Source organism: Streptomyces sp. Root1310 (assembly GCF_001426425.1).
Lineage (GTDB): Bacteria > Actinomycetota > Actinomycetes > Streptomycetales > Streptomycetaceae > Streptomyces.
Genome location: NZ_LMEQ01000015.1, coordinates 1 through 56884, shown reverse-complemented (window position 1 = coordinate 56884; position 56884 = coordinate 1). Strand labels below are relative to the sequence as shown.

44 protein-coding genes and 11 pseudogenes (1 of these 55 cut by a window edge) are annotated in these 56884 nt (G+C 69.3%); 27 read left to right on the top strand and 28 right to left on the bottom strand.

Annotated elements, in window-relative coordinates; genetic code table 11:
• The 3 genes from ASD48_RS23730 to ASD48_RS23720 form a co-directional block, all read right to left on the bottom strand.
• Positions 1-1027, bottom strand: the 5' portion of a protein-coding gene (locus tag ASD48_RS23730) for a DUF6379 domain-containing protein (protein WP_057603719.1). It extends 275 nt beyond the left edge of the window; only the first 1027 of its 1302 coding nucleotides appear in the window; it begins with the start codon at positions 1025-1027; the stop codon falls past the left edge of the window.
• A 47-nt stretch (positions 1028-1074) separates the two neighbouring features.
• Positions 1075-2388 (bottom strand): glycoside-pentoside-hexuronide (GPH):cation symporter, encoded by a 1314-nt coding sequence (locus ASD48_RS23725; protein WP_057603718.1) that lies wholly within the window; start codon positions 2386-2388, stop codon positions 1075-1077.
• Positions 2389-2642: 254 nt separating this feature from the next.
• Positions 2643-3914, bottom strand: coding sequence for an ROK family protein (locus ASD48_RS23720; protein WP_057603717.1), 1272 nt, complete (start codon positions 3912-3914; stop codon positions 2643-2645).
• Between the two features lie 110 nt (positions 3915-4024).
• Between ASD48_RS23720 and ASD48_RS23715 the strand changes: the two genes are divergently transcribed.
• The 3 genes from ASD48_RS23715 to ASD48_RS23705 are packed head-to-tail and all read left to right on the top strand — an operon-like array spanning position 4025 to position 7548.
• On the top strand, positions 4025-5092 hold the full coding sequence (locus ASD48_RS23715; RefSeq protein WP_057603716.1) for a Gfo/Idh/MocA family oxidoreductase: 1068 nt from the start codon (positions 4025-4027) through the stop codon (positions 5090-5092).
• Positions 5089-6009 (top strand): sugar phosphate isomerase/epimerase, encoded by a 921-nt coding sequence (locus ASD48_RS23710; protein ID WP_057603715.1) that lies wholly within the window; start codon positions 5089-5091, stop codon positions 6007-6009. The genes ASD48_RS23715 and ASD48_RS23710 overlap by 4 nt, the downstream gene beginning before the upstream one ends.
• A gap of 21 nt (positions 6010-6030) precedes the next feature.
• On the top strand, positions 6031-7548 hold the full coding sequence (locus ASD48_RS23705) for a GMC oxidoreductase (protein ID WP_057603714.1): 1518 nt from the start codon (positions 6031-6033) through the stop codon (positions 7546-7548).
• Positions 7549-7896: 348 nt separating this feature from the next.
• Here ASD48_RS23705 and ASD48_RS23700 read toward each other — a convergent pair whose 3' ends face one another.
• The gene (locus ASD48_RS23700; RefSeq protein WP_057603712.1) at positions 7897-9072 is read right to left on the bottom strand and encodes a glutathione-independent formaldehyde dehydrogenase; all 1176 of its coding nucleotides are present in this window, start codon (positions 9070-9072) and stop codon (positions 7897-7899) included.
• A gap of 356 nt (positions 9073-9428) precedes the next feature.
• Here ASD48_RS23700 and ASD48_RS42305 point away from each other — a divergent pair.
• The 3 genes and pseudogenes from ASD48_RS42305 to ASD48_RS23690 form a co-directional block, all read left to right on the top strand.
• Positions 9429-9830: pseudogene (locus tag ASD48_RS42305) on the top strand (transcriptional regulator); the annotation flags it as partial.
• Positions 9831-9839: 9 nt separating this feature from the next.
• A pseudogene (locus ASD48_RS23695) lies at positions 9840-10398 on the top strand (XRE family transcriptional regulator).
• Positions 10399-10839: 441 nt separating this feature from the next.
• Positions 10840-11529 (top strand): hypothetical protein, encoded by a 690-nt coding sequence (locus tag ASD48_RS23690; protein ID WP_057603710.1) that lies wholly within the window; start codon positions 10840-10842, stop codon positions 11527-11529.
• Positions 11530-11763: 234 nt separating this feature from the next.
• On the opposite strand, the pseudogene ASD48_RS45410 reads toward ASD48_RS23690, so the two are convergent.
• From ASD48_RS45410 to ASD48_RS23680, 4 genes and pseudogenes are all read right to left on the bottom strand, one after another.
• A pseudogene (locus tag ASD48_RS45410) lies at positions 11764-11892 on the bottom strand (AraC family transcriptional regulator); the annotation flags it as partial.
• Positions 11893-11926: 34 nt separating this feature from the next.
• Positions 11927-12661 (bottom strand): IS30 family transposase, encoded by a 735-nt coding sequence (locus ASD48_RS45405; RefSeq protein ID WP_242432709.1) that lies wholly within the window; start codon positions 12659-12661, stop codon positions 11927-11929.
• On the bottom strand, positions 12661-13116 hold the full coding sequence (locus ASD48_RS45400) for a helix-turn-helix domain-containing protein (protein WP_242432708.1): 456 nt from the start codon (positions 13114-13116) through the stop codon (positions 12661-12663). Before ASD48_RS45400 ends, ASD48_RS45405 begins: the two co-directional genes overlap by 1 nt.
• The gene (locus ASD48_RS23680; protein WP_057603709.1) at positions 13113-13721 is read right to left on the bottom strand and encodes a TetR/AcrR family transcriptional regulator C-terminal domain-containing protein; all 609 of its coding nucleotides are present in this window, start codon (positions 13719-13721) and stop codon (positions 13113-13115) included. The genes ASD48_RS45400 and ASD48_RS23680 overlap by 4 nt, the downstream gene beginning before the upstream one ends.
• A gap of 66 nt (positions 13722-13787) precedes the next feature.
• On the opposite strand from ASD48_RS23680, the gene ASD48_RS23675 reads away from it, so the two are divergent.
• The gene (locus ASD48_RS23675; protein WP_348983225.1) at positions 13788-15044 is read left to right on the top strand and encodes an FAD-dependent monooxygenase; all 1257 of its coding nucleotides are present in this window, start codon (positions 13788-13790) and stop codon (positions 15042-15044) included.
• Positions 15045-15157: 113 nt separating this feature from the next.
• On the opposite strand, the gene ASD48_RS44360 is transcribed toward ASD48_RS23675, so the two are convergent.
• The 3 genes from ASD48_RS44360 to ASD48_RS23660 all read right to left on the bottom strand — a co-directional run bounded on the left by ASD48_RS44360 (position 15158) and on the right by ASD48_RS23660 (position 18653).
• Positions 15158-15778 carry a Tn3 family transposase gene (locus tag ASD48_RS44360; protein ID WP_282438259.1) on the bottom strand — a complete coding sequence of 207 codons (621 nt, stop codon included), beginning with the start codon at positions 15776-15778 and terminating at the stop codon, positions 15158-15160.
• 563 nt (positions 15779-16341) lie between these two features.
• Positions 16342-17721, bottom strand: coding sequence for an MFS transporter (locus ASD48_RS23665; protein WP_242432707.1), 1380 nt, complete (start codon positions 17719-17721; stop codon positions 16342-16344).
• Positions 17722-17807: 86 nt separating this feature from the next.
• The gene (locus ASD48_RS23660; protein WP_057603703.1) at positions 17808-18653 is read right to left on the bottom strand and encodes an alpha/beta fold hydrolase; all 846 of its coding nucleotides are present in this window, start codon (positions 18651-18653) and stop codon (positions 17808-17810) included.
• 108 nt (positions 18654-18761) lie between these two features.
• Here ASD48_RS23660 and ASD48_RS23655 point away from each other — a divergent pair, with 108 nt between their 5' ends.
• Entirely contained in the window at positions 18762-19760 is a 999-nt protein-coding gene (locus ASD48_RS23655) for a LysR family transcriptional regulator (protein ID WP_057603701.1), read from the top strand.
• Here the strand turns inward: ASD48_RS23655 and ASD48_RS42300 are convergent.
• Positions 19721-19936, bottom strand: a pseudogene (locus ASD48_RS42300) (isochorismatase family protein); the annotation flags it as partial. The gene ASD48_RS23655 and the pseudogene ASD48_RS42300 sit on opposite strands and share 40 nt — an antisense overlap.
• Between ASD48_RS42300 and ASD48_RS23650 the strand changes: the two are divergent.
• Positions 19923-20372, top strand: coding sequence for a lamin tail domain-containing protein (locus ASD48_RS23650; RefSeq protein WP_057603728.1), 450 nt, complete (start codon positions 19923-19925; stop codon positions 20370-20372). The pseudogene ASD48_RS42300 and the gene ASD48_RS23650 sit on opposite strands and share 14 nt — an antisense overlap.
• 1046 nt (positions 20373-21418) lie before the next feature.
• Here ASD48_RS23650 and ASD48_RS43535 read toward each other — a convergent pair.
• Positions 21419-21649, bottom strand: a pseudogene (locus ASD48_RS43535) (helix-turn-helix domain-containing protein); the annotation flags it as partial.
• Between the two features lie 89 nt (positions 21650-21738).
• On the opposite strand from ASD48_RS43535, the gene ASD48_RS23640 reads away from it, so the two are divergent.
• Positions 21739-22599, top strand: a complete 861-nt coding sequence (locus ASD48_RS23640; RefSeq protein WP_057603700.1) for an SDR family oxidoreductase — start codon at positions 21739-21741, stop codon at positions 22597-22599.
• Positions 22600-22978: 379 nt separating this feature from the next.
• Here the strand turns inward: ASD48_RS23640 and ASD48_RS23635 are convergent, their stop codons facing one another.
• The 4 genes and pseudogenes from ASD48_RS23635 to ASD48_RS23620 form a co-directional block, all read right to left on the bottom strand.
• On the bottom strand, positions 22979-23632 hold the full coding sequence (locus ASD48_RS23635; RefSeq protein ID WP_057603698.1) for a hypothetical protein: 654 nt from the start codon (positions 23630-23632) through the stop codon (positions 22979-22981).
• 595 nt (positions 23633-24227) lie between these two features.
• Positions 24228-24744: pseudogene (locus tag ASD48_RS42295) on the bottom strand (helicase associated domain-containing protein); the annotation flags it as partial.
• A gap of 246 nt (positions 24745-24990) precedes the next feature.
• Positions 24991-26634 (bottom strand): FG-GAP-like repeat-containing protein, encoded by a 1644-nt coding sequence (locus ASD48_RS23625; protein ID WP_057603695.1) that lies wholly within the window; start codon positions 26632-26634, stop codon positions 24991-24993.
• A gap of 64 nt (positions 26635-26698) precedes the next feature.
• Entirely contained in the window at positions 26699-27418 is a 720-nt protein-coding gene (locus ASD48_RS23620) for a hypothetical protein (protein ID WP_057603694.1), read from the bottom strand.
• A gap of 420 nt (positions 27419-27838) precedes the next feature.
• Between ASD48_RS23620 and ASD48_RS23615 the strand changes: the two genes are divergently transcribed.
• A complete protein-coding gene (locus tag ASD48_RS23615; protein ID WP_057603691.1) occupies positions 27839-28933 on the top strand; it encodes a hypothetical protein in 1095 nt (364 codons plus the stop codon).
• A 43-nt stretch (positions 28934-28976) separates the two neighbouring features.
• Entirely contained in the window at positions 28977-29483 is a 507-nt protein-coding gene (locus ASD48_RS23610; protein WP_057603686.1) for a hypothetical protein, read from the top strand.
• A gap of 56 nt (positions 29484-29539) precedes the next feature.
• Here ASD48_RS23610 and ASD48_RS23605 read toward each other — a convergent pair whose 3' ends face one another.
• The 5 genes and pseudogenes from ASD48_RS23605 to ASD48_RS23585 form a co-directional block, all read right to left on the bottom strand.
• The gene (locus ASD48_RS23605) at positions 29540-31066 is read right to left on the bottom strand and encodes an RICIN domain-containing protein (RefSeq protein WP_057603685.1); all 1527 of its coding nucleotides are present in this window, start codon (positions 31064-31066) and stop codon (positions 29540-29542) included.
• Between the two features lie 739 nt (positions 31067-31805).
• Positions 31806-32325 (bottom strand): annotated as a pseudogene (locus tag ASD48_RS42290) (HNH endonuclease family protein); the annotation flags it as partial.
• 737 nt (positions 32326-33062) lie between these two features.
• Positions 33063-33326, bottom strand: coding sequence for a hypothetical protein (locus ASD48_RS23595; protein WP_242432706.1), 264 nt, complete (start codon positions 33324-33326; stop codon positions 33063-33065).
• Positions 33327-33557: 231 nt separating this feature from the next.
• Positions 33558-34037: a hypothetical protein gene (locus ASD48_RS23590; protein ID WP_242432705.1), complete on the bottom strand. Its 480-nt coding sequence runs from the start codon at positions 34035-34037 to the stop codon at positions 33558-33560.
• 49 nt (positions 34038-34086) lie between these two features.
• Complete coding sequence (locus ASD48_RS23585; RefSeq protein WP_079073939.1) at positions 34087-34500, bottom strand: MarR family winged helix-turn-helix transcriptional regulator; 414 nt, start codon at positions 34498-34500, stop codon at positions 34087-34089.
• Between the two features lie 145 nt (positions 34501-34645).
• Between ASD48_RS23585 and ASD48_RS23580 the strand changes: the two genes are divergently transcribed.
• Both ASD48_RS23580 and ASD48_RS23575 read left to right on the top strand, forming a co-directional pair.
• Positions 34646-35671 carry an aldo/keto reductase gene (locus tag ASD48_RS23580; protein ID WP_057603679.1) on the top strand — a complete coding sequence of 342 codons (1026 nt, stop codon included), beginning with the start codon at positions 34646-34648 and terminating at the stop codon, positions 35669-35671.
• A 299-nt stretch (positions 35672-35970) separates the two neighbouring features.
• Positions 35971-37122 (top strand): Gfo/Idh/MocA family oxidoreductase, encoded by a 1152-nt coding sequence (locus ASD48_RS23575; protein ID WP_057603678.1) that lies wholly within the window; start codon positions 35971-35973, stop codon positions 37120-37122.
• Between the two features lie 918 nt (positions 37123-38040).
• On the opposite strand, the gene ASD48_RS23570 is transcribed toward ASD48_RS23575, so the two are convergent.
• The gene (locus ASD48_RS23570) at positions 38041-38961 is read right to left on the bottom strand and encodes a helix-turn-helix transcriptional regulator (protein ID WP_057603677.1); all 921 of its coding nucleotides are present in this window, start codon (positions 38959-38961) and stop codon (positions 38041-38043) included.
• 173 nt (positions 38962-39134) lie between these two features.
• On the opposite strand from ASD48_RS23570, the gene ASD48_RS23565 reads away from it, so the two are divergent.
• The 6 genes and pseudogenes from ASD48_RS23565 to ASD48_RS42280 all read left to right on the top strand — a co-directional run.
• Complete coding sequence (locus ASD48_RS23565; protein WP_057603676.1) at positions 39135-40481, top strand: aldehyde dehydrogenase family protein; 1347 nt, start codon at positions 39135-39137, stop codon at positions 40479-40481.
• Between the two features lie 296 nt (positions 40482-40777).
• On the top strand, positions 40778-41059 hold the full coding sequence (locus ASD48_RS23560) for a hypothetical protein (RefSeq protein WP_057603675.1): 282 nt from the start codon (positions 40778-40780) through the stop codon (positions 41057-41059).
• 203 nt (positions 41060-41262) lie between these two features.
• Positions 41263-43512 (top strand): MMPL family transporter, encoded by a 2250-nt coding sequence (locus ASD48_RS23555; protein WP_057603674.1) that lies wholly within the window; start codon positions 41263-41265, stop codon positions 43510-43512.
• Positions 43513-43519: 7 nt separating this feature from the next.
• Complete coding sequence (locus tag ASD48_RS23550) at positions 43520-44866, top strand: sensor histidine kinase (protein WP_057603673.1); 1347 nt, start codon at positions 43520-43522, stop codon at positions 44864-44866.
• A complete protein-coding gene (locus ASD48_RS23545) occupies positions 44863-45555 on the top strand; it encodes a response regulator transcription factor (protein WP_057603672.1) in 693 nt (230 codons plus the stop codon). The genes ASD48_RS23550 and ASD48_RS23545 overlap by 4 nt, the downstream gene beginning before the upstream one ends.
• Positions 45556-45599: 44 nt before the next feature.
• Positions 45600-46061, top strand: a pseudogene (locus tag ASD48_RS42280) (nuclear transport factor 2 family protein); the annotation flags it as partial.
• Between the two features lie 138 nt (positions 46062-46199).
• Here the strand turns inward: ASD48_RS42280 and ASD48_RS23540 are convergent.
• The 5 genes and pseudogenes from ASD48_RS23540 to ASD48_RS23520 all read right to left on the bottom strand — a co-directional run.
• Positions 46200-46409 (bottom strand): annotated as a pseudogene (locus ASD48_RS23540) (FAD-dependent monooxygenase); the annotation flags it as partial.
• A 78-nt stretch (positions 46410-46487) separates the two neighbouring features.
• Positions 46488-47226: pseudogene (locus ASD48_RS23535) on the bottom strand (DUF4142 domain-containing protein).
• Between the two features lie 325 nt (positions 47227-47551).
• Positions 47552-47791 (bottom strand): DNA-binding protein, encoded by a 240-nt coding sequence (locus tag ASD48_RS23530; protein WP_242432704.1) that lies wholly within the window; start codon positions 47789-47791, stop codon positions 47552-47554.
• Between the two features lie 65 nt (positions 47792-47856).
• A complete protein-coding gene (locus tag ASD48_RS23525; RefSeq protein WP_107104383.1) occupies positions 47857-49107 on the bottom strand; it encodes an IS256 family transposase in 1251 nt (416 codons plus the stop codon).
• Between the two features lie 211 nt (positions 49108-49318).
• Positions 49319-49915, bottom strand: a complete 597-nt coding sequence (locus tag ASD48_RS23520; protein ID WP_057603726.1) for an SMI1/KNR4 family protein — start codon at positions 49913-49915, stop codon at positions 49319-49321.
• Between the two features lie 295 nt (positions 49916-50210).
• Here ASD48_RS23520 and ASD48_RS43530 point away from each other — a divergent pair, with 295 nt between their 5' ends.
• The 7 genes and pseudogenes from ASD48_RS43530 to ASD48_RS23485 all read left to right on the top strand — a co-directional run.
• On the top strand, positions 50211-50495 hold the full coding sequence (locus ASD48_RS43530) for an ATP-dependent helicase C-terminal domain-containing protein (protein WP_348983224.1): 285 nt from the start codon (positions 50211-50213) through the stop codon (positions 50493-50495).
• 1466 nt (positions 50496-51961) lie between these two features.
• Positions 51962-52303 carry a hypothetical protein gene (locus ASD48_RS23510; RefSeq protein ID WP_057603669.1) on the top strand — a complete coding sequence of 114 codons (342 nt, stop codon included), beginning with the start codon at positions 51962-51964 and terminating at the stop codon, positions 52301-52303.
• Positions 52300-53454, top strand: coding sequence for a hypothetical protein (locus ASD48_RS23505; protein WP_057603668.1), 1155 nt, complete (start codon positions 52300-52302; stop codon positions 53452-53454). Before ASD48_RS23510 ends, ASD48_RS23505 begins: the two co-directional genes overlap by 4 nt.
• Position 53455: 1 nt before the next feature.
• On the top strand, positions 53456-55867 hold the full coding sequence (locus ASD48_RS23500; RefSeq protein WP_057603667.1) for a lanthionine synthetase LanC family protein: 2412 nt from the start codon (positions 53456-53458) through the stop codon (positions 55865-55867).
• An 86-nt stretch (positions 55868-55953) separates the two neighbouring features.
• Positions 55954-56109, top strand: coding sequence for a hypothetical protein (locus tag ASD48_RS23495; protein ID WP_242432702.1), 156 nt, complete (start codon positions 55954-55956; stop codon positions 56107-56109).
• Positions 56110-56198: 89 nt separating this feature from the next.
• Positions 56199-56396, top strand: a complete 198-nt coding sequence (locus ASD48_RS23490) for a helix-turn-helix domain-containing protein (RefSeq protein WP_057603666.1) — start codon at positions 56199-56201, stop codon at positions 56394-56396.
• A gap of 133 nt (positions 56397-56529) precedes the next feature.
• Positions 56530-56787: pseudogene (locus tag ASD48_RS23485) on the top strand (helix-turn-helix domain-containing protein); the annotation flags it as partial.
• Positions 56788-56884: the final 97 nt, after the last annotated feature.

Sequence of the window (56884 nt, the reverse complement as noted above, 5' to 3'; positions counted from 1 at the left end):
CCGGGCGCTTCTTGCCCTCGAAGCCTTCGTGGCCGTCGTCGACCGGAGCCGTCTGGAAGATGCCGGTGTCGATGAGCAGCTTGAAGTGGTCGCTGCCGGTTCGGTCGATGAAGTCGAGATATGCCTGGGTGACCGGGTGCTTGATCGGAGTGGGGCTGTGGATCTCGGGGCAGATGACGACGTCGAGGTCGGCCGCGAGGTCGAGGACCCGCTCCACGGCGGGCTGCCAGAGGGGGTGCGGGTCGAGTTCGGGTGTGACGACGCCGAACTTGGGGCGGATCGAGGTGAAGCCGAGCAGCTTGGCCAGGCGCAGGTCGCGTTCGAGCTGTGCACGGCCCTCCTCGGCGGTGAGGTCGCGGTCACGCCACATGGCGGTGTCGACCCAGGAGCCGTAGTTCGTCGGCGTGAGCCCGTACCGGTCCAGGTTCCGGTGCCAGGTGTCGATCCAGTGCGGGTCGGGGTGTGGGTAGCCGGGGAGGTTGCCTTCGCCGAGGATCTCGATGCCGGTGGCTCCCAGGTCCGCGATGTCGGCCATGGCGTCCTGGAGCGTCATCGACGTGTACAGGTCGCCCGAGTAGCTGTAGAGCGAGACGGCGTAGCGCAGCCCGTGGGCGGCGCCGTCCTGGTCAGGCACGATCGTGGCCGTGGTGGCGGCGCGGAACACGGAGGGTCCGGCGACCTCGGGGATGTAGGGCCGGCGCAGATGGACCGCGACCTCGATCCGGTGGATGCCCGCACTCAGGCCACCCGGATGGTCGACGGTGAGCGTGGCGGGCTCGTCGAGCTGCCACCGTACGTCCGTGGAAGCGCGCAGTTCGTCGAGGGTGAACGTGCGGCCCTGAAGTGTCCAGCGCTGCGTTTCCCGCGGGAACGGGTGTCCGTCGACGATCACGTCGGCGCCGTCGACGAGGCTGCCGGCGATCCCTCGGTAGTTGGGGTTGCGCAGGAGGAGCTGGAAGCCCGTGACAGCGGTGCCGTCGGTGATGTTGCGGAATCCGCGCTGCTGGATGAGCGGGCGTTCGAGCATGGTCGTCCTTCGTGACTGGATGCTGTGGGGAGGGAGTGACTGCAGGGTCAGTGCTTGCGGTCTTCCAGGCCATAGAGGGCCATGCAGGCCGCCTGCACCAGGCAGAGCGCGGCGGGGAGTGCGACGAAGGCCCACTCGATGGCCTGGGTCGCCTGCGCGGAGACATGGTCGGCTCGGTATCCGCCCCAGGCCAGGGCCCAGGCGAAGAGGGAGCCGCCGAGGGCCGTTCCCACCTTGGTGGCGAAGCTGTAGCCGGCGTACAGCAGGCCCTCGTCACGGCGGCCGGTGAGGGTTTCGTGGTGGTCGATCGTGTCCGAGACCAGCGCCGGTGCCGCGACGAAGCCGAAGCCGCCGATCAGGTTGGCGAACAGGAAGACGGCGAGGAACACCATCGGCTGTCCGTTCAGGAAGAACAGGAGAACGTAGAGGGCCGCGGTGGCGGCGAGGCCGATGTTGATGCCGCGGCGCTTGCCGATTCGGCGCAGGAACCAGGGGGTGACGAGGGAACCGACCAGGGCCGACAGGGAGAACGCGAGCAGGATGTAACTGGTGGCCCACGCGTTGTCGAGGACCTCGCGGGCATAGAAGACGGCACCGGCGGTGACGATGCCCAGGCGGACGAATGCGATGAGGGACGCGGCGCTCACGCCCAGCCAGTGACGGTTGCCGCGCAGCGACGCCAGCGCGCGCCAGGTGGTGGCCTCACGGGCGACCGGTGCGGCGGGGCGTTCGCGGCACAGCAGGGCGACGGTCCAGTAGAGCAGTGTGCCGACCGCGCCGAGCACGAGGGCCATACCGGTGAAGCCACGGGCCCGGTCGGCGCCGCCGAGGGCACCGACGAGCGGCATGACCGCGAGGGAGACGGCGATCAGCCCCAGCGAGGCGCCGACGAAGCGGTAGCCGCTCATCTTCAGGCGGGTGTCGGCGTCGTCGGTGAGCATGGGCAGCATCGCGCCGTAAGGGACGTTGACGAGCGAGTGGCTGATGCCGACGACGACGAAGGTGGCCGCCGCCCACACCGTGGCCGTGGTACCGCTGCCGGGCGAGGAGAACGCCAGGGCGAAGGCGATGCCGAGGACGGGTGCGGCGAAGATCAGGTAGGGGCGGGCGCGGCCGAGGCGACTGCGGGTGCGGTCGACGGCCAGGCCGACCACCGGGTCGATGACCGCGTCCGCGATCCGGCCGACCAGCAGGATGGTGCCGGCGGTGGCGGCGGCCAGGCCGGCGACGTCCGTGTAGTAGTACAGCAGGAACGCCGTCAGCGTGGTCCAGGTGAGGTTGGACGCCAGGTCGCCGAGGCCGTAACCGAACTGTGCGGCCTTGGAGGGCGGGGACGGCCGAGCGGGGGATGCGGTGGTCACAGCAGTGGCAGGGGAGGGCACGGCACTCATCGTCGAGTCCCTTCGGGAGGCAGAGGGCACGCCGCCACGACACACGCAGGGTGGGGGACTGTGGGCGGCTGCCGGGGACCGCGGCGGAGCTCGTCCGGAGTCCGCTCGCTGCCCACGGAACTTATGCACGTCATCTACATAAGTCAATGGTTCATCGGTATCCATATGTCCGACACAGACAGTGCCGATGGCGGACGACCCCACCGCCCGCGGCAGCCGCCGCCTCAGAGCCCGCCGACGAGGCGGGCGGGTTCCACCGCGGAGGGAGCACCTCCCGGCGCCCACGCGGCGAGCGCGTCCGCGGACAGCAGGGCCTCGACGGCAAGGTGCGCCCCGCCCACGACCCCCGCCGTGTCACCGGCCTGCGACGCCCGGATGGTCAGGTCCGCCGCGGCCAGCGGAAGGGCCCGGCTGCGCACCGTGTGGTCGACGACACGGAGGAAGGTGTCCCCGCCGGTGACCGCGCCGCCGCCGAAGACCAGGTAGTCCGGGTCGAAGAAGTTCACGAGCGCCGCCATCAGGCTGCCGATGCGCTCCGCGGCCCGCGCCACGGCGGTCAGGCACCAGGCGTCCCCCGCCACGACGCCGCGGCCGATATCGGCCGGAGTGATCTCACCCGTGGCGTGATGGATGTCGGCCAGGAAACGACTGCGGCCCTCGTGCACGGCGCTCACCGCGTCCCGGGCCAGCGCCCAGCCGCCCGCGAGCGCCTCGAGGCAGCCTGTGCGACCGCACCGGCACATCACGGAGTTGTCCTCCAGGACCCGGGCGTGCCCTATGTCGCCCGCGGCGCCCTTGCTGCCGCGGTGGACGCTGCCCCGGGTGACCAGGCCGGCGCCGATGCCGGTGCCGGCCTTCACGAAGATCAGGTGCTGGTCGTCGTCCAGGCCGGTGCTCCTGGCCTCGCCGAGGGCGAGCAGATTGGCGTCGTTGTCGACCCAGACCGGCACCCCGTGCCGGTCCTGCAACCGGCCGCGGATGTCGAACCCGTCCCAGCCGGGCATGATCGGCGGCTGCGACGGCCGGCCGGTGGCGAACTCCACGGGGCCGGGAACGCCGATCACCACGGCCCACAGCCGTCCCGGGTCCCGCTCCTTGAGCAGGTCGGCGAACTGCTCGTCGAGGAAGCCGAGGGTCTCCTCGGGGCCTCGGGCCACGGGCCATTCCAGGTGGCGGTGCTCCAGCACGACGGCGTCGAGGTCCGTGACGGCCACGTCGAGCGCGGCGGCGCCGAGGACGGCGGACAGCACGAGCCCTTCCTCGGCCCTGAAGCGCAGCCGCCTGGGCGCCCGGCCACCGCTCGAGGGGCCGGTGTCGGCGTCCTCGAGCAGCCCGAGATCCATCGCCTCCTCCACCCGCTGGGAGATGACGGTGCGCCCCAGGAGCGCGGTCACGCCGAGTTCCGGTCGGGTGCGCGCCCGATTGCGGCGCACCAGGCGCACGACGGTGGAGAGAGCCTCGTACTGATCGATGGCGGTGGGCGGTCGACGTGACATGCCGCCATCCTTTCGCACTTCCGCGGCAGGCGAGCACACCCTTGACGACTTTTGCATGTCACGTGCAATAGTGTCTCGCAGTGTTCGTACCGGAGAAGCGGGAGGCTGCCATGACGCAGCAGATACAGGCCGCGATCGTGGGCACGGGTTTCATGGGATCCGTCCACGCCCGCGCCGTGACAGCGGCGAGCGGCCGCGTACGCCTGGTCGCCGCTAGCTCGCCAGGACGCGCCCGGGAGCTGGCCGGGACCATCCCCGGCGCCGAACCCGCCGGATTCGAGGAGGTGCTGGCCTCCGACGTGGACGTCGTCCACATCTGCACGCCCAACCACCTGCACTACGACATGGCCCGGCAGGCGCTGGAGGCCGGCAAGCATGTGATCTGCGAGAAGCCCCTGGCCCTCTCCGTGAAAGAGGCAGCCGAGCTGGCCGACCTCGCCGCGAGCACAGGTCGCGTGGCCACCGTGCCCTTCGTCTACCGCTTCTACGCATCGGTGCGGCTCGCGCGCTCGCTGATCGCCGCCGCCGACCGCGGGCCGTGGCTGCTGCACGGCTCCTACCTCCAGGACTGGCTCGCCTCGCCCGACGCCGACAACTGGCGGGTCGATGCCGCCCAGGGCGGTGGAAGCCGGGCCTTCGGCGACATCGGCATCCACTGGTGCGACCTGATGGAGTTCGTCACCGAGCAGCGCATCACGGCGGTCCAAGCCACGCTCGGCACCGCCCACCCCGTGCGCGCCGGACGCCCGTCGGCCACCGAGGACGGCGGCGTGATCTCCTTCCGCACCGACGGCGGGGCCCTGGGATCCCTGGTGATCAGCCAGGCCAGCGCCGGACGCAAGAACCGGCTGTGGTTCTCCTTCGACGGCCCCGACGCCAGCTACGTCTTCGACCAGGAAAGTCCCGAAAGCCTCTGGGTCGGCGGCCCGGACACCAACCGCGCCCTGACACGCGACCCCGCCCGCGCCGGAGGCCGGCCGGACGCCCTGCCCGCCGGACACCCCCAGGGCTACCACGAGTGCTTCGCCGACTTCGTCGCCGACACCTACGCCGCCGTCCGGGGCGAAGCCCCCGACGGCCTGCCCACCTTCGACGCCGGGCTGCGTGCCACCAGGCTCACCCAGGCCGTACTCGACTCGGCCGCCGCCAACGCCACCTGGACGGAGATCCACCCATGAAGCTCGGCATGCTCACCGCCTGCCTGCCCACCTGGCCGCTGAAGCGCATCGCCGACTGGGCCGCGAAGACCGGCTACGAGCGACTTGAGGTCGCAGTCTGGCCCGGCACCGGCGGCCGCGCCTTCGAAGCCTCACACATAGACGTCACCCACTTCGACGCCCGCGAACGCGAGCACGTGCAGCGGTTGTTGCAGGAGACCGGGCTCGACATCTCGGCACTGGCGTACTACGAGAACAACCTCCACCCCGACACCGAACGACGCGAACAGATCCGGGCCCACCTCAAGCACGCGATCGACACGGCACAAGCGCTCGGCGTACCGCATGTGGGAACCTTCATCGGCCGTGACCCGGCCCGCAGCGTGCCCGAGAACCAGCGTGAGGCCGAACGCGTCCTGCCCGAACTCATCGAGTACGCAGGCGAGCGCGGCGTGAAACTGCTCATCGAGAACTGCGTGATGGAGGGCTGGCACCCCGACGGCCACCCGGGCAACATCGCCTACTCGCCCGAGCTGTGGGAATGGATGTTCTCCCTCGGCCTGTACCTCAACTGGGACCCCTCCCACCTGATGTGGCTCGGCATCGACCCGCTGACCACCATCACCCCGTACGCCGGCCGGATCGTGCACGCCCAGGCCAAGGACATCGAGCTGGACCCGGTCGCCCGCAATCGCTACGGGGTCTTCGGCACGACCGCCAAGAACGGCGACCCGTGGGCCACCGGCTGGTGGCGCTACCGGGTCCCCGGCCGCGGCCAGGTCGACTGGACCCGCGTCGTCGACCGCCTCTACGAGGCCGGCTTCACCGGCACCCTCTCCGTCGAGCACGAGGACCCGCTGTGGGGCGGCACCCCGGAGAAGGTCTGCCAGGGCCTGACCATCGCCCATCACACCCTGCGCCCCCTCGTCGTCGCCTGATTCCCCATCCCGGAGCACTCCATGTCCCTCCCCTCGGCCACCGCCTACGACCTCGTCGTCGTCGGCAGCGGCCCCACCGGCAGCGCCTACGTCCGCGAGGTGTACGAACAGCACCCCACCGCGACCATCCTGCTGCTCGACGCCGGCCCGCGCCTGACCGATCCGCCCGGAACCCACGTCAAGAACATCCCCGACCCGGACGACCGCGCACGTGCCCAGCGGGACTCCGAGGGCCCCGGCCCGGCGGGCCGCCCCGGCACCCGGCTGCTCGGCTCGCTCCAGCTGCCCGCCGCCGCCCTGTCCACCAACGTCGGCGGCATGGGCGCACACTGGACCGGCGCCTGCCCCCGCCCCGGTGACGGCGAACGCATCGGCTTCATCCCCGACGCCGAAATGGACGCCCACCTCACCCGCGCCGAAGAGCTCCTGCACGTCACCGCCCACGCCTTCGACCGAGCGCCCTTCGCGGACGAGGTACGCCGCCGGCTGTCCGCGCTCCTTGACCCCGGCCGGCCCGCCCACCGGCGCGTGGCCCCCATGCCCTTGGCCGTCACCACCCGTTCCGACGGTGCCCATACCTGGAGCGGCACTGACGTCATCCTGGGTGGGTCGGCAGCGGACGAGCGCGTCGAGATCGCCGACCGGTGCCTGGGCCTGCGCGTCGTCCTGGACGGGGACACCACCACCGGAGTTGTCGTGCGCGACCTCGTCACCGGCGAGGAGAAGACCGTCACCGCGCGGGCGGTCGTCGTGGCAGCGGATGCCCTGCGCACGCCGCAACTGCTGCACGCCTCCGGCATACGCCCGCCCGCCCTGGGCCGCTACCTGAACGACCAGCCTCAGATCGTCTACGCCGTCCGACTGCCTGACGACGTAGTCGCCGGCCACCGCGCCGTCACCGGCCGCACCCGTGACGAAGACGGCGCCATCATCCCCCAGAGCGGTGTCAGTTGGGTGCCGTACTCCGACGCCCACCCCTTCCACGGCCAGGTGATGCAACTCGACGCCTCCCCCGTCCCGCTCGCCGACGACACCGACGTCGAGCCCGGTACCGTCGTCGGCCTGGGCTGGTTCTGCGCCAAGGACATCTCCTCCGACGACCGAGTCGAGTTCACCGACGGCGAGTCCGACGCCTACGGGCTGCCCGCCCCGCGCATCCACTACCGCTACAGCGACCGTGACCTGGACACGATCGAGCAGGCCAAGAAGGCCGTCACCGCCGCGGGGGCCACCATCGGCATCCCCCTCGACGACAGCCCCGTCCTCCTGCCCGCGGGTAGCTCACTGCACTACCAGGGCACCACCCGCATGGGCCCCGTCGACGACGGCACCAGCGTCTGCGACAGTCACAGCCGTGTCTGGAGCACCCGCGGGCTGTGGGTCGCCGGCAACAACGTCATCCCCACCGCCACCGCCTGCAACCCCACACTGACCTCCGTCGCCCTCGCCGTCCGGGGCGCCCGCGCACTCCTGGACCACCTGAACACGACGGCCGAGCGGAGCACTCCGACCGCACAGACAGGCGTCGCCATCGTCTGAGCCGTTCCCTACCGAGCAGGAGCGCCAGGCTCCGCCGGGTCCAGCCACAGAGTCAGGTGAGCCGTCCACTGCGGACACTGCTGGTCGAATGGCCCGCGGAAGCCGACGAGTCGACCGGCTACTGGATGACCGACCTGCCCTCCACCAAGCCGATCGCTCACTTGGCGCGGTCGGCCCGGACGCGCCGGCGGATCGACTCGCGATCACGGTCGTTCTGCGGATCTTCATCGCACACCACTCGGCCCCAGAACGGGTGGGGGTGAGAAACGGGTGGGGGTGAGAACGGATCACCACCCGCGGGCCGGACCGGTCCGGGGGGAGCAGGCGGGACGGCGGTCCTCGGGTCCCTCACCGCTTGGCGCCGTTCCCGTGTCCGTTCGGATGCAGGACCACCTTGGTCCAGCCCTCGTCACGGGCGTCGAAGTGCTCGTAGGCGGTGGGGGCCTCGTCCAGGCTGAGCTCGTGGGAGACGATGAAGCTCGGCTTGGCCTTCTCGCCGGCGATCAGATCCCGCAGCGCCCGGTTGTACCTCTTCACCGGCGCCTGCCCGGTGCCCATGTGCTGGCCCTTGAACCACATCATGCCGAAATCGATCGGGACCTTGCCCTGCGCCTCCAGTTCCCCCTGGGCTTCGGCACCGCCGGGGTCCTCGGGCAGGAACACGCCGACCACACCGATGTCGCCCGTGAACCTGACCGAGTCGATCAGTCCGTTGAGCGTGAGGCTGGCGTCCTCGTGTCCCTCGGGGTCGTGTGCCTGGTAGCCGACGCATTCACAGCCGTTGTCGGCGCCCAGACCGAGGGTCGCCTCCTTGACGACCTCCGCCGGATTCTGCTCGGCGGTGTTGATCGGAATGGCGCCGATCTCCTCCGCCTTGCGCAGCCGGTCGGGTTGGTGATCGGCCACCCAGACGCGGCCGGCGCCCTTGAGGAGGGCGGAGTAGGCTGCCATCTGCCCGACGGGACCGGCCCCGAAGACGATCGTCTGGTCGCCCGGTTTGACGTGGGCCATCTCGGTGGCGTGATAACCGGTGGGGAAGATGTCGGCGAGCATCACGTAGTCGGTCTGCCGCTCGGCGGCGTCCTCGCCCAGACGCAGCGCGTTGAAGTCGCCGTAGGGCACGCGCAGCAGTTCTGCCTGGCCGCCCTGGTAGGGGCCCATGTCGGCGAATCCGTAGGCGGCTCCGGCGAGGGCCGGTTCCGGCTGCATGGTCAGGCAGTAGTTGGTCAGGCCCCGCTCGCACTGCTTACAGAAGCCGCAGGCGATGTTGAAGGGCAGGACCACATACTCGCCGACCTGGACCTTGCGGACGGCCGTGCCGACTTCCACGACCTCGCCCATGTTCTCGTGTCCCAGGGTGCGGCCGGACTCGAACGAGGTGCGGCCCTCGTACATGTGCAGGTCCGAACCGCAGATGTTGGTGGTGGTGATCTTGACGATGATGTCGCAGGGATGTTCGATCTTCGCGTCCGGTACGTCCTTCACTGTGACCGTTCGCGGTCCTTCATATATCGCGGCTTTCATGATTGCTTCCTTCGGTGCCGCGGCAGCGGCATGACCGCAGCACGGCGGTGACGGGACGGCGCACAGAGCCTGACTCCCGGGAGTTGGTGCATGGGGCCCGTGGCTCCGGCATGCCCCCTGTGGGCCGTTCACCCGGTGCGGGTGAAACGGTGGTGCCGCCGGCCCGCCAGGCTGAGCCCCGCGTTCCGGCGGCGTGCCGTCCGGGTCCCCGTCGGCCCCCGCCGCGAAACAACCACGCACGATCGATCAGCGGAATCTTCGGGCCCGGACGACCGTCGACCACCGACGAATCTCCAGCTCAGGTCTCCAGTTGGTCACCGTCGTTGTCTTGGAGCATGTGGCGACGTTCCTGTTCGCGCTTGCGCGAGCGCCCGCAGGGCAAGGCCGACCAGCAGGGGGAGCGGTGGCCGGCGCTGGAACGCCCGACCTGGCGCCCCGACATCCGCGCCGCGGTCATCAGCAAGGCCCGGGTGAACATGCACCGCAAGCTCGCCAACATGGCAAAGATGACGGGCCTGTTCCCGCTCGCGGTGCTGTCCGACTGCGTCGTCTACCCCTCACCGGGGGAGAGCCCGCTGGACTTCCTCCCCTACGCGGCCTCGGGCAAGCCGCAGCCCGGCGGGTTCCGCCTCGGCCCCACCCCGGGCCTGGCGAAACTGGAGGGTGTCCAGACGATGCTGTGGGCAGTCGACCTGATGGAGCAGGGCCTCAACCCAGCCCGTCACATCAAGGGCGGCGACGCCGTCCTGGCGAAGGGGAGTAGGGCCGTGGCGGGAGAGATCGAAGACGCCATCGAACGCGCCGACCGCGAGTCGTTCACCCAGGAGCCCCCAGGACGCTGAAGGGCCGGATCGGCTTCCTGATCCGGCAGTTGGGCAGTGCGAAGGCGGTGGCGGTGGAGCTCGGTGTCACCGCCGATTCGGTCCACCGCTACCGGCGCGGTGCTCGTAAGAACCCGCCGCCCGAGGTCGCGTCGAAGGTCGACGAGGCCGTGCGGCAGCGCTGGCAGCCCCGGGTCCGCAAGCGCCGCCGCTGGCAGGCAGACACGACCACGGGCGTCACGGTGGAGACGCGGGCCCGCTTCGGCTACACCGCACCCGTCGGCACGACCGATGACGGCCGCCTCCGCCGCCTCACCGTCCACCTCCCCCCGGCCTACGCACAGCGCCTCTCGACGCCCGCGACCAGGGAGCCGGCGACCAGGAGATGCGCGCGATCATCGCCGAAGGCTTCAAGGACATCTACTTCCAGGACGGCGGCGTGCGCGCACAGGGCCTCAGCGACGTCGAGATCAACGACATCGACTACCTCGACCTGGACTACTGATGACGCCGACGGAAAGCGATCTGCCCATCCCCTCCTTGTGCCGAAGCGCGGTAGTTGTCACCAAGGCAGCTTGTTGTCACCGGGGTCGTCGGACTACGAGCGTCAGCCCCCCGGCCGGTGTCCTGTCGGATTCCCACCCGTTCTCGTTTGTGCTGTCCGCTTCTCATCCGGGCTGAGAAGCTGTGCCATATCCCTTGATCGGTGACCGTCTGTGACTGGTGAGCAAGTTCGTTCGCCAGGCTGCAGCAGCTGGCAGGCCGAACCGGGCCGCCTTCTCCGCAGGCGGTGGACGTTCAGTCGTTGCACTGGCCGCGCCCTACGGTCCCTCTGGTCGAGGGAGGGCCGCTCGGCGGACTCCAGGTCCGCAGTGCGACGAAGGGCCAGGAACAGCGGATCCGCTACCACCTGTACGGTTCCGCCTTTCGTTGTTCTACTTGCCAAATGCGCTGGCGAGACAACGGCAGTTCATGGTGGGTCGCCGGCATCGTGTTCGGGCTGGTTCTCGTGGGACTGGGCTCCTGGCGCATCGGGCCGGCGCACCACCGCGAGCACCAGCAACAGGTCGTGTCGGCGTGTATCGCCGAGCGTGGTGTCGAGCAGTGCCTGCCTGTGCGGACCGCCGCCATCACGAAAACAAGCGAGCGGGAGGACTGGGGCGGCCTGTCCGTGCTGTACGTGTATCTCGACGGGGCCTCGGAGCCGACGTTCCAGATCGGGCCGAACTGGAGTGAGCGGCACAGCTCAGAGGTCGTCGTCGCCGAATCGCAGGGCATTGTGTGGGCCTGGCAGGAGAGCGTGCACCACCGGTGGGAGGAACTGTACGAACCATGGCCGCTCTGGACACTCATCTATCTCGGACTGATCCTGGTCGGCGGCTGGTTCGTACTGCACTACGGAAACGTGCTGCTGATCGAGGGGTCCATTCGGTACACCGAACTGGCCGAGCGGTTGGTCGCCGCGTACAGCGGGGTGAGCTTTGCGGGGATGGCGATCCTCGTCGGGTTCACCCTCTCCTGGATCTTCGGGCTGGTGTCCATCATCGCCGTGGCGGGGGCCGTCGGTGTCAACGGCGCGGACCACTGGCGCCATTGGCAAAGCGCCTGGCGCCGTGCCCGCCGTGTATCGCGTTGACCGTACCCGCGCCCGCGTCCGTGCAGGACGGCAGCCACTTCCGCCCGGCGCACGGCCGCGGCGGCCAGGCATCAAGCTCACACGACCCCCCACACCATGAAGGGCCGAAAATCTCCCGGCCCTTCATGTCTCCTGACGCGTCCCGAATGAGCCACGACTCACGGAGCGTCACAAATTTCCGGGTTCTGGCACAGCTTCTGAGAGACGACGCCTCGTCTCTCGTGGGACCTCAGCTCACTTCCCCGGAATCTGACGGATCGGAGACGTAGACGGTGTCAGGTCCGCGAACGAGGTCGGCCACGCGACGTCATCGATGGCGAGCCACGGCGCAGCGGCTACGGCGGTGGGTGTCACCCCGGTGAAGGGCGAGCTCAAGCGGTCAGCGCATCACCGCTGTTCAGGAAGTCAGCGTAGACCTCTGCCGGGGTGCGATAGCCGTGGGTCTTGCGCGGACGGTGGTTGAGTTCGTGAGCGATGGCGTCCAGGTCGGCCTGGCTGAACGTGCGGAGGTCGGCGCCTTGGGGAGGTACTGCCGAAGCAGCCGGTTGGTGTTCTCGTTGGTGCCGCGTTGCCACGGGCTCCGCGGCTTGCAGAGGTAGATCGGCATCCTGGTCTCGGTGGTGATGGCCCGGCGCTCGGCGATCTCCCGGCCGCGGTCCCAGGTGAGCGTCCGCCGCAGGTGGGGTGGGATGCCGAGGAGGCTCCTGGTGAGGTGCGGGGTGACCTGCTCGGCCTTGATGCCGTCCGGCAGCGCGACGATGGTCGTGTAGCGGCTGGTGCGCTCGACGAGCGTGGCGACCGCCGAGGGCCTGGTGCCCATCACGAGGTCGTCCTCCCAATGACCTGGGACCTTCCGGTCCTCGACCTCGGCGGGGCGGGCGGTGATGGACACCATGCCGCGGATGATGCCCCGCCCGGTAGGGCGACGGGCGATCTTCGGGCGGCGCACGGGCCGGGCTGACCCCAGGTGCTGAGTGAGGCTGCGGTCGATTGCCTGGCGGCGACGAGGGTCGTAGAGCGAAAGGTAGATCGCTTCGTGCGAGATCCGCATGGCGGTGTCACCAGGGAACTGGCGTCGCAGCCACCCTGCGATCTGATCGGGAGACCAGCACAGAGCCAGCTTCGCCTCCATCAGGGCGCGCAGATCCGGTCGTTGGGCGAGCTTGGCCTGCTTGGGTCGGCGCCCGCGCGCGCGTAGGCGGCTTCATCGGCGGATGCGGCACGGTAGCGGTCCCGGCCTCCGTTGCGGGCGATCTCGCGGGAGACGGTCGAAGGGGATCTGCCCAGCCGCTTGGCCAACTGCCGGGCCGATTCCCCGGCGGCGATGCCGCGGGATATCTCTTCGCGCTCGCTGCCGCTCAGATGTCGCTCTGATCGCTGCTGCGGGCTGAGGCGGACGCCGCCGCTCTGATGCAGGAAACGACGGGCGTTCTGCATCGGTGCCCCGAGTGCCCGCCCGATCAAGCTGAACGATTGCCCCTCGCGCCAGCGTCTCCAGATCTCATCCTGCTGAGCCGGTGAAAACCCGTAGTCACGCACCTGTGCCTCCACGATCACATGATCATCCGTGGGTGGTGCATTGATCACTTGAGGGTGCCACCGTCTACCGACAGGGAGGCGGTCCGTGCCGCGGTGCGGTGCACCAGGCCGTCCAGGATGAGGGTCAGGCCGGCCTCGAATGCCGCCTCGTGGTCGATCGCAGGCATGTCCGCCGGTGGATCCGAGCCGTCGCCGGGTCCGGCGTCCGCCTGTTCTTCCAGGACGCTGCCCACCGTGAAACGGCCGGAGGCCAGCATCGCCATCTGTGCATCCCGCTCAGGCACTCCGGAGGTGACCAGGAAGTCCATCTTGTGACGGATCCGGTCGAGGTCGCTGGCGGGGGTGCTGCCTGCGTGGAGGCGTGCGCCGTCCCGGCGCATCAGCAGGGTGCGCCGGAAGCTTCGCGTGTTGTCCAGGAACCAGTCGCGCCAGTCGTCGTCCGGCGTCGGCAGCGGGGTGGCCGCATGCGGTGCCATGGCTGCCTCCGCCATGGCGGCGAGGAGGTCCTTCTTGGTGCGGAAGTACCAGTAGAGCGAGGGCTGTTCGACACCCAGCCGCTTCGCCAGCCGCCGCGTACTGACCATGTCCAGCCCGACCTCGTCGAGCAGGTCGAGCGCTTCGGAGACGACGATCTCGCGGTTCACCTTGGTCACATTGACAAATCTATCACCGATAGATGACTCTGGAGAAGAATCATTCACTGATAGATTTTGGGAGTGATGGGTATGGTCAACGGATCGGGAGCGCGCCCCCTGAGGGTCCTTGTTGCCGGTGGCGGGATAGCGGGCCAGGCGCTGGCTTTCTGGCTCACGCGCGGCGGACACAGGGTGACGGTCGTCGAACGCTTTCCTGTGCTGCGGGCCACCGGGGCGCAGGTCGACCTCCGGGGGCAGGGCATCGAGGCCGTCGAGCGGATGGGGCTTCTTGACGCCGTGCGCGGCAAGCTGGTGGACGAAGCGGGAGTCGCCTTCGTCGACGCGCGCGGCAGGGCCAGGGCGACGATCATGGCCAACACCTCCGGCCAGGGCCGGCAGACCCTCACGTCCGAGTACGAGATCATGCGCGGGGACCTGGTACGCATCCTGCACGACGCGTCGAAGGACGACACCGAGTACCTCTTCGGCGTGAGCATGGACGGCTTCGAGCAGGACGAACAGAAGGTCGTCGCGCACTTCTCCGACGGGTCCTCCGGCGAGTTCGACCTCCTGGTCGGCGCGGACGGGCAGGGATCGCGCATCCGGCAGGCGATCCTCCCGGAGGGCTTCGATCCGTACTGGCGTGTCGGCATCCACATGGCCTACTGGTTCATCCCGCGCATCGCGTCCGACACCAACGTCCGGGACACCTACATGGTCCCGGGCGGCCGTCAGATCATGCGCCGCAGCCACAACCCGACCGAGACCCAGGTGTACTTCGTCATGCGGGAGGAGTCCGAGGAGGCCTCGGCGATCCACCGGGAACCCGTCGCGCGCCAGCGGGAGTTCTGGGCGAGCAGGTTCCGCGACGCGGGCTGGCAGACCGCGCGCTTCATCGACGGCATGCAGTCGAGCCCTTTCTTCTACTCCCAGGAGATCGTCCAGGTCCGAACCGACACATGGTCCAGGGGCCGCGTGGTCCTTGCCGGCGACGCCGCCCACTGCGCTTCCCCTTACAGCGGCATGGGCATCTCCGGCGGCCTGGTGGGCGCCTACGTCCTGGCCGGCGAGATCAACCGGCACCCGGGCGACCTGCCGACCGCACTGGCGAACTACGACAGCGTGCTGCGGCCCTTCGTCGACGAGATCCAGGGCGAAGTGAATCCGCGTCTCCTGCGCCTGGGCATGCCGATGACCCAGCGTGCGATCGACGCCTTCCAGACCGCCACCGCGCTGGCCTGCTTCCTGCACGTTCCCGATCTCGCCGCGCGCTTTTCGAAGGGGGACCGCGGCGGCAGCTGGCAGCTCCCGGAGAACCCGGCGCCGATCAGCGCCGTCTGAAAGCGGCCGGACATCGGGGGCCGACGGCCGTTGCCAGTAGCACAGCAAGAAGGAAGGCGCTGGCCCGCAGAGTGATCAGCGCCCTGCCAGCTCTTGACGCTCACTCCTGCCCGCTAGTCGTCATCATCTCCATCCGTGTGTGGGCCGCGTAACTGTCGCAGCCCCGGCGCGGCAGGCCGGGTGAAGGCGTAACGGCCGAGGAAGTTGATGTGGTCGTACTGGAGCGGGGAGAGACGGGCGAGGAGTTTGTCGGTGACGGGGAAGTCATCGGCGGCGAGCTGTTTGAGGGAGGCGTCGATGTAGAGGCTGTTGAAGAGCACTGCCGAGTTCAGGGCCAGGCCGAGGGCGCCGAGTTGGTCTTCCATGCCCTCGCGGTAGTGCTGGCGTAGTTCGCCGCGCCGTCCGAAGAAGATTTTCCGGGCGAGGCGGTGACGGGCCTCGGTGACGTTGAGCTGGGCGCCGATCATCCGCCGGTATCCCTCGTCGGAAACGAACTGGAGCGGGTGCAGGGTCTTGAAGATTCGCCCGTAGTGGGCGAATGCGTCGCCGGGTGCGGTCGGTTTCCCGTCCCGGGAGAGCATGCGGATCAGGTCGTGGCCGCGGACCTCGCCCAGGGTCAGGGAGCCTGCCACGCGGAGCATGTCGCCCCAGTGGGCGCGTATCCGGGACGGCACCCAGCAACGACGGTCAGGAGCCGGTAGCTTCCCAGACCAGCTGACACCGTCGGCGAGCATCCGCTTGGCGGCGGGCGGTGATGTGGCTTCGGTGGTCGGCGGGGGCTGCGTTGCGAGGGCTGTTGCCCAGGTCCGGTGGGGTCGGTGGTCAGCTCGTCCGCCTGCTGGCGGCGACGTGCGGAGAGGTCGTGGGGAACGGTGAGGCCCGACGTGCGAGGGCAGGCGATCAGGGCGCAACATCGACTTTGACTCACAGGCGACCTGTTCGAGGGCATCGAGCGCCGCCACGGTCCTTCCACCTGCGGCCAGGTCTCGGACATGGGCAACGCTTCGGCATGCTCGTGATGTATCGCCGCGGACCGAGTGCGCCCAGGCGCACAGCAACGCCGACAGAAGCACGCAGGGCTTCGAAGGCCCGGCATCCTGGGATGAATCAGTCACTAGCCATATCCCACCCCACACGACACATCACCCGACCCTCACGCCCCAACCGCAGCGGGGTGCCTCTTCCACACCGCACCCCTGCACAGCAAGAAGCAGACTATTTGCCGACGAGACAGGTGAAAACGACCTCTCAGAGGGTGTTTCGGGATGAGGTTCGCTGACGGCGGGGCAGGTGAGGCTCACGATCCAGGTGTTCCGAACGTACCCGCAGCACGCGCCGCATCTGCCCGTGGCGTGGCTGGTCGGTTCCGATCGCGCATCTGAAGGCTGATCAGCGCGGTGACGGCGAAGACGGCGGCCTCGTAGATCATGGCGTGCCGAAACGCGGTGCCCGGGCCGGCGGCGGGTGCGAAGTAGACGAGCCCCGCCGCAGCCACCCCGATCGACCCGCCCAGCTGCTGCGCCGTGGGCAACAGCCCGGACACGGAACTGGCCGCGGAGCCATCCACCCTCGCAAGCACCAGCGCGAACACCGAGGCGGTGAACGAGCCGAACGCGGCGCCGCCGAGAGCCAGGACCGGCAACGCCGCCCAGCGTCCGGCCGTGGTGCCGATGAGCGGCGCGAGGGCCAGGGCCGTCCCCGCCAATACCAACGCCGAGACCGTGAGCAAGGCTGACCCGTGTCGGCGGGCCAGCGCGGGTGCGCCACGGCTGCCCACCACGGCCGCGGCCGCGAAGGGAGCCGACGTCAGCGCGGCCGTGAGGGCGGGATACCCGATGGCCGACTGCAGATGCAGGAGCAGCAGATACGTGAAGGACGGCACCCCGGCGTTGAAAACGAACACCAGCAGCACCCCCGGACGCGCCCTCCGGTCGCGGAACAGCGACGGATGCACCAGAGGATCCGGCCGGTGCGGGAGGGTCAGGGCGAAGCAGCCGAGAACGGCCACGGACACGGCCAGCGTGGCCCATGTCCACCGGGGCCAGCCGACTTCCCCTCCCAGCGCGAGCGGCAGCACCAGCGCACCGAAGCCCACGGTGGTCAGCAACACGCCCACCCCGTCCACCCGCTGTCCGGCCGCGCCTCGCGTGCGAGGCAGTACGGTCGCGCCCGCGAGCGAGACGAGTGCCACCGGCACCGTGACCAGGAACACCGAGCGCCAGCCGAGACCGAAGAGGTCGGTGCCGACGAGGAGTCCGCCGATCAGCGGCCCGGCCAGCGATGCCACTCCCATCGTGGCACCGAACAGGCCGAGAGCCCGCGGGCGCCGGGCAGCAGGGACGGCGACCTGGATGATCGACAGAACCTGTGGGGCGACCAAGCCGCTGCCCGCGCCCTGGACCAGCCGGGCGGCGATGAGGAACGTGGCATCGGGAGCACACGCGGCGGCTACTGAACCGGACATGAAGACGACGGTGCCCAGCACGAAAAGCCGGTGGTAGCCGTACCGGTCGCCGAGGCGCGCGGCCGTAATGAGCAAGCAGGCGTAGGTCAGGGTGTACCCGGCCAGGATCAGCTGCACGGCACCTGAGCCGGCCCCCAGGTCGGCCCGGATCGCCGGGGCGGCGATCTGCGCGACAGTGACGTTGAGCAGCTGCACGAATGTCGCGCTCAGCACGACCGGCAGTACGAGCCTCCCGCCGCCACCGGCCTCGAGCCGTCCCCCATTCCGGGGCGGGGAACCCTTCATGGGGCCATGCCAGATCACGAGGTGAGGACCGCGGCGAGCTCGCCCGGCCGGGCGGCGAACGGGCTGTGGCTGCCGGGCAGGGTATGCACAGTGAACGGATTGTCGGGGAAGGCCCGGTCGGCTTCCGCGATCATCAGGTCCTGCGCGGCCGGTGCCAGCGCCCGGTCCTCGGCGCAGCGCAGAAAAGTTCGTGGAATGCGCCCCCACCGTGCCGCGGTCAGGGCGACCGGAGCCGCAGGGATCGCCAGCGGCAGATCAGGGCTCAGCGCAGACCGCCACCGATCAAAGCGGTCCAGGGGAGTGTCGTGGTACTGGGTTTCCCGCAGTTCGTCCAGGTAGGCGGGATCCGGTGAGAGCGGATTGATCCGTACGGCGCCCAAGGCCTCGGGGTCGCCGAGGTTCAGGTTCTGGCCCAGCGCGGTGGCGTTCTCGGGTGAGCCGAGATAGTCGAAGAACCGCGGCCGCCCGCCCGGGACGAATGCGGACAGGTAGACGATCCGGTCCACCAACTCGGGCGCACGCTCCGCGGCCAGGGACGCGGGACCGCCGCCCGCGCTGTGCGCGACGAGCACGACAGTGCGATAGTGACGCACCCCATGGAGGACACCCAGTACTGCCTCGGCGCAGTCGTCCATCGTGAGGGCGGCGAGCTGTGATTTCTCGGTCAGCATGCCCGGCTGGCCGGGCAGCAGGTATCCGGTGGGCAGGGGGGCGTCGAAGCCGTGCCCCGGCATGTCGACGGCCACGCTTGCAGCGCCCAGTCCGGCCAGCGTGCGCTGCGTCGCCGCCCACTGTCCGGAGCTGTGCCAGGCGCCGTGTACGAAAACGAACACGGTGTCGGTCAGAGATGCGTTCTTCATGGCTCCATTCCAGACAGGAGCCACATCGTCATCCATTTATAGATCTGGTAAGTGGCATGGCTATATCTTTCAGGTATAGCCAGTACCTGATGGGATCGAGGGCGGGTCATGGAAGCGCGACACCTGCGGTACGCGGTTGCACTTGCCGAACACGAACACTTCGGCCGGGCGGCCGGCGCGCTGGGTATCGCGCAGCCGCCGCTGTCCAAGCAGATCGCCGACCTGGAGCGCGAGGTCGGGGCCCGGCTGTTCGACCGCACACGTCAAGGGGTGTTCCCGACCGCCGCTGGCGAGGCGTTCCTCGCACGGGCGCGCCGGGCGCTCGACGAGATCGCGGCGGCCACGGTCGACGCGGGCCGGGCCGCGCGCGGCGAGACGGGACGTCTGCGCCTCGGCTTCATCGCCTCGGCACTGCTCGACCCCCTGCCGGAGGTCCTTGGCCGGTTCGGCCGTGAACGGCCCGACGTGAGACTGGAACTCCACGAGATGGCAACCAGCCGCAGCACGGCCGCACTCATCGCCGGCGCACTGGACGTGGCGATCGGCCTCGGCCCGCCACGGGGTGCCGGAGCCGAGCATCTCGTGTCCGTCCCGATCGGACGCGACCACGTGATCGCTGTGGTAAGTACGGTGCACCCCTATGCGGGGCAACAGTCGGTGAGTGCCGATCAGCTGCGGCGACAGCCGCTGATCGTGTCGGCCGGCGAGGACGAGCCCGCTGTAGTCGCCGGACTGCGCACCCTGCTGGGCACGGACTCAGCGGCTCTCGGCGGCGCGACCGTCGCGAGGGACGTGCACACGATCATCGGCCTCGCCGCCTCAGGCGTGGGCGTAGGCCTGGGGCCATCCCGCATGAGGGCGGTCCCGCGTCCGGGAGTGCGGTTTTGTGAAGTGACCCCGTGCACGCCCCTGCCCGATCTCGTCCTGTCCTTCGCGGCCCGCGATCACTCCCCGGTGCTGCGCTCCTTCCTCGACACCATCCGGAAGAACTGCCCCGACGTCGGTGCCGCACTCGACGACCGGCTCGGCCGCCCCGGACCGCACTACGTCGCAGGCTGGCGGTCCGTTCAGGCCAGGGACATTCCGGAGGCCACGACCACGCCGTAGAGGTCGCCGATCATGGCGAGTGCTCCGTGGTGGATCTGGACGGCGGTCAGGTCCGTGTCCGCCGATCGCAGGGGGCGGGTCGCTCAGGCATCGGCGACCACGATGGGGCGGTTGCCCCGCCTGAACGCGCTCCTGGTGGTGGCCAGTACGCACATGTGCGTCATGAATCCCACGACATCCGGGCCGAGATCGGCGCGATCCACCGTGGCGGCGCTGCCGGCCACAGCGGCCGACCACGCCCGTCCGCACCGCCCGCAGGTGGAGATCTCGGACGTGCAGTACAACTCCCCGGGCCGCGACGACCGCTCCAACCGCTCCCTGAATAAGGAGTGGGTGGAGCTGACCAACACCACCCGCAACACGGTCAACCTGGACGGCTGGACCCTGAGGGACGAGTCCGGTCACACGTACACCTTCGACCACTACCGTCTGGCGGGCCGTGCGACGGTCCGGATCCACACCGGTAAGGGCCGCGACACCCGCACCGACCTCTACCAGGACCGCCGCGCGTATGTGTGGAACAACGACCACGACACCGCCACCCTGCGCAACGACCACGGCCGCTTCGTCGACGACCAGTCCTGGGGCCAACGCCGCGACGGCCATCGCTGACCCGGCCGACTTTCCGCGGGGGAGTGGTGACAATCCCCCTGCGGCGCGCCGCCCTCTCCAGGACGGCGCGCCGCGTCATTCATGCCAAGCGTTCTGTAGCTGGCAGACCCCCGGAGCCTGCACCGCAGTTCGCCCCGCCTGCCGCGGTGCCCGGCCGCCACGGTCTTTCAGATGCCATGGCCGCACCTTCACGCACGACCGGAATCTGGYTTAACTACAAACTTATCCCATTGTTTAGCCCTTGCGCGCCTCTTYCATTCCGAGTGCTGCGATTTCTTGCCTTCGTGGCAGTCCCCGAAATTGGATGTCATGCCGCTGTCGCGYGTCGCTCCGGTGGTGGCGCGGAGGTTCAGGCCTGCGGCGGGCCGTAGTCCGCCGCCAGGCGGGTSAGCCACTCGCGCAGCAGTCGCTGTTCGGCCTCGCTCAGCACGTCGGCGTCGTCGGGAAGGGCGGCGCGCAGCGCGCGGGCGGCCGGCGCGGGGCCGGACNAGCCACTCGCGCAGCAGTCGCTGTTCGGCCTCGCTCAGCACGTCGGCGTCGTCGGGAAGGGCGGCGCGCAGCGCGCGGGCGGCCGGCGCGGGGCCGGACTCCGCGGCGGGGACCGTCGGTTCGGCGCGGGTGACGGCGGCGACCATGGACTCGCGAAGGATGGTCAGCAGCGCCGGGTTGCGGCGTTCCGCGGGGGTGGCGTGCCATGTGGTGACCCCGCCCTGGCCGGTGGCCTGGATGATCTGGGCGGCCAGGTCCTCGTCGACGCGCAGCCATCCCGAGGCCGCCAGYCGGCGCACCCGGCCGCGGAGGATCTCCAGGCCCGCGCGGTGTGCCGCGTCCGTCCCCGCGCYGGTGGCCCGGTTCATCAGGGCGAACAGTTCGGGGCGCGAGACTCCGAACTCCACCACCATGTCCCAGCCGCGGCGCAGCTCTTCCACCGGRTCCTCGGGCGTGAGGTCGAGCTGCGCGTGCTTGCTCTCCAGGAACTGCGCGTAGCCGTGCTCGGCGACTGCCTGCAGCAGTCCTTCCTTGTCGCCGAAGTGGCAGGGCGTGAGGTCGAGCTGCGCGTGCTTGCTCTCCAGGAACTGCGCGTAGCCGTGCTCGGCGACTGCCTGCAGCAGTCCTTCCTTGTCGCCGAAGTGGCGGTAGATGGCCGGTGGCTGCATCCCGGCCGCGGCGGCCACCGCGCGGGTGCTCAGCGCGTCGGGGCCGCCGTTCTCCAGCAGCTCGACGGCCGCCTCGATGATGCGCTGGCGGGGGCTGTCGGGGGTGTCGCGGATCGGCATGTATCGATGATATCCGGGGTTTGCTTCCACCGTTAGTTCCAGTGTTATCGTGCAACTGATTCCACTGGAACCATTGCTGGGAGATCCTCATGATCATCGTGACCGGAGCCACCGGAAAGCTCGGCCGCCGCACCGTCGACCGCCTCCTGGAGCGTCTCCCCGCCGACCGCGTCGGCGTCAGTGTCCGCGACCCGCGCAAGGCCCGGGACCTCGCCGAGCGCGGCGTCCGCGTCCGGCGCGGCAGCTTCGACGACCCCGCCTCGCTCCTCCACGCCTTCGAGGGCGCCGAACAGCTGCTGCTCGTCTCCCTCGACCGCACGGGCGAGGAGTGCGTCACCGGCCACCGTGCCGCGATCGACGCGGCCGTGAAGGCCGGAGCCGGCCGCATCCTGTACACCAGCCAGATGGGCGCCGCCCATGACTCCCGCTTCCAGGCATGCCGTGACCACGCACGGACCGAGGACCTGCTGCGCGCCACCGGCCTGCCCTGGACCGCGTTGCGCAACGGCTTCTACGCCGCCAGCGCCCTGCAGTTCCTGGAGGTTGCCCGCCGCACCGGCGACATCGCCTTGCCCGCCGACGGCCCCGTCGCCTGGACCGGCCACGACGATCTCGCCGAGGCCACCGCGGCGATCCTCACCGACGAGGGCCGCTTCGAGGGGCCCACCCCGCCGCTCACCGGCCCGGCGGCGCTGGACTTCGACGCCATCGCCGAGACAGCGGCCAAGGCCACTGGGCGGCCCTTCACCCGCACCGTCCTCCTCGACGACGCCTTCCGCGAACAGGCCCTGGCGCACGGCGCCCCCGCCCCGATCGCCGACCTGATGCTGAGCATCTTCGCGGCGGCACGCAACGGCGAGTTCACCGCCGTCGACCCGACCCTGGCCGAGCTGATCGGCCGGGAGCCCGCCACCTTCCGCTCCGTGCTGGAGCACACCTGGGCCGCATAGACCCGGCGGCGCGCACCCGCCGCCGCGGCGGGATCCGGGCACGAAGCGTCGCGCGGTACACCCTTGCCGGACGCTTGAGCGGCAGACCGGTCGACCTGGTACTCGTGCGGAGGCATTGCCCAAGGTTGCAGGCAACGGAAGGTTACGGTGACGGGCACACACACTCCTTGAAGGCGGGAGGGCGCCTGGCCACGCACGGCAGGCGCCCTCTCGCAAGGAACGATCAGTCTGGCGGGTCGATGGCGGTCACGCCACGGTCGTCGAGGCGAGTTCCTCCGCGGCCTCGTCCAGCTTCTGCGCATCCTAGGAGACCTTCTCCGTGTCGAAGATCGAGACCGAGCAGGGGCCAGCCCACGTTCGCCGAGCCGCATCCGAGTGGCTATCCCGCAGGCCAGTGTGGGTTCGGCATGCCGTCATCGCTCATGTGCGCCCGCTGCCAGATCCCGTTCCAGCTGAATGGGGTCTCCGGTACGAACCGGTGCCGCTGGCCGCACGGACATGGGGCCAGCACCCACGCGCACCCACGGCACAGCTCGACCCAGCCATGCCCGGTCGAGCTCAGCACTCGCGGTCCCTCGTCCCCGCAAGCCGTGCAGCCGGGCAGATCGGCGCCGTCCAGAAGCGCGTTCTGCCGCCGGACGTACTCGGACAGTCGCAGCGACGGGTGGCGAAACGGATCTTCGAACCATGCACGCTCCGGGCCCTCCCACCAGCTCCGCAGCCACCACGGCCGAGGGTTCGGTACAGCCCGCCGCCCGCCCTGCTTCTCCGCCCGCCGCTGCACGGCGTACTCCTCTGCCCGCACGAGCCACAGCGCCCGCGCCTCGTGCAATTCCTCCACCGCCCGCGCCAGCGCGTCCGGGTCCGCCTCCAGCCGTCGGGGGATCGCGGCGCTGAGCGTGAGGTGGTGGTATGTCGCCCGCAGGCCGTAAGGAGCAAAAACGGTGAGACATGTGCGCAGCGCGCTGTGCCGCCGGTGCAAGGGGAGCTGGGCGTCGTGCACACGCGCCCGGTGGGACAGGAAGCTGGTCACTGTGTGAGCTCTAGGTCCAGCGCCCGGGCCAAGGCGGCCGTGACGGCGGCGGCGCGTGTCGGCAGGTGTTGTTCGGCCCAGGTTCCGGCAAGGCTGTGGAAGTCCCGCAAGTCCGCCTCGGCACCGGTGACGAGCGCCGCGCACCGCGGCCGTCCACCGCCGACTCCTCGCCCGCTGCCAACCGCCCGATGGCGCCCAGGACATCCCGGCAGTCCCGGCCCAGCGCCAAGGCCCGCCGGGAGTACGAAACCCGCGTCAGCGCCCTTGCGCTGGCCGAACCATGATCCTTACTGATGCCCGGGGCCGATCGACGCCCCGATTCTGCAGCTCCGGAAACCCCGGGGGAGCGGACTTCGTGGAAGACCAGCCGAGCGGGGGCGGCACACGATGTCCTCCGCGGGACTGGCGAGGGACACCAGGCCACGCCGCGGTCCGAGAAGCTGCAACGCCAGGTGCAACACAGTGCGCGTTGCGGCCCTGACCTGCTGAAATCCCACGCGCGCGGGGTGTGGGCGAGCGTGTTGCACGGTCCTGCCCTGACAGCGCGAGACCCGGTCTGTTGGGGCCCGGGGTTCGGGCGCGGCGCTGGAAGCGGTCAGAGGCTGTCCGGGGTGGCCTGGGGGATCGTCACCGGCTTCGCCCAGGCCATGCCCAGCTTCGCGAGGGCGGCGAGCTGGTCGGCGTCCAGCCGGTCCCTCCTGGATTTCGTGTTCGAAATCCACACGCCCAGCTTGACCGTCACCGGCTCCGCCTCGCCGCCGACCTCGATCTGTTCGCCGTGACCCCTCGGTACGGGCCGGTCCACGCCTTCCCGCTCCACCCACTGGGTGAGGGCGGTCAGGCCCCGCTGGAACGCCTGCTGCGCCTTGTCCGGGGCCCTTCGTCGCACGAGCGGCTGCCGGGGCGGGAGACGGGGCCTGGTCGGGCTGTACGCCCAGCTTTGACAGCCGCTGCTGCTGTTCGGTCGACAGCTGCACCCAGGTACCCGGGTTCTTCTGCCGCTCCAGCCACCGCCCGATGTCATCGCCCTCGAACAGCACCCCCGGTTCGATGGCCGACAGAACGCCGTCGGCGTCGACCAGGTCGGCAAGCACCCGGTAGTGCCGCTGCCAGCGGCCGTCAGACCGCGAACAGGGGGCTGGCAGCAGGCTGCTTCCTCGATCACCGCCCACCAAAGCGGCCCGAAGCGAAGGAGCCATCGCGATGACCACGCCCACCCACCGGCAGCCGCCCGGCGCGCCCACCTCGACGACAGGTCCGGCAAGCGCCGGGCAAGCCGTCCCTCCCTCCTGCGGCACGTACTTGGGACACCACTGTGGAACCGTCGCTGTCTGGTGTAGCGGTGTGGGTGTGCCGGGTTATCGGGTGCGGAAGCGGCGGTGGAGGTTGCGGGCGACGTACACTCCCGGGCCGCCGAAGCCGATGATGTCGACGCGGCCGTCGCCGGTGATGTCGGCGAGGAAGCGGGGGTGGCGGTCGACCCGCCAGGCGCCGACGTCTTCGTGGTAGCCGAAGCCGCGGCATACCAGCTGGGCCTGCTCGAACTGGCCGTCGCCGTCGTTGTGCGACACCCAGACCCCCTCGTTGCCGAAGCCGACGATGTCCGGCTTGGCGTCGCCGGTGACGTCGGCGAGGAACCTGAGGTGCTTGCCGCTCGTCCATCCCTGGGCGGTCCCGAAGTCGTTGAGTACGAGTTTCGCGGGCTCGAACGTGCCGTCTCCGCGTCCGCGTGCGACGACGACGCCCTGCGGGCCGAAGCCGACGATGTCTGCTGCCTCGCCATTGGTGGTCCCGAGCAGGAACCGGGGGTGTTCCTCGGCCGAGCTCCATCCCTGCTCGACGCCGAAGTGGTCCAGGACGTAGAGGGGTTCGGCGAAGTGTCCTTCTTCGTCYTGGAGGGAGATCCAGACGCCGTCGTCGTGGAAGCCGACCATGTCGAGCCTGCCGTCGCCGGTGGTGTCGGCGAGGAAGCGGGGATGCTTGTCGGCAAGCCACCCGCCCGCCTCCTGCCCGTGGCCGAASGCYTTCAGSGCCGGTTCGCCGCTCGCCGGCGTGAACGTCCCGTCCTCGTCCTGGCGGGTCACCCGGACGCCGTCGGCGCCGAGCACGACCACGTCGGGCCGGCCGTCGCCCGTGGTGTCCACGAGGGTCCACAGGTCCTTGGGACTCGAAGAGGACGCGGGCGGGTGCAGGACGCGCTCGCTGTCGTCGAAGGTGCCGTCGCCTTGGCTGGACGAGGTCACAGCTCCCTTCGCGGGTTTGAGCCCGACGATGTCCGCTCGGCCTGCTCCCGTGGTGTCGGCGAGGAAGCGCTCACCCAGGCCGGCCCACCAGACCGGTTGCCCGCTGGGGCGGCGGCCGGCTCCGGTGCTCTTCCACCCGCCGGCGTCCTGGTCGCTGCCGAACTGCTCGAGGACCAGCAGCATGTCGCTGAAGGAGGGCGTGGCTCCGGGAGCCGGGCGCAGCGCGGCGGAGTCGGCCAGTCGCCAGGAGCGGCGGCCGTTCCAGTGGTCCAGCAATGTCCAGCGCAGTACGGGGTCGCTGATGCGTTCGGGCTCGGCCGGGACGAGGTGCCAGCGCTGGCTCGGTGCAGTGTCGTCGTACTCGAGCAGCACGACGCGGGTCTCGACCTCGCCGGCGTCGGCGAGGTCGAGAACAGCACTGTCGGTCGTGGCCTCGATGAAATAGCAGCCTGCTTCGCCGTCGACGGGGACGAGGTGCCACTGCTGGCGCTGCCTGCCGGCGGCGGCTGCGGTCTGGCGGACGGCGCGGTCGGCGGTGGCGGGGTCGTCGAGGACCTGGCCGCTGTCTGCGTTGCGGATGACGTACGCGTGGTCGTCCTGCGCGGGCAGGAGCTGCCAGTGGTGGGGGCTCGGTCCGCCGTCGGGGAAGTCGCGCACGACGAGCGCCCCGTCCGCGCCCGGCTGGGCCGGGGCTCCCAGGGCTTTGCCGGTGGCGGCGTTGACGATCTGCAGCTTCAGTTCTTCCGTGGACACGGGCATCGTGCGGCCTCTTCCAGGCGGTAGGGGCGTTGGTTCGGGACGGATGCGGCACGTCGGCCGCCGGTCACGTGAAGACGTGGTGGTAGGGGACGTTCCACTCACTGGGCAGCCGCGGGTAGAAGGTGTTGATGACCGTGCCGGTGAAGTCCCCGCCCCAGTTGTAGGTGAGCCGCACCTCGCCATTGGGCGTCACCGCGTAGTCCTTGAACCCGAGGATGGCGTCGGGGTGCGTGATGGGCACGAAAGTGATCCCGCCCCACGGCGTCACCGTGACGACCCAGAGCTGGGTGTCCTCGGGCGCACCGTTCTTCCCCCGCCACTTGTCTGCGACCTTGTCGGGCAGACCGACCTGGACGGTGTCGGCCGTCGTCCTGGGAGCGTCCTGGTGCACGCTCATGCGCCGGCGCTTCGGCTTGGGCGTGCCGTCGTCGCCGCGCCCGCCGTCGGCTACGCCCGTGCCGGTAGGTTCGGGCGATACCTGGCCGGCGGCGCTTTCGAGGAAGTACAGGGGCCGCTGCCCGAAGAAGCCGGCCGGGGTGATGTACCAGAGGTGACCCTGTGCCTCCTTGGTCGCCGGGTCGAGTGCGGTGGACAGCTGGACCCCCTTGTCGTGGCTCTCCTCCCTCAGTTCGGCGGGGCGCAGGTAGCCGCCGTTGAAGGCGTGCACGAGCATGACCGGCCGGTTTTCGACCAGCGCGGCCACGATCGCGTTGTCGTAGCTGTTCACCGCCACCGGGCCGCCGACCACCAGATTCGACATCGTCGTGCGTTCTTGGGTGTACATAGCGGAAACCTCACCTGTTTCTGAATAGGGGAGAACAATGCATCGAACCCTGCCCCGAACCCTTAATGAAGCGACCTGTCGCGCGATACGGAAAGGGTTCCGATCACTTTCACCGGGAGGCGCCTGGAAAACAGCAGGCGGCTGAATCAATGGCATCGTTCACGGCAACATCCAAGGTCACGGTACCCATTGGCAGATCCCTGTAAAAGTCATCGATCGAGTGACGCAGGAGAAGAAAGGTCACTCCATCGGCGTTTCGGAAGTAACTGCCGAAAACCGATCACTCGATGGAGTGCGACACTCCGGTTCCTCTTTCAGGGCGCCTGCAGGGGCGATATTTTCGCTTGCTGGAACGTGTGCAGATTTCTGTTCAACTTTCACCGGGCACGGTTCGGACGAAATTTAGTCGAGGACGGGTAGATGCCTTCCAACGCCTACAGCCTGGTACCGGCCAGGCGGCAGCCGCTGACGAAGAAGAACGTGCGGGAACTCAACATCGAGCAGAACTGGCAGTCGATCCTGGATCACCCCAATCTCGTCTACGTCGACGACTACGGTGTTCAGCACAAACCCGTCGGGTTCTCCATGAACAAGACGAGGTTCGGCTCCTTCCCCGGAACCGCGTTCGACCTGGGCTGGCTCGCCTACATGAACCTCGGGGAGCCGCTGATCGAGGTGCGCGGCGACATCGCCCAGCCCCCGCCCGACACCTTCTCCTCACGCGACTACGTCAACCGCAGCGATGCGGAGATGACCTTCACCGACTCGGTCGACTTCACCGTGTCGAACGGGGTGACGTGGTCGCTGCACGGGGACGCCAAGCTCACCTTCGGCGGCAGCGTCGGCGCATCCCTTCAGCTGCAGCTGCAAAACCAGCTCCGGCTGGACCTGCAGTCGCAGCTCGCGGCGTCGTGCCAGAACGGGATGGCGAACAAGAACGCGAACACGGTGACCAACAAGAACAGCAAGGACAGCGTCGGCGTCGACAACGCCAACACCACCGAGACATCCGCGAGCACCTCCGCGACGAACTCCGCCTCGATGGGGATGACCAACTCGGTGGGATTTACGACGAGCGGCAGCGCCACCGGCAACGCCTCGCTCAACGCCCAGCTGGCCCTGGGCATCGCGGCCACCGTCGGGGGCTCGCTGAACACCAGCTGGGCCTCGAAGTCGCAGATCTCCGGCAAGGTCCCGCCGAACTCCCGTGTGCAGACCATCGTCTCGCAGCGGCGCACCCGCAAGCAGTACTCCTACGAGATCCCGGTGACCTTCTCCGGGCTGATCGCCGTGCAGTACGACGTGCCGGTGAAGGTCCTGTCTCCCCCGCAGTCCGGCGACTATCCCGGCCTGGAGAAGGTGGTCGCCCGCGACATCGCCGACATCGACCTGGCACCCGGGGGCTTCCGCATGAAGGGGTTGGCCGAGGTCGTCTCCGCGCTGGAGGTCCACCACACGATGCTCGACGGCGAGTCCCTGGCCGTCAGCGAGCAGACGCTGCACAAGCTGCCCTGACCGCGCGGCGCTGCCGCCACGACGACGACCAGAGGTGACGACCATGGTGTTCGACAACATCTTCAACTCCGCGGGCAGGGGCGCGGGGCTCTTCTCCGTGACCACCGACAGCACCAAGCCCCAACCGGGCGAGGGCATCGACTTCGAGGACTCCGACGACGACACGTACGACGACACCAACCCCAGCCTGTTCAACAACGCGATCCACGGCGCCTCCTCCCGCGCGAAGATCGTGCAGGAAACCTGTCCCGAAGCCCGGGCCGTCCTGGGCTTCCTCGGCTCCTTCATCCAGACCACCCAAGCCTCCGCAGGCGCACAGGCCCAATACGCCCAGGATCCCGGCTCGGTCACCCAGGCCGCCTCCGCCGGCATGCAGCAGGCAAGCGCGACGGTGACCGAACACAGCGGCCTCCAGAAGGACGAAGACCTGCAGAGCAGGCCGAAGAAGAGCGACTACACCAAGCCTCCCAAGACCCCGCAAGCCCCCACGGCACCGGAAGCTCCCAAGGCGCCCAAGGCAACCGCTGAAAAGCCGCCCAGTTCTCAGTAGGGGTCGCCGAGAGCGGCGAGGGGGCAGGGGCGAGACCGCCCCTGCCCCCTCAGGCGTCATACAGGCAGCAGCTGCCACTGCCGGGCCTGGTGGTCGCTCTCCGCCCCGTCCTGCCTGATCGCTGCACGGGCGTTGGTGTCGACGCGCAGGAGCAGACCGCTGTTGCGGTTCGCGATCTCGTACACCGCCGGTGTGCCGTTCGCGGAGCCCACCGGGATCAGCCGCCACTGCTGATGGCGTGCGTCGCTGCCCCCGGACGCGCGCTGCGCCACCACCGCCCCGGCCGCCTCCTGCGCATCGGCGACCTCGAGCACCTTGCCGCTGCGCACGTTCTCGATCCGGTACAGGACATCGCCGTCCTCCTGGCCCGCCACGACCAGTCGCCACCGCTGATGGTCCCTGGGGGCGGTGAGTACCTGGTGGATCTCGGCCCCGTCCTTGAGGGACTCCCGGTGGACCCCCATCCGCAGCCTGCTGCGGACATTGGCCCAGGAGACGACCGTGCCCGACTCGGGCAGCCCGGCCATCTTCTCCGACGCGATCTTCCGGATCCTGTGGTTGTGGTAGTCGGCGATGTAGAGGGTGTCGACGCAGTCCACCGCGAACCCGATCGGGTTGTTCAGCTGGGCCGACGTGCCAGGGCCTCCGTCACCGCCGAAACCTGCGGTACCCGTGCCGGCAACCGTGCTGATCGTCCCGTCAGCCGTGATCTTCCGGACCCGGTGGTTGCCGTAGTCAGCGATGTAGAGGACGCCGGTGCTGTCCACCACCGCCCCTACGGGGGCCGCCAGCTTCGCGGAGGCCGCAGGTCCGCCGTCACCTCCGAAACCCGAGGTGCCCGTGCCGACGACCGTGCTGATCTTCCCGTCGGCCGTAACCCTCCGGACCCGGTGGTTCTGGCTGTCTACGACGTAGAGCGCGCCCGCGCCGTCCACCGCCACCCCGATCGGCCACTTCAGCAAGGCTGACACCGCGGGACCACCGTCTCCCCCGAAGCCCGCGGCTCCGGTCCCCGCGACCGTACTGATCTTCCCGTCGGCCGCGATCCTGCGGACCCGGTGATTGCCTCCGTCGGCGACGTAGAGGACGCCGGCGCTGTCCACCGCCACCGAGTATGGAAGGTTCAACTGAGCTGCGGTGGCGGGGCCGCCGTCACCACGGAAACCCGCAGTGCCGGTGCCCGCAACCGTGCTGATCCTCCCGTCAGCCGCGACCTTCCGGATCCGGTGGTTCTCACTATCGGCGAAGTAGAGGTCGCCCGCGATGTCCACCGCCACCCCACGCGGGGTCTTCAGCTGGGCGGAGACGGCAGGGCCGCCGTCCCCCTTGAATCCCGCGGCTCCGGTCCCCGCGACCGTGCTGATCTTCCCGTCAGTCGTGATCTTCCGGATCCGGTGGTTGTCACGGTCGGAGAAGTAGAGGGTGCCGGTGCTGTCCATCGCGAGACTGTAGGGCCGGTTCAACTGGGCCGCCGTAGCACGCTCGTTGTCCCCAGCGAATCCCTGGACTCCGGTCCCCGCGACCGTGCTGATCGACGCGGTGGAGCGCTCACCTTCCGGTGCCTCTGTGTGGGCAGTGCTCATCGTCATTCCTTCACCGTTCACCGACCGCCTGCCACAGACAGCCGTCAGTTGATTCCATCCGACCGCCGTACGGAGAGCTGTTGAGAGTCTCCGGGTAGTCGGAGAACTACTCGTGGAGCGACCGCTTCGCCGGCGACGGCCACGCAGAACTCGGACACCCGCCCCGGCGGACTCCATCCAGGCCTCGCCGGACGCTCCACGGTGCGCCCTCCCCACGCGCCCGGTCAGAGTTCTGCCGGCTGCCCCTCTGGCAGCCAACGGCAGCCTGTCCATGTACAGGTGGGTAATTCCGCATTCATACCGATGAGTGATCGGCTTCCAGCCACCCGCCCCGGACCTCATCGCCCGGGCGCTGCAACGTTTCCCCCGATCACTTCAGCGGCGGGTCGCCGTCCCGGATTCGGCCTGATAACGATCACGGCGCTCCACCGCCTACAGACGGGCTCACCCCGGGCGCGGCACCCCCCCTCCTCACGGCAGCGACCTCTTTGCCGAGCCTCTGAAGTGCCGCCAGCCCGCGCAGCTCTTCCGGATCGCGGCACCGACGTCGACATCGGCCACGGAGCACGGAGCACGGAGCACGGAGGTGGTAGGGCGGCGGGGGTGCCGGCGCAGGGCAGGTCGCGTTGCGACGGCCGCCGGCCCGGAGCGCACGGACTGTCCCGGCAGGGGCCCTGTGCGTGCGGTCCGGACCTCGCGGTATGGCCAGGTTCCGGCAACTACGTCTTTGACGCGGTGCTCAGCGGGCTGGCGTGACCGTGATCGGAGTGTTGGGACAGGTGTCGAGCAGGTCGGTGAGTGCGGCGGACTCGGCGGTGTCGATGCTAGGCCCCAGCGGGTCTTGTCGGCGATCCAGTCGGTGGCGTACTGGCAGCGGTACCCGGCGGCGGTGGCAGCCAGGTGGAGGGGGCCTGGTCGGCCTTGGAACGGTTGGAGGCGGCCGAGACCGCGATCAGGGCGCGGCCGTCGCCGAGGTCGTTGGCGTATGCCTCCCGCTCTGCTGCGCTCCAGGCCGCGGCGCCGGAGTCCCAGGCCTCGGCGAGCGGGACCAGGTGGTCGATGTCCAGGCCGGACGGTCCGTGGATGTAGCGGTCGTCGTAGGGCGAGTACCACTTGCCCCCGCTCAGCGCGCAGCGGGTGCCCTGCTCGGGGGCGACGACGGCTTCGGCCTTGAGGACTTCTGCGCGGGGGTGGCAGTCGTCCCGGTCGGCGTCGACCCAGTGCTTGAAGGCGGTGCGCTGGTAGCCGGTGCGGTCCTCGACGTGGACCGGTAGTTGGCCGAGACATCCTTGACCTCGACGCCCTCACGCCCTGCTCCGACGGCCCGGCCGACCACGGGTTCATCGCCTACCAGGGCCTGTTCGTCGCCGGGATCGACGGCTGGGCCGACGGCGACCTTTACCCGGTCGGCTTCCTGTTCTTGGCAAGTCAGCGTGTTGAAGGAGTCGTCAGTCAGGACAGCGGCCGCTTCAACGGCATGGGGCCTCCAGAAGAAGGGACGCTCCAACGGCACTTCGGATTGGTGATCACCGCCCTCGGCCTGCCGCACCTGATATGGGGGTCGCCTGGAAGCGGCGTTCCCGGCTGACGGGGCAGACGGACGTGGGCGTTCGGACCGCCGCCGGGGGCCCATGCTCCAGGGGCTCCGTGGCGGTGCCAACGAGACGGAGATCGGCAAGTTTCTGTGGCAGGAGGTGGAGGAGCACTTCAGTCTCGATCCTCTTGGCGCGCGACCGGAAGCGATGGCCATCCGAGTGATCGCCTGGTGGGCAGCCGTTGGAATAGCCAATGGCAACAGCGCGTAGCCGCTCCTTTCGGATCGTCTGTGCGTTGGTCCAGCCCTGGCCGATGGCCCGGCAGTCCCACGTCGCGCCATGCCGATAGATCTCGCCGAGGACGCTCGCGTAGTGCTGGCGCCGGCATCCGCCGCGAGGTCGTAGCGCGCGATCTCCTGACCATCCGCCTGATCGACGACCCCTATTGCTTGGCGGACTCGCTATCCACGGGCGGCGAAGGCGAGCAGCCCTGTTCCGGCTCCCAGGACAATCAGCTGCACAACGCCTGGAATACGCCATCCCACGACAACGAGACCACCGCCTGTCACGACTGCGCCGCCGACGAGGAGCCACATTCCCCGCAACGCCTCCCTGGGTGCATCGGGCGGATTGCCGCTGTCGTAGGCGTCAGCCCAGCCAGCCATCCCGTATCGGATGAACACCAAATAGGCGATGGCCATCAGGTCGATGACGAGAAATGCCACGCTGACCCCGACTTGCTCGCCGGTCGACGGCTCACCCCCGGGCCTCATACCCACCACCATTCCGCCTGCTGGTGACATCCCGTTAATCGCATGCCGCCCAGCATGCTGAAGTGGCAGGCGCTGCACATGAGCACCGCTACTCAGATGCGCCGCCCGCCGGAACCGTCCGGTGATCGGGCAACCTTGCCCCAGCCGTGAGCAAGGCGGTCCCCGGCCGGTGACCGGCTGGGTCTACCAGGCGGGGCGTTTGTCCTGGCGGTCAGCGGAGTAGCCGGTGGGCACGGGCGTTTCCGTCCGCCTCAGCACGCCTGGGTCCGGCGGGTACGGCGGGTACTCACCGGTGGTCAGCACTGGGCCGTGCAGGCGCCGGTGGCCGGGCATGGGCTGTTCGGCCAGTACACCGTCGCACATCATCCACAGTCCGAAGCAGTCGTCGTCCTCGTCATGGATCAGCACCTGCACGCTCTCCGGATACGGCCACGCCAGGAATTCCAGGTGCCGGAGCAGACCTGAGCGCGGACGCACCCGCTCGAACTCGATCACCCATGCACCGGCAAACAGGTCCAGCTGCTCGAACTGGCCCTCCCAGCTGCGCGAGTCATCCGGCTGTGTCAGTGGTTTCATCACCTCGTCCGCGTACGGAGCCAACACGATGACCTGTGCGAATCGGCTCATGCCGAAGTATCGGCGTACACCGCCGGTCAGCGGCAATCAGCTGGTGATCGCGCCCCGGCTGCTTGTCGGCGACGTGTTCCGGCGGCTACAGCCGGCGCAGGACGGAACTCAGTGTTGCGATCTCCTGTGCGGAGAGCTTGTCGGTGAAGTGGCGGCGTACCGCGGCGTCCAGGCCGGGGTGCACGGTGGTGATGGCCTGGCGTCCGGTGCCGGTGAGGGTGACGGTGACACCATCGGCGCGTTCGCGGGTGACGAGCTGGCGCTTGGCCATGCGGGTGAGCTGGTGGGAGATGCGGGTGCGGTCCCAGCCGAGCGACGCGGCGAGCTCGCTCTGGCGCAGGGAACCTCCCGCCTTGCTCAGGTTGACGAGGATCGTCAGGTCCGGCTCGGACAGGCCCGCCGCCTCGGCGGCGTCCGCGATCACGCGGGCTCGGACGACCTCGTGGGCGCGCTTGAAGGCGGACCAGAGGTCGACGGGATCCGGTGCAGCCTCGCCCATGGGCTCGTCCGGCTCATGACTCCCGCGATCCAGTGTTGACATATCAACGCACCCGTTCTTAGTGTTGAGATGTCAACAGTAGCGGGTGGCTGCCGCTTCGCCAGCCCCGCCGGCCGCGCCCGTCTTTCACCCCGCAGAAGGATCCATGCAAACCCGAACCCTTGGAACCGGTGGCCCGCAGGTCGCTCCTCTCGCGCTGGGCTGCGCCGGTATGTCCGATCAGACCGCCCCCGCTGACGAGGCTGACGCCATCGCCACGATCCACGCGGCCCTCGCTGTCGGCATCACCCTCCTCGACACCGCCGACTTCTACGGCATGGGCCACAACGAGGACCTCATCCGCCGTGCACTGCGGGACGGCGATCGCGAAAAGGTGCTCTTGAGCGTCAAGTTCGGCGCCCTGCGCGGCCCCGACGGATCTTTCATCGGCATCGAGGGCCGTCCCGCCCATGTGAAAAGCGCTCTCGCCTACTCGCTGCGTCGTCTCGGCACCGACCAGGTCGACATCTACCGCCCCTCCCGCCTCGCCCCTGACACCCCGATCGAGGACACGATCGGCGCCGTCTCCGAACTGGTCCAGGCCGGATATGTGCGCCACATCGGGCTGTCCGAGGTAGGGCCGGAGACCATCCGCCGCGCCCACGCCGTGCACCCGATCTGCGACGTACAGATCGAATACTCCCTGTTAAGCCGGGGTCCCGAGATCGACGACATCCTGGACACCTGCCGCGAGCTGGGGATCGGCGTCACCGCTTACGGGGTCCTCGCACACGGCCTGCTCACCGGCACCTACCGACAGCCCGCCGGAGGTGACCCACGCGCCCACTGGCTGCCCCGCTTTCACCCCGACAACCTCGCCGCGAACCTCACCCTGGTCGACCGGCTGCGGCCGCTCGCCGACGCACACGGCATCAGCGTCGCGCAACTCGCCACCGCCTGGGTCATTGCCCAGAACCGCGAGCGCGGCACCATCGTGGCCATCCTGGGCGCCCGCCGACCGCAACGCGTAGAGGAGGCCCTGGCCGCGGCCGACGTCACCCTGACCGACGCGGACCTTGGCGCGATCGGTGAGGCCATCCCGGCCGACGCGGTGGCCGGAACCCGGTACGCCGCACCTCTTATGGCTTTGCTGGACAGCGAGCACGGCCCGAAGCCGTGTGCCGGCGCGTGAAGTTGACCGTCGACGGCCAGCAGACTTCGCGCTTTCCGCCCGACACGGACTTTCGTCAGCATGCTCGGTGAACCGCGCCAGACGTTCCGCGGCACCTACAGCAGCACCGTGTCCCGTACGCCCGTCCGCGGCATCCACCGCTGGCTTCGCACCCACCGCGTAAATCTCCCACGCAGGCGCCTGCTCGACACGCGGCCCCGCCTCTCGTGACGGGGCGCGGTGACGGGCACTCCATATGTGGTTCATGGCCACAGCGAGTGACATCGGTGCCACCTACCCAAAGGAACAGGTGACGAGTCATGAACACATCTGAGTCACTGCTTGCCGAACTGGCCCGGTCCGAGAAACCGATCGGAGTAGGGATCATCGGACTCGGGGCGCACGGCAGCTGGGCCGAGCGCTCTCACCTGCCCGCCCTGCGCGCTGTCCCGGGTTACGAGCTGAGGGCATTGAGCTCGAGTTCGAAACAGTCGGCGGAGCGCTCCGGACAGAAGCACGGTGTATCCAGCACCTTCGGGACGGCGGCCGAACTGGCTGCCTGCGACGAGGTCGACCTCGTGGTCGTGGCGGTGAAGGTGCCGCACCACCGGGAACTGGTGCAGACGGCGCTGAGCGCCGGCAAGAGCGTGTTGTGCGAGTGGCCGCTGGGCAACGGGCTCGCGGAGGCCGAGGACATGGCGCAGCGGGCGCGCAGCCGCGCTGTGCCGACCGTCGTCGGACTCCAGGCGCGGTCGCACCCAGCCCTCGCCTACGCGCGGGATCTCGTGGCCGACGGCTACGTGGGGGAGGTGCTGTCCACGACGGTCGTCGGCTGCGGCGGCGCCTGGGGCGCCACGGTCGGCCCCGGCGATCACTACGTGCTCGACGCCGCCAACGGCGCGACACTGCTGACCATTCCCTTCAGCCACACCCTCGACGCACTCGCGTCCGTCCTGGGAGAGCCCGAGGAACTGCGGATCCAATTGGCGTCGCGGCGTACGTCGGCCGTCGACACAGAGAGCGGAGAGGTCGTGCCCATGACCGCTGCGGACCAGGTGGTGGCCTCGGGGCGGCTGCCGAGCGGCGCGGTGGCCACCTTCCACTACCGCGGAGGCATGGCCAGGGGAACCAATTTCCGCTGGGAGATCAACGGCACCGAGGGCGACCTCGTTCTCACCGCCCCGATCGGCCATCCCCAGCTCAGCCCGCTCACCCTCGAAGGCGGCCGCGGAACGTCCACCGCACTCGCGCCCATGACGGTGCCGCACTCGTACGTTCGTGTTCCGCAACTGGACCCCCGAGCCGACGCGCCGGCCTACGCGGTTGCTCACGCCTACCAGCAGTTCCTGGACGACCTGCGCGAAGGCACATCAGGCGTACCCGATTTCGCACACGGCGCCGCCCGGCACCGCAGCATCGAATCCGTCATTACGACAGCGGCACCGGACGTGTGGGCCTCGGCACCGAGATAGGAGGAAATGGACTGTCGGCCGTGACGCTCGTTCGACGATGAGCGTGAAGGAGCTGGGGACATCGTCGTCCTGGACGCAGCGCCACAGCGCGGAGGAAGGCTGGCCGTCACGCGCTTCATTCGACGCGGTGCCCGGCCTTCTCCACTCGGTCCGGCTGCCCATTCGAGCCGAGAGTGTCGAGTTGCTGGAGCTTGTCGGCAGTGAGTTCACGGGCTTCCCGCCCCCGCCTGCCAGCCCTTGGCGGCCCTTCGCGGCGACGTCGGCGCGGGCGTGCTTGCGGGACAAGGGCTACCGGACCGAACGGATGCCTGCGAGGAGGCCGTTGGGCAGACCGCGCGAAGGGCATCGGATGGGCGGGTGCTCGCTGCGTGAGGCTACCGGCCTGTCATGGGCCCAGGTAAGGCCCGCGGTTGGCGTAGCCGCATCCGCGCTGAGCGGTGGGAAGCAGTGGCCCTTGCCGCCCGGTCAAACACGGCGCCCTCGACGTTGTCCTGCTCGGCGACACGAGGGAGGCCGGCGACCTTGACCGCACAGCGATGCCGAGTTCCGGTGGACCGCCCCGCATGGCCCCTCCCCATGTCTGTAAGACACGAGCGGGGACCGGGAGATGTCCACGGTCAGCGGGCTCAGGGAACCGCCGCGACGGGTGGAGGAGCCGCGGGTGCGTCACCTGGAGCGGTACCTGATGTCGACGCGGCAGACGTGCGGGGAGAAGTCAGCCCGCCGGAACCTGTACGAGGAGGCCATCCGCCAGCTGACCCTCGAAAACGACGCCCTGCGCAGCGGCGGCACCGTTTCTCCCCTGCCTACCGCAGCACGCCCGCGCCGTCCTGAATCCGACACCGGCCGCGGAGGCGTCTGGCGTGCGAAGGGACGCTGGGCGTGGCGCGCAGCCAACTACCGATGATCAACTGTTCATCAAGCTGTGCGTGCCGGCGGCATCCCGGCTCCCGCCCTCGTCGCGTCGGTGCCCCAGCTGGCCAGCAGTCGTAGTGCCTCCGCCGACGGGAAACCGGGTTCGGCGTGGTACGTCACCAGCATCCGTTCGTGGGCGTCGGCCTGGTGGAACGACTCGAGGCGGAGGTCGAGTTCACCGACGAGCGGGTGGTGCAGGCGCTGGATGCCGTGGCACTTCTCCTTGACATCGTGGGTGGCCCACAGCCGCCTGAACTCCTGGCTCTTCACGGAGAGTTCGCCCACCAGAGCGGACAGCCGGGGGTCGTCCGGATGGGAGCCGGCGTCCATGCGCAGCTGAGAGACGACGTCGTTCGCTTTGTGCTCCCAGTCCACGAACAGGTCGCGGTACTCGGGCCTCATGAACACCAGCCGCGCCCAGTTCCGCTCGTGCGCCGGCAGCTCGGCCCAGTCGCCGAAGACCGCCGCGGCCATCCGGTTCCAGGCGAGGATGTCCGAGCGCCGCCCCACGAGGATCGCCGGGACGCCGTCCATGGTGTCCAGCAGCGTCCGCAGGGGGCCCCGCACCTGCTGGGCGCGGCCGGCCGGCTTCCTCTTCTGTTTCGGCTTCGCCAGGTGCGTGAGGTGGGCGTGCTCGGCGTCGCTCAGCCGCAGCGCGCGGGCGATGGCGTCGAGGACCTCCGCCGACACGTGCCGCCCGTTGCCCTGCTCCAGCCGCGTGTAGTACGCCACGGACACTCCGGCCAGCTGCGCCAGCTCCTCGCGGCGCAGCCCCGGCACCCGCCGGTACCGTCCGAAGCTCCGCAGCCCCACGTCCTCCGGCTTCAGCCGGGCCCGCCGGGTGCGCAGGAACTCGCTGAGCTCGGCACGCGGGTCCAGCGCGCCGGCGGCGGGCTCGTGCACCGGTTCGAGGTATTCGTCCATGCCTCGAGTATCCACGGCCGGACGCACACCAGCGTGACCCAACCAGTGGTAGGCATCGCGGGCATACGCAAAGCCGTGACCTGGGTGAATACCGGATCGTCCAGCACGCTCGAGACCGTGCCCGGCTGGAAGGCAGCCGAGGCGTGGCTTGCATCAAGAACGGAGCACACCCCATGACCGCAACACAGGGGACCGAGTCGAGGACGCACCAGACGGAAACGGCCGCGGAAGCGGTCGGCCGCCTTCGTGCGACCTTCAACACCGGCGTCACCCGCGGACTGGACTGGCGCGTCAACCAGCTGCAGCGGCTGCGGGCACTGCTGGTCGAAAACGAGCAGGAACTGATCGAAGCGCTCTGGGCGGACCTGCGGAAGAACCCCGCCGAGGCGAAGACGCAGGAGATCGACTTCACCGTCGCCGACATCGACGAGACGCTGGCGAATCTCGAGAGCTGGCTTCAGCCCCGCCCGGTGGAGGTTCCCGCCCACTTCGGTCCCACGACAACCGCCTACACCACGTACGACCCGCTCGGGGTCGTCCTGGTGATCGCTCCGTGGAATTTCCCGCTGCACCTTCTCATCGACCCCATCATCGGCGCACTGGCCGCCGGAAACACCGTGGTGGCCAAGCCGAGCGAGATCTCGGTGCACACATCGGCAGTCGCTTCACGCCTGCTGCGAGAGTACTTCGACGCCGACGTGCTCACCGTCGTCGAAGGGGGCGCCGAGGAGACCACGGCCCTCCTGGCACAGCGCTTCGACCACATCTTCTACACCGGCAACGGCACCGTCGGCCGGATCGTCATGGCCGCAGCCGCCAAGAACCTCACCCCCGTCACGCTCGAACTCGGAGGCAAGTCACCGGTCTTCGTCGCGCCCGACGCCGACGTGGACGAGACCGCCAAGCGGCTGGTGGGCGCCAAGTTCGGCAACGCCGGTCAGCAGTGCATAGCCCCCGACTACGTTCTGGCCGATCCTGCCACCGCCGCCGCACTGGTCCCCGCCCTGCGTGCGGCAGTCGACGCCCAGTTCGGCACCAGCCCGCAGACATCGGCCGGCTTCGGCAGGATCATCAACGAGCGGCACTTCGACCGGCTCACCGCTCTGCTGGACTCCGGCCGTGCGGCGGTGGGAGGGCGGCACGACCGTGACGACCTGTTCATCGCACCGACCGTGCTCACCGATGTCGACCCCGCATCGCCGGTCATGCAGGAGGAGATCTTCGGTCCGATCCTCGCCGTCGTCGAAGTCGAAGACCTCGATGCCGCCATCGCCTTCATCAACGAACGCGACAAGCCCCTCGCCCTCTACGCCTTCACCGAGTCCGAAGCCACCAAGTCACGCCTCCTGAACGAGACGTCCTCCGGCGGCGTCGCCTGGGGCCAGCCGGTGATGCAACTGCTCATGACCGGCCTGCCCTTCGGTGGCGTCGGCGAAAGCGGCATGGGCCGGTACCACGGCCGGTATTCCCTCGAGACGTTCAGCCACCTCAAGGGTGTCGCGGACGTACCGCTCAGCTAGACCCGCCCTCTCCCGAAGCAGGCTGCCCGACGGGCGATCGGCCGACGGAAGTGCCTCAGGCCGGTGAGAACGAGGATCGCTGAGATCTCTGTTCCCGCCACCGCTAAAAGCGCGTTCCAGGCGAAGCGGTGTACCGGTCCTCTTCGCGGGGGCGCATCGAGGAAGTCGGCCGCAGCGCGGCCTACGGACACCGATCCCTACCGACTCCGGCGGCGGCACCCATGACTTCGTCACCTGGCCGGCCGCTGATCGTGCGCGCAAGGAGCGAACGCCCTTACTCCGGCGGGCAGTTGCGCTTGGCCGGCGTCGACACCGACGCCGACGGTCGTGCAGACCGTCGCGGTGGTCAGAAAAGGCGTATCCCTCCCGAGGGGCCGGCCGCGGCCGAAGTGCTGTCCGAACTGTTCGGTGACACCGATCGGGCCGCCGTACCGCGCAGTCTGGAGTCCGGGATCGAGGCAGGAGCGGAGCACTACCGCAGGCTCGTCGCCCGGGTGTGCGGGCAGGATTCGTCGCCCGACGCGACCGAGGAGCTGGAATGGCTGGCGCGGGCCCTGCGCGCCGCGGATCAGACCTGACATCGAATTCCAGAATCAAGCCATGCCCGGCCCCGGACCGGCTCGTAGTGCGTACGCACCAGGACACGTGAGTGCCTGGTCCGGATGCACCAGGGGAGGACGGCGGCGGAGGACGATGCCCGGCAGGGCGCCGGAGGGAAGTGTGGGTGGCGCGTGAATCTCACGCGTTCCCCCTTGCCCTACGGCGTCTGGAGTGATCAAAGGTGGCAACGTTTCTTTGCCGGATCGGACGGTGGGCCTTCCGGCGGCGCCGGCTCGTGGGCGGTCTGTGGCTGGGTGTCCTGGTGCTGGCCGTGGTCGGCGCCGCCGTGGCGCCGGCCGGGGACGAAGAGGACCTCTCCATGCCCGGCACCGAGTCGCAGAAGGCGTTCGACCTGTTGGACGAGCGCTTCCCGCAGAGCAACTCCCAGGGTGCCGAGGCCCGTTTGGTGTTCCAGGCCCCGGACGGGCAGCGGGTGACGGCCAGAGAGCACAGGGCGGCCGTCGAGGACACGCTCGGCTCCCTGGTCCGGGGCGATCAGGTCGCGTCGACGACCGACCCGTACGAGACCGGCGCTGTCAGCGAGGACGGCACCATCGCCTACTCCACGGTCACCTACACCGCCGAGGCCGTCGACCTGACCGGGGCGACGAAGAGCGCCTTGGAGAACGCCGCGAGCCAGGCGCGGGACGCGGGGCTGACCGTGGAGATCGGTGGGTCGGCCCTGGACGCGGAAGAGGAACTGGGCGGTACGACCGAGCTCATCGGTGTGGCGGTAGCGGCGGTGGTCCTTGTCCTCGCCCTCGGGTCGCTGGTCGCGGCCGGACTGTCGCTGCTGACCGCCTTCGTGGGCGTGGCCATAGCCTTCGGCCTGGTTTCCGCGCTGGCGGTTCCGCTGGGCCTGACGTCCACCGTCGCCATCCTGGCGCTGATGCTGGGGCTGGCGGTCGGTATCGACTACGCCCTCTTCATCACCTCCCGCTTCCGCGACGAGCGCGCCCAGGGCGGCGAGCCGGAGGAGGCCGCGGGCCGGGCGGTGGGCACGGCCGGATCCGCCGTCGTCTTCGCCGGCGCGACCGTCTTCATCGCCCTGGCCGGGCTGAGGGTCGTCGGCATCCCCGAACTCACCAAGATGGGCATGGGCGGTGCGGGCGCCGTGGCCCTTGCCGTACTCGTCGCGCTGACCCTGGTCCCCGCGCTGTTCGGCTTCTTCGGCCGGCGGGTCCTGTCCCGAGCCGTCCGCAAGGCTGGCCGGCCGGAGAACGAGCACCCGCACCGGGTGCCCACCGCGGCCGGCCTGCCCGGGCTCGGCACCCGCTGGGCACGGTTCGTGCTGCGCCGGCCGGCGGCCGTGCTGGTGACCTCGGTACTCGGTCTTGGGACCGTCGCCCTGCCGACGCTGAGCCTCGAACTCGGGCTGCCCGGAGACGAGTCCAAGTCAGTGGAGACCACCCAGCGCCGCGCCTACGACCTGCTGTCGGAGGGCTTCGGCCCCGGCTTCAACGGCCCGTTGACCGTCGTCGTGGACATGCCGGAATCCGCCGACGCCCGGGCCACCACGGACCGGGTCGTCGAGACCGTACGGGGAGTGGACGGGGTCGCGTCGGTCGGTGAGCCCGTTCTCAACCGGACCAAGGACACGGCCGTCCTCACCGCCGTACCGCGGACCGCGCCGAACAGTGGCGAGACCAAGGACCTGGTGCACGCGATCCGGGGCGCGGTCTCCGACGTCGACGCCGACACCGGCGCCGCCGTCCTGGTGACCGGCACCACCGCGATGAACATCGACATCTCCGAAGCCATGTCCGACGCCCTCATCCCTTATCTGGCCGTGGTCATCGGACTGGCGGTGCTCCTGCTGACGGTGGTCTTCCGCTCGGTGCTGGTCCCGGTCAAGGCCGCGCTCGGCTTCCTGCTGTCGGTGGGTGCCGCCTTCGGCGTTCTCGTCGCGGTCTTCCAGTGGGGCTGGGTGGCAGGTCTGCTCGGCATCGAGCAGACCGGACCGGTCATGTCGCTGATGCCGATCCTCATCATCGGCATAGTCTTCGGCCTCGCCATGGACTACGAGGTCTTCCTCCTCGCCCGGATGCGGGAGGCCTACGTCCATGGCGCGTCCCCCGGCGAGGCGGTCGTCAGCGGGTTCCGGCACAGCGGACGGGTGGTGGCCGCGGCGGCGATCATCATGATCAGCGTCTTCGCCGGATTCGTAGGGATGAGCAGCCCGACCATCCAGACGATGGGCGTCGGGCTGGCCGCCGCCGTCGCCTTCGACGCCTTCGTGGTCCGGATGGCGATCGTGCCCGCGGTCCTGGCACTGCTCGGCCACCGGGCCTGGTGGCTGCCTCGTATCCTGAACCGTGTGCTGCCGAATGTGGATATCGAGGGCGAGAAACTGAGCCGGCATGTCCCGGCCCCCGCCACCAACCCGGACGCGGCGGTGCGGCGGCTCCCCGTCGGCCGGCAGCAGCACTGAGCCGACCATGACGCACACGGGGGGCGGTGGCCCGCGATCACGCGTCCCGTGGTGGCGGGAGGCAGCGGTCACGGCGGCGGCGTTCGCGCTCTGCCTGTTCGGCGGCGTGGTGCAGGACGACGGCAGCACGCTGTCACCGCCGTCCGCCGCCGCCTACCTCATCGCCGTGGTGTCCTGTGCCGCGCTGCCGGTGCGGCACCGGACGCCCCTGGCCGTCTTGGTGGTCACGACCGCTTGCGGGGTGCTGGGGCCCGTACTCGGCCTCCTGCTGAGCCCGCTCATCGTGGCCCCCGCCGTGATCACCGCCTACTCGTACGCGCTCACCGCGCGCACCGAACGGCGCGCGGCGAGCGCGGTGCTGCTCATCTCCGCGGCACTGCTGGTCGCCTCCACCCCCTTGTTCGGGGCCCTCTCGTGGAAAGATGCGAGCAGGGTGGGAGCGGTGGCGGCGTTCCCGCTGGTGGCCGGCGTACTCGGTCACTCGGTACGGAACCGACGGGCCTACCTGGCGGCCGTGGAGGAGCGGGCCCGGCGGGCCGAGGAGAGCCGGGACAGCGAGGCGCGCCAGAGAGTGGCCGAGGAACGGGTGCGCATCGCCCGGGAGTTGCACGACCTCGTAGCGCATCAGATCACCCTGGCCAACGCGCAGGCCACGGTCGCCGCCCACCTCTTCGACACCCGCCCGGAACAGACCCGCACGAGCCTCAGGGAACTCGTCGAGACCACCGGCCACGCGCTCGACGAACTGCGGGCCACGGTAGGTCTGTTGCGTCAGTCCGGGGACGCGGCCACGCCCGCCGAACCGGCGCCCGGCCTGTCCCGGCTTCCCACGCTCCTGGAGTCCTTCCGCCGCGCGGGTCTGGAGGTGACGGTGCACCAGGAGGGCACGGCCAGGCCGCTGCCGCCGGGAGTGGACCTCACCGCCTACCGCATCGTCCAGGAGGCCCTGACCAACGTGACCAAGCACGCCAGTACCGGCAGCGCCCGGGTGCGCCTCGCCTTCGGCCGCGATCGCGTGACCATCACCGTCGCCGACGACGGAGGGGGCGCGCGTACGGCGCCGACCGCGCCCACGAGGCCGAGGGCGTCCGCCGTAGTGGACCGTCCGCCCGGTTACGGCCTGATCGGGATGCGGGAACGAGCCACCGCGGTCGGGGGACAACTCTCCGCGGGCAGGCGCCCGGAGGGCGGCTTCCTCGTCTCCACTCAGCTGCCCCTGCCGCCCGCCAAGGACACCACACAGGGCGATACGACAGGGAACACTGACGAAGCAACAACCATCGAGGGGCCAATGACTGACGGAACGACAGGCCACGGACGGACCGGCGACGCAGAGGCCGGGGACGCGTCGTGACGCTCAGGGTTCTGCTCGCGGACGATCAGGCTCTGCTGCGCGGTGCCTTCCGCATGCTTCTCGACACCGCCGACGACATCACCGTGGTGGGCGAGGCCGGTGACGGCAGAGAGGCGGTGCGACTCACCCGGGAGCTGCGCCCGGACGTGGTGATCATGGACATCCGTATGCCTGGGACGGACGGTCTCACCGCCACGTCGGAGATCTGCGCGGATCCGGAACTGCGTGCCAGTCGCGTCCTGATCCTCACCACGTACGAGACCGAAGAATACGTCGCCCAGGCGCTGCGCGCGGGGGCCAGCGGCTTCATCGGCAAGGGCATCGGGGCCGAGGACCTGGCGGACGCCGTCCGTACGATCGCCGACGGCGACACTCTTCTGTCTCCGGCCGCGACCCGCTCCCTGGTCGCCCGTTTCCTGGCCACACCGGACACCCCCTCGCCGCAGCACGCCGAACAACTCGCCCTGCTCACCCCGCGCGAACGCGAGATGGTGGCTCTGGTCTCGACCGGCCTGTCCAACCAGGAGATCGCCGAGCGGATGTTCCTCAGCCCCTTCACCGTCCGCGCCCACGTGCAGCGCGCCATGACGAAGCTGGAGGCCCGCGACCGGGCCCAACTCGTCGTCATCGCCTACCGGACGGGCCTGGCCCACGCCGCCCCCGACGGCGGCACCGACCGCCTGCCGTAGCGAAGCCCACGGCGGAGGCGCTATTGAGGGTGCACGAGCGGGGCATGCGACCTGCGCCTTGTACCGAGCTTCCGCACACTCCGCAGAGGCCGGTCGTCGGCGTGACAGACAGCGGCAGCCGGCATTCCGCACTAGATCCAACGATGGGCGACATCGCTGGCACTCCCTGCAAGGGTCCCGAGGGCGACCCTGTCCACACCCGGCTCATCACCCTCGCGAAGGACTGGGCGGAAGCCATCGTCTCCAACGACGCCACCCGCATCGGTGGCTTCATGGCCGATGAGGGGGTCATCGTCTCCGCGGCTGGCGTCTCCGCCAAGGAGCAGTTCCTCTCGCTCGTCGAGTCCGGGGAGTTGACCCACTCGGCAATGAACAGCGTCAGCCAGCCCAGGATCCGGGTGTACGGCGATACCGCGGTTTTGACGGGGCGGGTGACGAACACGGCCCACCACAAGGGCCAACGCTTCGACGCCGACGAGTGGACGACCGATGTGTTCGTGAACCGGAACGGCCGCTGGCTGTCCGTGCTGAGTCACATTACGGCGGCAGCCCCGGACCGAGATCCACGAGTTCCTCGTCGATCTCGCGTATCCGTTGCCGTATCAGGTCACGGCATCGGGGCGAACTTGGGCAGCACAAGAGCCATCCCGGTTCGTGGCCAGGGCGTCGGCGAGTATGTAGGCGCCGACCAGTGCGAGGCTCGATCCTTGCCCGGTGAGGAACGAGGGTGCGTACGCGGCGTCGCCGACGAGAGCAACGCGGCCGCTGGACCAGTGGGGCATGCGGATCTGACCGGCCGTGTCGAAGAACAGGTCGTCCGCGTCGCGCATGGCGTCGACCATACGAGGCACCTCCTGAAGCAGGTGCGAGGGGTAGCCGGGATCGGGATCGCCCGTCTTGGCATGACTGGTTCAGACACAGGCACTGAGGGTCTATCCGCCGTTCAGGGCGGGGCCGTTCATGGCGGGGCCGAGGTCGGCAGGGGTGGAGGTGGCGTTCGGCGGCGGGGGCAGGACGACCAAGGGCTGGCCGGCGGGTGGGACCGGTGGGGTCATGTCCGACTTGGGGAGCTTGGGCGGGGTGGTCTGGGTGAACAGGGTGGTGTCGAAGTCGACCAGGCCGGTCTTCTCCATGACCGTGATGTGGTCCAGGACGGTGTCGTTGGCCTGGTCGGCCAGGGCGCGTACCAGGGTGTTCTTCGTCGTCGAGCGGACCTTCGCCACGGTGTTGAAGATCGATCCGTGGGTCATGCGCAGGATGTTGGCGAAGTCGATGTCGAACTGCTTGCCCTGGGCCGCCTGAAGAGTGGCGACGAACCCCTGCTGTTGCGGGCTGGCTATGTTGGGCAGGACGACGTTCAGCATCGGTGCGATCTTGCGGCAGGTATCGTCCAGCGCGGCGTGCCCGTCGATCAGGTGCTGGCTGGCGGTCAGGACCCCTTTGCTCTGGCCTTTTTGCAGCCCGATCTGCCCGACCGGGTGTTCCCACAGTCCGGCCGCGCGCACCGCGACGACGAAGGCCCGGTCGCTTTCGGTGAACGGTCCCCCACTGGGTGGTGGCGATGAGGCGGTCGCCGGAGGTCGACACGGTGTCCAGGCCGAGCAGCGAGGGGTAGACGAGGGCACTGACCGTCAGGGTCAACGCGCCGCCCACTACGAGAGTGCCCAGCATGTTGCGCGAAAACTGCACTGTTCCTCCTGCGCGGTCAGGGAATCTATCGGGTCACTCATGGCCCAGCCGGAGCGGACGAAGACAGATACGCGCGTGACGCCTTTCGGGCTCACCCGGTTCCCGTGAAAGCTCAAGAGGAAGTAAAGACGTTACCGTCGGCGGACTCCCTCGCGCTGCAGACGGCTGTTCTGAGGAGGGTATGGCGTAGTTCTCGGATGGCTGCGAGGGCGAGGACCCCGCGGCGTGGATGCCTGCGTGACGCTTTGGCCCGGTCGTACTGGATAAACCGGGTCCCGAGCTGTCGTCAAGGCTTGTGGATCAGCGATCAGAACCAGTTGATCGTGTCCTTCAGGAGCCGGGTGAGCTTCGCCCGCTGTGTTGCGTTCGCTCGCCAGGTTTTCTCGGCTTGAACGCTGGCGGTTGTGACTCCCGCCTGGCCGGCCGGGTTCTCCGCCGGTGTCAGACGGCGGTTGGCGATGAGCATTCCGACCCGGATGAGTGTGACGCCCAGGTGGCGGGCTGCTTCTGGCTGGGACATCCAGGCGTCGTCCTTGACGGTGTCCACCTTGAGGAGAACGTAGCCGCGGTTGTTCCGCGAGCACGACCGCCCCGTTCGGCGTCTATCGTGCATCATGCCGCCGCCTTCGGCCGCTCGACCATGAGGCCGCGTTCGAAGCGGGCTCCGGCGCGGACGAGGGCGACGAGGTGGGGTGCGTTCACGGCCCGCCACCGCTGCTGTGCGGACTCGACGAGCTTGAAGACCATGGCCAAGGCGGCGGCCGGACTGCCGGCGCCCCGGGTGGCCTTGGTCCGCAGGCGGACCGTGGCGAAGGTCGACTCGATCGGATTGGTTGTCCGCAGGTGGATCCAGTGCTCGGCGGGGAAGTCGTAGAACGCCGGCAGTTCGTCGACGTCGTCGGTGATCTTTTTGACGGCCTTGGGGAGCTTCACGCCGTAGGTTTTGGCGAACCCGGCGACGGCCTTGAGCGCGTGGTCGCGGTCCTCGGCGTTGTAAATCTCCTGCAGAGCCTTCTTCGCGCCGGGCTGGGCGGACTTCGGCAGGGCGTTGGCGAAGTTGGCGATCTTGTGAACCCAGCGCCTCTGATGCCGGGCCTCGGGGAACACCTCGGCCAGGGCTTCCCAGAACCCGAGTGCGCCGTCGCCGATGGCGAGGACGGGGGCGCGCATGCCCCGGCGTGCACAGTCCCGCAGCAGGTCGGCCCAGGAGTCGGCGGATTCGCGGTAGCCGTCGCTCATGGCGATCAGCTCTTTGGTGCCGTCCGCGCGCACGCCCATCAGTACGAGCACGCACGATTTCGCCTCGCGCAGGCGTATACGCAGGTGGATGCCGTCGGCCCATACGTAGACGTAGTCGCTGGTGGACAGATCGCGCTCGCCGAACGCGGCGTGGTCGGCCTGCCATTGCTGGGTGAGGCGGGTGACCGTCGCCGGTGAGAGACCGGCCGTCGAGCCGAGGAACTGCTCCAGGGCGGGCACGAAGTCGCCAGAGGACAGGCCGTGCAGATAGAGCAGGGGCAGCACCTCGCTGACCTTCGGGGACTTGCGGCACCACGGCGGCAGAATCGCCGAGGAGAAGCGGTTGCGCTCGCCGGTGGCCTCGTCGACGCGCTTGTCGTTGACCCGCGGGGCCTTCACCTCGACCGCCCCGGCCGCGGTCGTGACCTTTCTCGCCTGGTGATAGCCGTTGCGGAGAACCAGACGGTGCCCGCGCGCATCCCGCTGATCGGTCAACTCGGCTATATAGGCGTTGACTTCAGCTTCCAGAGCGGCTGCCAGCATTCGCCTCGCGCCCTGGCGAACGATGTCGTCGATCAGTGAGCCGGTCTCGGTCGTTCCATCGGTATTCACTACGCTCAGCACGGGCGTGCCTTCCCGACCGACGGTGCAACGTCGGCCTACTCGATGACGAGAAGTCGATCACTCGGGAAGGTACGCCCTTCGCGTCCACTCCGAGGCCGATCCGCAAGTCATGAGCATTGCTCCTACTAAATGCGGCTGAGCGTTTCAATTGGCGAGGTTCGCCGCTCGAAGCGCTCAGCGCTGTTCAGGAAGCCGTCCAGGGTCGCTTCGTTCAGAACGGCTCAAAGCTTGGTTGAACGGGGCCGATCTCTCCGGCGACGACCAGTTCCTCCAGGTCCTCCAGTTCCAGGAACTCCAGAGCTTCGGGTTCGATGCCGTGGTATCGGTCCACGTCGAGCAGCCGCCGCACGAACGCGAGGGCGAAACTCGAGAACGGACCATCGAAGGTTTCGCAGCCCTCTTCATGGAGCATCGTGACGATCTTCCAATGCTCCGGGTCTGGGTCGCAGGGCAGGAAGAAGTGCTCGTCGCCGCTGTAGTTGTATCCCCAGGAGATCAGCCCACCGGGTTCGGGGTGGAAAGGGTACGGGACATGCTCGGCGTCGCCGCGGCTCAGGGCCCTGTCTCGACGCTCCGTGAACATCTGGTGCGTCTTGTGCATGCGCTCCAGCAACGGGCTCGATCCATGCGGGTGGAAGACAGCGAGCTCGCCGGAGATGACCCCGCTACCGTAGGCATTGAGGAACGTCTTGAAGTCGCTGGGCAGAGCGGAACCTATGTGGTGCTCGACCTCGTCCCAGTCTTCTGGGTTCGGCTGCCGGTGGGCGGGCCGGCCCAGCAGGGCCTTCAACTCATCCAACGAGGACATGTACTGCTCCAAGTCTGATCAGCGGGGATCTGCGCCGCCAACCTAGCCGGGGCGAGCCGGTGTCGAGTGGCTCAGGGCACCCCGACTGCTCTACTACCGGCAGTTCAAGCGATTGCTCGACACCTACGCCGAAGATCTGGAACAGGCTTCGATGCCGACCGGCCCCAGGAGCAGCCAAAGCGGGGAGGGCCGCGTCACCCGGCGGGTGCGAGTCCCGGGGTCACCACCGTCACGGCGACTTCCGTCGCTGACCTAAGCCCCTTGAGCCGGTGAGCGATGTGGGGATCGCTCCGGCGTGACACGGTGGCGGCGCGCGACGCGGTGGTGCGGTCGCGCGCCGCTTCACGTTCGCGTCGTTCTGGCGCGAGGGAACCGCGCTGTGCTGGCCGAGCTCCGCGGCCGCTACCCCCGCCACCCGTGGCCGGAGGACCCGGCTGCGGCCGGGCCGGACCGGGCGGCTCAACGCGCCCAAGTAGCGGCAGGCTGCCCCGCATCGTCTGCCGCCGGCTGCATCGCCGGGCGCTTCCCGGCCGGGAGTGCCACGGGCAGCCCGGGGTCAGCCGCCACCCGAGCCGGCTGAGGCCGAACCGCCGGAGGTCCAGCCAGAGTTGGGCTGCGGGCGATCGCGCGTGCTGCGCTCGGTGCGCAGCTGCACCGTGACCTCAGCCGGGCCGAGCAGGGCCTTGAGCGTGTCGGCGAGCCGCTGTGGGTCGCCGCCGGACGGGAGCGTGAGCCGCTCCTGGACGTCCCGCAGGACGAGTTCCAGCGTGAGCGTGGAGACGGCCGGCTTGTAGTCCCCCTCGTACGGCTCCACCACCTTGTGCGTCAGCCGGATCTCCCGCAGGGTCTTGACGGGCAGCCAGTCGTCCGGCCCGGCGGCCCGGACCAACCGCAGGGACGCGGGCACCCCGGCCGGCGCGAACTCCACCCGCAGGATNCCCCCACCACCACGAACACGGTCGACGCCCGTGCCCCGGCCAGCGCCATCCAGAAGGCGACGAGCAGGGTCGGCACGCCCAGGGCGAGCGGAGTGAACAGCGCCGGCCCCGCCGAGGTCAGCGCGTTCCACGCCGGCCCGGCCGGGCCGGCGCGCAGGACCAGATCCGTCGAGTCGGGGCCTTGTCTCAGCAAGGGATCGGTGGCCATGCCTCCAGCGTAGGACCGGTCCGCAAGAGCGCCTCGACCCTGTCTGGCCGATGGGGCACGGCTTCTGACGGCCCGTAGCCCTCAGCCGGCGGACGCGGCGCGCGGCCCAGGGCTCGAACCACGCGGAGTGGCTGCGCCGGGCGCTGATCGACGCCGGGGAGATCCAGGCCGCCCGCGCCTGAGGGACCCGGATCGCGGCCCGGCCTGCCGCCGAGGCGACGGGGGCCGGCTACCCGAGCCGCCCGGCCGCGTCCACCACCTCTGGTGGTGGCTGCCTTGTATCTGGAGCAGGGTCCGGCCGCGCAGGGCTGGGTTGAACCGCCCCGAGTCTGATGGAGACATCGAAGACCCGGAAGGATTCTGATCACGGATGCACCCCGGAAGTGCTCTGACGAGCTGAGTGAGCGTGCGACACCGATGGCCGCCGAGGCCCGCAAGGTCCCTGCGGCGCGCAATGACGCGTTCGGCATCCAGCCGATCTGCGCGGCAGTGAAGTCACCGACGCCGAGATGACACAGAGCACCTACTACGCCGCCGCATCCCGACTGCCATCCGCCCGCAGCATCCGCGACCAGAAACTCACCGAGGAGATCAGCGTGATCCACGCGGACAACTGAGGACGGTACGGTGCGTCGGGCCGTCAACGTGCACCGCAAGCTCAGCCCACCCCACGAGATGACAAACGGGAGGAGCCTCTGCATGCTGAATTAAAGGAATACCCTGTTGGGCTATCGCTGATGATGCAGATTCCACAGGGGATCGGGCGAGGCGGCAGACGACGCCTGCCTACCACCCTGCGTCACCAATCTCACCGGCGGTGCCGTGCGTCAGGCCATGGCTCGGGTGTTTCGACGTTCTTATCCATCAGGTCCCGACAAGCCGTCCACCGTGGAGGTTGGCATGTCTTTCATGTTCAGAGACCTAATGGTCACCGTTCTCAACGACGAGGTCGGTGAGACGCAGCGCCGCCGCTCGGTCGTCTGCTGCGCCCTGCCGACCGTCCACTGTGGCTCGCTGACGTGTCCGCTGACCTCGGTCATCCATAGGCAAACCGATATCCCCAGCCTGCCCATGCTGAAGCGCGAGTTGCAGAACGCGCTGGCGCAGGTGGAGTCGGCCGAGGCCACAGCCCGCGCACAGTCGCAGCCGAAGACGGTGGCCGAGACGGAGTTCGTGGAGCAGCAGCTCACTGAAGCCCTTGATGAGGTTCGCCGCCTGAAGGCGACCCTTCCGCCCGCATGACGTCGTCGGTAATGGCCGGGCGCGGGCGCGTCTACCGGTCGAACCCCGGCTACCGGCTGCGTAGCTTGGCCGACCTCGCCTCGGCGGAGCGGAACGTATTGGCCCGTGTCGCCGACGATCCCGAGATCTATGGAGTACTCGTCCCCCGAGAGCACACCGGCCTGACGATCAAGCTGGTGAACCGCGACACTGCGGACCTGTTCCGCAGGCTCGTCCCCGGCGGGCGGGTGCCCGGCGACCGGGACTCGGGGGCGCTCACGCTCCAACTCAGAGATATGGTCGCGGCCGAGATTCTCGAGGTGGAGGACTGCGGCGTCTTCCGGACCGGGCTCGGCGCCCTTCCGCCCGCAGCGGAGCTACCTGTGGATGCGCAGTCGACGGGCGGGCTGATGCGCATTTCGCTTGACGCGGTCCGGCATGCCGACAGCCTCAGGTTGACCAATCCGGCCGCGATAGCTGACTGCCTCTACGCCTATCACCGTATTCCGGTCGGCCCGGCGGCGCGCCGACACTGGGCCAGGGACACGGTCGCGGCGACGCTCACGGCGACATCTCGGTCCGGTGGCGGTCCGTGGCGGCAGGTCGGCGACAGCCGTACCTGGTCCAGCTACTCCCGCCCGCACCCTGCCGCGACCAGCGCAGCCGACTCCCGCCTGTACAAGCTGTACGTGAGCCCGATGCCGGAACAGTTCCTAGATGCCGTCGCCATCACCGTCGGCCTCGCTGCGGTCCGGGACGATGCCGCCGGTTGGAAGGCCGGCAACGACTGCTACGGCGTCCTGCGCCCGGACAAGCTGATCGTCTACCTCGACTCGATGGACGCGGTGTTCTCCCTCGCCGACGACCTGCGCCGGGCGCTGGCCGGGATGTCTGTTCACGGCGTGCCGTTCACTGCCGACCTCGGCGGCGACGGACTCCTGTCGTGGGGTGTCGACCCGCCCCGGTTCTCGAAGGGATCGGGCGCGTTCCTGTCGGACAGCTGGCGGACGTGGTTGACGCACCGGCTCGCGGCGACGCTGTGGGAGGCGGCGCGGCGCGGCGTACCCGACGTGATCGATGTGGCATTGCGCCGACTCGACGCCGTCGGTGTCGACGCACGTACGTGGACGCCCGCCAGCGACCTATTCGGCCCGAGCGAGATCGAGGGTTGACATGACGGCGATCACTGGCACGTTGATCCTGCCCGACGACGTTGAGCTGACCCCGGTGACTCAGATTGACGCCGACCAGCTGGCCGGAATCCCGCACGAGGCGACCGATTGGATCCTGACCCGACCGATGTCACGGACGAGGTCATCCGTGGTCGCCAACGATCTCGCACTGGTCCTGCGGCAGTTCCGCGGCGGGGCACGGATCGTCGACGTGATCATCGGCCTCGCGCGCGGCACATCCCAGGATCCTCAGCGGTTGCTCGACGAGGTGTGGCCGGCGTTGAGTCGCCTCATCGACGCCGAATGGCTGGTCCTTGAGGGCTCACCGAAAAGCACGCGACCGGAGCCTTGGCATGCACCAGGCTCTCTCACGTCAGGGCTGATAATCGTGCGCTGCCTGAGCGTCCTGCCGGACACACAGGTCTATCAGGCCCGCACCAGCAGTGGCACCGACCTCGCCATAAAGCTCGTGGATGAATCAGTTGTGCCGGGCGCCGGCCGCGGACTGGCCGCGGAGGCGGATGCGCTGGCCCGGCTCGACGGCGTATCCGCTCCGGCCCTCGTAAGGTTGGCCGCCGAAGGCACCCGCACCACGCTCGTCATGGAATGGTGCCCGGGCGTGCCGATCACCCAGACGGCCGAGGAACAGCGGAATCGGCGCTCCGGGCGTCCAAAGCTGCGTGCGCTGCTCATTTCACTCCTCAGCACGTATGCGTCGCTGCACGGGCGTGGCGTCCTGCACGGCGACATCCATCCCCACAACGTCATCGTTGACGGCGATATCACGATCCGGTTGGTCGACTTCGGTCTCGCCCGCGTCGTCGGCGGATCGGCGTTCACCCATGCCGCCCGTGCCCGCGGGGGCGTGCCCGAGTACATGGACCCGGAGCTGGCGAGCGCACTGCGCGACGGGACACGTCCGGTGCCGGTCACCCCGGAATCCGAGCAGTATGCGCTCGCGGCACTGTGCTACCGGTTGGCGACGGGCCACCCCTACGTCGACTTTCCTGCCGAGCGCCACGAGTTCCTGCGGGCGGTTGTCGAGCAAGAGCCGGTGTCCTTCCGCGAGCGTGGCGTCCCGGACTGGCCCGATGTCGAGCGCGTGATCACCAGAGCGCTGTCGAAGGACCCGGCGTCACGCTTTCGGTCCGTCGCGGACATGGCGGAGGAACTGGCCGCCGGAGCTGAAGCGGAGCCGTCGGCTTGGCCCGGCACGGTGCCCGGCCATCGCCAGCTCGCTTCATCGTTGGTCACCCGCGTCGACGCCCGCCTCCAACCGGACGGTGAACTCTTCGCGACCGGAGCGGTGTCCGGCCCACGGGCCACGGTGATGACCGGAGCGGCCGGAATCGCGTACTACCTGCTGCGCGCCTCGATCGCCGACGGAAGGGCGACGTTGCTGGAAGCCGCTGACCAGTGGGTGGAACAGGCCGGGCATTGGGCGGACGAACCGCGCGGCATCTTCGACGAGGCCCGCGGCATGACGCCGGAGCTGGTGGGTGCGGTTTCTCCGTACCACACTGGATCAGGCATCGAGGTCGTGCGCGCCCTGGTCGCGGAGGCACGTGGTGATGTCAGCGGCCTCGTCACGGCCGTACGCAGGTTCATCCAGCTCGCCGGCCAGCCGTGCGCTAGCCTCGACCCCACGCTCGGGCGGACCAGCGTGATCGTGCCCGCGGCCCTGCTCGTAGGCGCGCTGCGCAACGTCGTCGGCTGGTCTACCACAGCCGTCGAACCGCTGCAGGCGCTGCTGGCCTTCGGGCAGGCGATCCTTGAGTCCGTCTGGCACGACCTACACTCGGCGGCCGCCCTGGCACCCGAAACGCGCCGCGGGCTGCTGGCCGGTCTCGCGTACACGGGTGCGGCCCACGGTTGGGCCGGGGTGCTCCACGCCTCCCTCATCTGGTCCGAGGCCGCTGGCATTCCGGTGCCGGCCGGCGTTGAACAACGGTTGGGAGAGTTGGCAGCACTGGCCGCCTCGGACGGTCGTGGCGTTATCTGGCCGACCCACCTCGACGGGATCAACGACGAGGTCATGCGCGGCTGGTGCCATGGGGCACCGGGCCACGTGCACCTCTGGACCGCCGCCCACCGCCTTCTCGGCGACCCGTACTACTTTGACCTGGCCTCTCGTGCAGCCTGGAGCGCATACGAGCACGACGGTGGCGGCGTCAGCCTCTGCTGCGGCGAGGCTGGCAGGGTCTTCGCACTTCTCGCCATGCACCGACATTCGGGCGACGCCGTGTGGCTGGCCAGGGCCGATCGATGCCTCGGCCGTGCCGCCGCCCAACTGCCCGCGCTCCACGACCGCGGCCTGGCGAACGGTCTGTACAAAGGCGAGCTGGGGCTCGCACTCGCCATGAGGGAGGCGGCGCGGCCGGACGACGCGAGGCAGCCGCTGGTTGAGCCCTGAAAGAGCGTCGGTCCCGGCCAAGTTGTGGCGGGCGGCGCCGGATGTGTCGCTTGGCAAGGAAATCAAACAAGCGATCTCATACCGGTATGGACGGCACCGACCTCCCCGACGACCTGCTGCGCACGCAACACGCCTGGAACACGCCCTACCGCGCGCTCGCCACGCCCCGCCCCCGCAACGTCACGGCGCTGCGCCGCCATCTGCTCCGGCTCTCCGTACGCCTGTGGTGGCACCCGTACTGAACACAGGGACCGGCAGGCCGGGAAGAGCCGCGACGCCAGGGCCGCGTGCTGGAGCGGCAGCAGTGAACCGGCGGCCGCAGCATCTGACAATGCGGGAGGAGGAGATCCTGTGCGCGATCCGCCACTCCATCCAGGACCGCGGCGAGGCGCTGTCCGTGCGGGAGCTGGCGCAGGAGATCGGGCTGCGCAGCCCGGCATCGGTGGCCCATCACCTGACCAACCTGGAGGAGCGCGGGGCACTGGCCCGCGACGGACGCAGCTGGCAGACCTGCCGCCTGGTCGGCTAGTGCTCTGACCGCATAGGTTGGCCGGTTTGGTGATCGCGGCGGTTGGATGGGGGTGATGCCCGTTCCGACTGCTGGAGGTGCGGTGGCCGAGCCTGTCCGTGTGCGCAGACTGACCGACCAGGAAGGGTAGAAACTGCAGCAGATCGTGCGCCGGGGCAGCACCAACTCGGTGCGCTACCGGCGCGCGATGATGCTGCTGGCCTCGGTCGGCGGGAACCGGGTGCCCGTGATCGCCCAGCTGGTGCAGGCCGACGAGGACACCGTCCGGGACGTGATTCACCGCTTCAACGAGATCGGCCTGGTCTGCCTGGACCCTCAGTGGGCGGGAGGCCGTCCCCGCCAGCTCAGCCCTGACGACGAGGACTTCGTCATCCAGACGGCCACCTCCCGCCGCCGGGCACTGGCAAGCGGCCCGGGCCTGCCCTCGGACGGGACCGCTCACCGCGTGCTACTCCGCGCTAGGCCGCTTGGCCCGCAGGGTGGAAGTT

Excerpts from the sequence above, each read along its gene's own strand:
- ASD48_RS23720 (WP_057603717.1), bottom strand. The coding sequence starts at position 3,914 with ATGTCACGTCGACCGCCCACCGCCATCGATCAGTACGAGGCTCTCTCC.
- ASD48_RS23715 (WP_057603716.1), top strand. The coding sequence starts at position 4,025 with ATGACGCAGCAGATACAGGCCGCGATCGTGGGCACGGGTTTCATGGGA.
- ASD48_RS23710 (WP_057603715.1), top strand. The coding sequence starts at position 5,089 with ATGAAGCTCGGCATGCTCACCGCCTGCCTGCCCACCTGGCCGCTGAAG.
- ASD48_RS23705 (WP_057603714.1), top strand. The coding sequence starts at position 6,031 with ATGTCCCTCCCCTCGGCCACCGCCTACGACCTCGTCGTCGTCGGCAGC.
- ASD48_RS23700 (WP_057603712.1), bottom strand. The coding sequence starts at position 9,072 with ATGAAAGCCGCGATATATGAAGGACCGCGAACGGTCACAGTGAAGGAC.
- ASD48_RS23690 (WP_057603710.1), top strand. The coding sequence starts at position 10,840 with ATGCGCTGGCGAGACAACGGCAGTTCATGGTGGGTCGCCGGCATCGTG.
- ASD48_RS45405 (WP_242432709.1), bottom strand. The coding sequence starts at position 12,661 with ATGGAGGCGAAGCTGGCTCTGTGCTGGTCTCCCGATCAGATCGCAGGG.
- ASD48_RS23675 (WP_348983225.1), top strand. The coding sequence starts at position 13,788 with ATGGGTATGGTCAACGGATCGGGAGCGCGCCCCCTGAGGGTCCTTGTT.
- ASD48_RS44360 (WP_282438259.1), bottom strand. The coding sequence starts at position 15,778 with ATGCTCGCCGACGGTGTCAGCTGGTCTGGGAAGCTACCGGCTCCTGAC.
- ASD48_RS23660 (WP_057603703.1), bottom strand. The coding sequence starts at position 18,653 with ATGAAGAACGCATCTCTGACCGACACCGTGTTCGTTTTCGTACACGGC.
- ASD48_RS23655 (WP_057603701.1), top strand. The coding sequence starts at position 18,762 with ATGGAAGCGCGACACCTGCGGTACGCGGTTGCACTTGCCGAACACGAA.
- ASD48_RS23650 (WP_057603728.1), top strand. The coding sequence starts at position 19,923 with ATGAATCCCACGACATCCGGGCCGAGATCGGCGCGATCCACCGTGGCG.
- ASD48_RS23640 (WP_057603700.1), top strand. The coding sequence starts at position 21,739 with ATGATCATCGTGACCGGAGCCACCGGAAAGCTCGGCCGCCGCACCGTC.
- ASD48_RS23620 (WP_057603694.1), bottom strand. The coding sequence starts at position 27,418 with ATGTACACCCAAGAACGCACGACGATGTCGAATCTGGTGGTCGGCGGC.
- ASD48_RS23615 (WP_057603691.1), top strand. The coding sequence starts at position 27,839 with ATGCCTTCCAACGCCTACAGCCTGGTACCGGCCAGGCGGCAGCCGCTG.
- ASD48_RS23610 (WP_057603686.1), top strand. The coding sequence starts at position 28,977 with ATGGTGTTCGACAACATCTTCAACTCCGCGGGCAGGGGCGCGGGGCTC.
- ASD48_RS23605 (WP_057603685.1), bottom strand. The coding sequence starts at position 31,066 with ATGAGCACTGCCCACACAGAGGCACCGGAAGGTGAGCGCTCCACCGCG.
- ASD48_RS23585 (WP_079073939.1), bottom strand. The coding sequence starts at position 34,500 with ATGGGCGAGGCTGCACCGGATCCCGTCGACCTCTGGTCCGCCTTCAAG.
- ASD48_RS23580 (WP_057603679.1), top strand. The coding sequence starts at position 34,646 with ATGCAAACCCGAACCCTTGGAACCGGTGGCCCGCAGGTCGCTCCTCTC.
- ASD48_RS23575 (WP_057603678.1), top strand. The coding sequence starts at position 35,971 with ATGAACACATCTGAGTCACTGCTTGCCGAACTGGCCCGGTCCGAGAAA.
- ASD48_RS23570 (WP_057603677.1), bottom strand. The coding sequence starts at position 38,961 with ATGGACGAATACCTCGAACCGGTGCACGAGCCCGCCGCCGGCGCGCTG.
- ASD48_RS23565 (WP_057603676.1), top strand. The coding sequence starts at position 39,135 with ATGACCGCAACACAGGGGACCGAGTCGAGGACGCACCAGACGGAAACG.
- ASD48_RS23550 (WP_057603673.1), top strand. The coding sequence starts at position 43,520 with ATGACGCACACGGGGGGCGGTGGCCCGCGATCACGCGTCCCGTGGTGG.
- ASD48_RS23520 (WP_057603726.1), bottom strand. The coding sequence starts at position 49,915 with ATGTCCTCGTTGGATGAGTTGAAGGCCCTGCTGGGCCGGCCCGCCCAC.
- ASD48_RS23510 (WP_057603669.1), top strand. The coding sequence starts at position 51,962 with ATGTCTTTCATGTTCAGAGACCTAATGGTCACCGTTCTCAACGACGAG.
- ASD48_RS23505 (WP_057603668.1), top strand. The coding sequence starts at position 52,300 with ATGACGTCGTCGGTAATGGCCGGGCGCGGGCGCGTCTACCGGTCGAAC.
- ASD48_RS23500 (WP_057603667.1), top strand. The coding sequence starts at position 53,456 with ATGACGGCGATCACTGGCACGTTGATCCTGCCCGACGACGTTGAGCTG.
- ASD48_RS23495 (WP_242432702.1), top strand. The coding sequence starts at position 55,954 with ATGGACGGCACCGACCTCCCCGACGACCTGCTGCGCACGCAACACGCC.
- ASD48_RS23490 (WP_057603666.1), top strand. The coding sequence starts at position 56,199 with ATGCGGGAGGAGGAGATCCTGTGCGCGATCCGCCACTCCATCCAGGAC.